This window comes from Sinomonas albida, assembly GCF_004919045.1.
GTDB classification, from domain to species: domain Bacteria; phylum Actinomycetota; class Actinomycetes; order Actinomycetales; family Micrococcaceae; genus Sinomonas; species Sinomonas albida.
The window spans coordinates 1-56,769 of sequence record NZ_SWDW01000007.1 but is presented as its reverse complement, the minus strand read 5'-3'; the positions used below and the strand labels follow the sequence as shown (position 1 = coordinate 56,769).

The 56,769-nt window shown below is 68.6% G+C and carries 57 protein-coding genes, 1 tRNA gene and 1 pseudogene (1 of these 59 only partly in view); 45 read left to right on the top strand and 14 right to left on the bottom strand.

All coding sequences use genetic code 11. The annotated features are described in order from the left end of the window. A pseudogene (locus tag E6A26_RS08550) lies at positions 1–695 on the top strand (aldo/keto reductase); it begins 136 nt to the left of the window's first position. Here E6A26_RS08550 and E6A26_RS08545 read toward each other — a convergent pair. From E6A26_RS08545 to E6A26_RS08520, 6 genes are all read right to left on the bottom strand, one after another. Then, a complete protein-coding gene (locus E6A26_RS08545; RefSeq protein WP_136610780.1) occupies positions 689–1,009 on the bottom strand; it encodes a hypothetical protein in 321 nt (106 codons plus the stop codon). The pseudogene E6A26_RS08550 and the gene E6A26_RS08545 overlap by 7 nt on opposite strands. Positions 1,010–1,123: 114 nt before the next feature. Further along, positions 1,124–1,855 carry a GNAT family N-acetyltransferase gene (locus E6A26_RS08540; protein ID WP_234865244.1) on the bottom strand — a complete coding sequence of 244 codons (732 nt, stop codon included), beginning with the start codon at positions 1,853–1,855 and terminating at the stop codon, positions 1,124–1,126. A 31-nt stretch (positions 1,856–1,886) separates the two neighbouring features. Further along, positions 1,887–2,912 (bottom strand): 6-phosphofructokinase, encoded by a 1,026-nt coding sequence (locus E6A26_RS08535; RefSeq protein ID WP_136610779.1) that lies wholly within the window; start codon positions 2,910–2,912, stop codon positions 1,887–1,889. Positions 2,913–3,105: 193 nt separating this feature from the next. Then, entirely contained in the window at positions 3,106–3,408 is a 303-nt protein-coding gene (locus E6A26_RS08530; protein WP_136610778.1) for a PspC domain-containing protein, read from the bottom strand. Between the two features lie 79 nt (positions 3,409–3,487). Next, positions 3,488–3,856, bottom strand: a complete 369-nt coding sequence (locus E6A26_RS08525; RefSeq protein ID WP_136610777.1) for a hypothetical protein — start codon at positions 3,854–3,856, stop codon at positions 3,488–3,490. After that, complete coding sequence (locus tag E6A26_RS08520) at positions 3,856–5,415, bottom strand: PspC domain-containing protein (RefSeq protein ID WP_168928705.1); 1,560 nt, start codon at positions 5,413–5,415, stop codon at positions 3,856–3,858. Before E6A26_RS08520 ends, E6A26_RS08525 begins: the two co-directional genes overlap by 1 nt. A gap of 125 nt (positions 5,416–5,540) precedes the next feature. Between E6A26_RS08520 and E6A26_RS08515 the strand changes: the two genes are divergently transcribed. Both E6A26_RS08515 and E6A26_RS08510 read left to right on the top strand, forming a co-directional pair. Next, the gene (locus tag E6A26_RS08515) at positions 5,541–6,851 is read left to right on the top strand and encodes an ATP-binding protein (RefSeq protein ID WP_136610775.1); all 1,311 of its coding nucleotides are present in this window, start codon (positions 5,541–5,543) and stop codon (positions 6,849–6,851) included. Further along, complete coding sequence (locus E6A26_RS08510) at positions 6,848–7,492, top strand: LuxR C-terminal-related transcriptional regulator (RefSeq protein ID WP_136610774.1); 645 nt, start codon at positions 6,848–6,850, stop codon at positions 7,490–7,492. The genes E6A26_RS08515 and E6A26_RS08510 overlap by 4 nt, the downstream gene beginning before the upstream one ends. 82 nt (positions 7,493–7,574) lie before the next feature. Here E6A26_RS08510 and E6A26_RS08505 read toward each other — a convergent pair whose 3' ends face one another. Next, complete coding sequence (locus tag E6A26_RS08505; protein ID WP_136610773.1) at positions 7,575–8,483, bottom strand: diacylglycerol/lipid kinase family protein; 909 nt, start codon at positions 8,481–8,483, stop codon at positions 7,575–7,577. Between the two features lie 3 nt (positions 8,484–8,486). After that, the gene (locus tag E6A26_RS08500) at positions 8,487–9,692 is read right to left on the bottom strand and encodes a pyridoxal phosphate-dependent aminotransferase (RefSeq protein ID WP_136610772.1); all 1,206 of its coding nucleotides are present in this window, start codon (positions 9,690–9,692) and stop codon (positions 8,487–8,489) included. A 263-nt stretch (positions 9,693–9,955) separates the two neighbouring features. Between E6A26_RS08500 and E6A26_RS08495 the strand changes: the two genes are divergently transcribed. The 9 genes from E6A26_RS08495 (at position 9,956) to rplL (ending at position 16,470) form a co-directional block, all read left to right on the top strand. Further along, positions 9,956–10,028: transfer RNA gene (locus E6A26_RS08495), tRNA-Trp, on the top strand. Positions 10,029–10,111: 83 nt separating this feature from the next. Next, complete coding sequence (gene secE / locus E6A26_RS08490; protein WP_136610771.1) at positions 10,112–10,378, top strand: preprotein translocase subunit SecE; 267 nt, start codon at positions 10,112–10,114, stop codon at positions 10,376–10,378. A 95-nt stretch (positions 10,379–10,473) separates the two neighbouring features. Next, positions 10,474–11,346 (top strand): transcription termination/antitermination protein NusG, encoded by an 873-nt coding sequence (gene nusG, locus E6A26_RS08485; protein WP_136610770.1) that lies wholly within the window; start codon positions 10,474–10,476, stop codon positions 11,344–11,346. A gap of 133 nt (positions 11,347–11,479) precedes the next feature. Next, positions 11,480–11,911: a 50S ribosomal protein L11 gene (gene rplK / locus E6A26_RS08480; RefSeq protein ID WP_077490622.1), complete on the top strand. Its 432-nt coding sequence runs from the start codon at positions 11,480–11,482 to the stop codon at positions 11,909–11,911. Positions 11,912–12,070: 159 nt separating this feature from the next. Further along, positions 12,071–12,778, top strand: coding sequence for a 50S ribosomal protein L1 (rplA, locus tag E6A26_RS08475; protein WP_136610769.1), 708 nt, complete (start codon positions 12,071–12,073; stop codon positions 12,776–12,778). 106 nt (positions 12,779–12,884) lie between these two features. Further along, positions 12,885–13,988: a GNAT family N-acetyltransferase gene (locus tag E6A26_RS08470; RefSeq protein ID WP_136610768.1), complete on the top strand. Its 1,104-nt coding sequence runs from the start codon at positions 12,885–12,887 to the stop codon at positions 13,986–13,988. 110 nt (positions 13,989–14,098) lie between these two features. Next, positions 14,099–15,211 (top strand): hypothetical protein, encoded by a 1,113-nt coding sequence (locus E6A26_RS08465; RefSeq protein ID WP_136610767.1) that lies wholly within the window; start codon positions 14,099–14,101, stop codon positions 15,209–15,211. Between the two features lie 234 nt (positions 15,212–15,445). Then, positions 15,446–16,015, top strand: coding sequence for a 50S ribosomal protein L10 (rplJ, locus tag E6A26_RS08460; RefSeq protein ID WP_136610766.1), 570 nt, complete (start codon positions 15,446–15,448; stop codon positions 16,013–16,015). A 74-nt stretch (positions 16,016–16,089) separates the two neighbouring features. Continuing rightward, positions 16,090–16,470 (top strand): 50S ribosomal protein L7/L12, encoded by a 381-nt coding sequence (gene rplL, locus E6A26_RS08455; protein ID WP_136610765.1) that lies wholly within the window; start codon positions 16,090–16,092, stop codon positions 16,468–16,470. Between the two features lie 265 nt (positions 16,471–16,735). Here the strand turns inward: rplL and E6A26_RS08450 are convergent, their stop codons facing one another. Beyond that, positions 16,736–17,224, bottom strand: a complete 489-nt coding sequence (locus tag E6A26_RS08450; RefSeq protein ID WP_234865242.1) for an aminoacyl-tRNA deacylase — start codon at positions 17,222–17,224, stop codon at positions 16,736–16,738. Between the two features lie 4 nt (positions 17,225–17,228). Further along, positions 17,229–18,422, bottom strand: coding sequence for an acetyl-CoA C-acetyltransferase (locus E6A26_RS08445; protein ID WP_136610763.1), 1,194 nt, complete (start codon positions 18,420–18,422; stop codon positions 17,229–17,231). Positions 18,423–18,828: 406 nt separating this feature from the next. Here E6A26_RS08445 and rpoB point away from each other — a divergent pair, with 406 nt between their 5' ends. The 8 genes from rpoB (at position 18,829) to E6A26_RS18040 (ending at position 35,799) form a co-directional block, all read left to right on the top strand. Then, on the top strand, positions 18,829–22,329 hold the full coding sequence (gene rpoB / locus E6A26_RS08440) for a DNA-directed RNA polymerase subunit beta (RefSeq protein ID WP_136610762.1): 3,501 nt from the start codon (positions 18,829–18,831) through the stop codon (positions 22,327–22,329). 51 nt (positions 22,330–22,380) lie between these two features. After that, positions 22,381–26,283: a DNA-directed RNA polymerase subunit beta' gene (locus tag E6A26_RS08435; protein WP_136610761.1), complete on the top strand. Its 3,903-nt coding sequence runs from the start codon at positions 22,381–22,383 to the stop codon at positions 26,281–26,283. A gap of 501 nt (positions 26,284–26,784) precedes the next feature. Further along, the gene (rpsL, locus tag E6A26_RS08430; RefSeq protein ID WP_043119407.1) at positions 26,785–27,159 is read left to right on the top strand and encodes a 30S ribosomal protein S12; all 375 of its coding nucleotides are present in this window, start codon (positions 26,785–26,787) and stop codon (positions 27,157–27,159) included. After that, on the top strand, positions 27,159–27,629 hold the full coding sequence (gene rpsG / locus E6A26_RS08425) for a 30S ribosomal protein S7 (RefSeq protein ID WP_136610760.1): 471 nt from the start codon (positions 27,159–27,161) through the stop codon (positions 27,627–27,629). Before rpsL ends, rpsG begins: the two co-directional genes overlap by 1 nt. Positions 27,630–27,705: 76 nt before the next feature. Then, on the top strand, positions 27,706–29,820 hold the full coding sequence (gene fusA / locus E6A26_RS08420) for an elongation factor G (protein ID WP_136610759.1): 2,115 nt from the start codon (positions 27,706–27,708) through the stop codon (positions 29,818–29,820). A 197-nt stretch (positions 29,821–30,017) separates the two neighbouring features. Next, positions 30,018–31,208 carry an elongation factor Tu gene (gene tuf / locus E6A26_RS08415; protein ID WP_136610758.1) on the top strand — a complete coding sequence of 397 codons (1,191 nt, stop codon included), beginning with the start codon at positions 30,018–30,020 and terminating at the stop codon, positions 31,206–31,208. A 605-nt stretch (positions 31,209–31,813) separates the two neighbouring features. Next, on the top strand, positions 31,814–35,626 hold the full coding sequence (locus tag E6A26_RS08410) for a hypothetical protein (protein ID WP_136610757.1): 3,813 nt from the start codon (positions 31,814–31,816) through the stop codon (positions 35,624–35,626). Between the two features lie 47 nt (positions 35,627–35,673). Then, positions 35,674–35,799, top strand: coding sequence for a hypothetical protein (locus E6A26_RS18040; protein ID WP_268815292.1), 126 nt, complete (start codon positions 35,674–35,676; stop codon positions 35,797–35,799). A 154-nt stretch (positions 35,800–35,953) separates the two neighbouring features. On the opposite strand, the gene E6A26_RS08405 is transcribed toward E6A26_RS18040, so the two are convergent. Next, positions 35,954–37,420, bottom strand: a complete 1,467-nt coding sequence (locus E6A26_RS08405; protein WP_136610756.1) for a glycoside hydrolase family 1 protein — start codon at positions 37,418–37,420, stop codon at positions 35,954–35,956. A 359-nt stretch (positions 37,421–37,779) separates the two neighbouring features. Between E6A26_RS08405 and rpsJ the strand changes: the two genes are divergently transcribed. From rpsJ to E6A26_RS08285, 24 genes are all read left to right on the top strand, one after another. Further along, positions 37,780–38,088 (top strand): 30S ribosomal protein S10, encoded by a 309-nt coding sequence (gene rpsJ, locus E6A26_RS08400; RefSeq protein ID WP_043119398.1) that lies wholly within the window; start codon positions 37,780–37,782, stop codon positions 38,086–38,088. A 21-nt stretch (positions 38,089–38,109) separates the two neighbouring features. Continuing rightward, on the top strand, positions 38,110–38,760 hold the full coding sequence (gene rplC / locus E6A26_RS08395; protein ID WP_136610755.1) for a 50S ribosomal protein L3: 651 nt from the start codon (positions 38,110–38,112) through the stop codon (positions 38,758–38,760). A gap of 4 nt (positions 38,761–38,764) precedes the next feature. Beyond that, positions 38,765–39,388, top strand: coding sequence for a 50S ribosomal protein L4 (gene rplD, locus E6A26_RS08390; RefSeq protein WP_136610754.1), 624 nt, complete (start codon positions 38,765–38,767; stop codon positions 39,386–39,388). Beyond that, positions 39,385–39,693 (top strand): 50S ribosomal protein L23, encoded by a 309-nt coding sequence (gene rplW, locus E6A26_RS08385; protein WP_136610753.1) that lies wholly within the window; start codon positions 39,385–39,387, stop codon positions 39,691–39,693. Before rplD ends, rplW begins: the two co-directional genes overlap by 4 nt. Positions 39,694–39,723: 30 nt before the next feature. Further along, a complete protein-coding gene (rplB, locus tag E6A26_RS08380) occupies positions 39,724–40,563 on the top strand; it encodes a 50S ribosomal protein L2 (RefSeq protein ID WP_136610752.1) in 840 nt (279 codons plus the stop codon). A gap of 12 nt (positions 40,564–40,575) precedes the next feature. Beyond that, on the top strand, positions 40,576–40,857 hold the full coding sequence (gene rpsS / locus E6A26_RS08375) for a 30S ribosomal protein S19 (RefSeq protein WP_136610751.1): 282 nt from the start codon (positions 40,576–40,578) through the stop codon (positions 40,855–40,857). 56 nt (positions 40,858–40,913) lie between these two features. Continuing rightward, on the top strand, positions 40,914–41,279 hold the full coding sequence (gene rplV, locus E6A26_RS08370) for a 50S ribosomal protein L22 (RefSeq protein ID WP_136610750.1): 366 nt from the start codon (positions 40,914–40,916) through the stop codon (positions 41,277–41,279). Next, positions 41,280–42,119 (top strand): 30S ribosomal protein S3, encoded by an 840-nt coding sequence (gene rpsC, locus E6A26_RS08365; RefSeq protein ID WP_136610749.1) that lies wholly within the window; start codon positions 41,280–41,282, stop codon positions 42,117–42,119. Further along, positions 42,120–42,536, top strand: coding sequence for a 50S ribosomal protein L16 (gene rplP, locus E6A26_RS08360; protein ID WP_136610748.1), 417 nt, complete (start codon positions 42,120–42,122; stop codon positions 42,534–42,536). Positions 42,537–42,538: 2 nt separating this feature from the next. After that, entirely contained in the window at positions 42,539–42,859 is a 321-nt protein-coding gene (gene rpmC, locus E6A26_RS17895) for a 50S ribosomal protein L29 (RefSeq protein WP_136610747.1), read from the top strand. Continuing rightward, positions 42,856–43,164 (top strand): 30S ribosomal protein S17, encoded by a 309-nt coding sequence (gene rpsQ, locus E6A26_RS08350; protein WP_136610746.1) that lies wholly within the window; start codon positions 42,856–42,858, stop codon positions 43,162–43,164. The genes rpmC and rpsQ overlap by 4 nt, the downstream gene beginning before the upstream one ends. A 413-nt stretch (positions 43,165–43,577) precedes the next feature. Further along, entirely contained in the window at positions 43,578–43,946 is a 369-nt protein-coding gene (gene rplN / locus E6A26_RS08345) for a 50S ribosomal protein L14 (protein ID WP_043119386.1), read from the top strand. A 3-nt stretch (positions 43,947–43,949) separates the two neighbouring features. Further along, on the top strand, positions 43,950–44,312 hold the full coding sequence (gene rplX / locus E6A26_RS08340; RefSeq protein WP_136610745.1) for a 50S ribosomal protein L24: 363 nt from the start codon (positions 43,950–43,952) through the stop codon (positions 44,310–44,312). Then, positions 44,312–44,890: a 50S ribosomal protein L5 gene (rplE, locus tag E6A26_RS08335; RefSeq protein WP_136610744.1), complete on the top strand. Its 579-nt coding sequence runs from the start codon at positions 44,312–44,314 to the stop codon at positions 44,888–44,890. Before rplX ends, rplE begins: the two co-directional genes overlap by 1 nt. Before the next feature lie 87 nt (positions 44,891–44,977). Next, the gene (rpsH, locus tag E6A26_RS08330) at positions 44,978–45,376 is read left to right on the top strand and encodes a 30S ribosomal protein S8 (RefSeq protein WP_136610743.1); all 399 of its coding nucleotides are present in this window, start codon (positions 44,978–44,980) and stop codon (positions 45,374–45,376) included. A gap of 18 nt (positions 45,377–45,394) precedes the next feature. Continuing rightward, positions 45,395–45,931, top strand: a complete 537-nt coding sequence (rplF, locus tag E6A26_RS08325; protein WP_136610742.1) for a 50S ribosomal protein L6 — start codon at positions 45,395–45,397, stop codon at positions 45,929–45,931. Between the two features lie 2 nt (positions 45,932–45,933). Then, positions 45,934–46,317, top strand: coding sequence for a 50S ribosomal protein L18 (gene rplR, locus E6A26_RS08320; RefSeq protein WP_136610741.1), 384 nt, complete (start codon positions 45,934–45,936; stop codon positions 46,315–46,317). A 38-nt stretch (positions 46,318–46,355) separates the two neighbouring features. After that, positions 46,356–47,006 carry a 30S ribosomal protein S5 gene (rpsE, locus tag E6A26_RS08315; protein ID WP_211129059.1) on the top strand — a complete coding sequence of 217 codons (651 nt, stop codon included), beginning with the start codon at positions 46,356–46,358 and terminating at the stop codon, positions 47,004–47,006. A gap of 3 nt (positions 47,007–47,009) precedes the next feature. After that, on the top strand, positions 47,010–47,216 hold the full coding sequence (rpmD, locus tag E6A26_RS08310) for a 50S ribosomal protein L30 (RefSeq protein WP_136610739.1): 207 nt from the start codon (positions 47,010–47,012) through the stop codon (positions 47,214–47,216). Then, positions 47,216–47,707: a 50S ribosomal protein L15 gene (gene rplO / locus E6A26_RS08305; protein WP_136610738.1), complete on the top strand. Its 492-nt coding sequence runs from the start codon at positions 47,216–47,218 to the stop codon at positions 47,705–47,707. Before rpmD ends, rplO begins: the two co-directional genes overlap by 1 nt. Before the next feature lie 294 nt (positions 47,708–48,001). Next, positions 48,002–49,324, top strand: a complete 1,323-nt coding sequence (secY, locus tag E6A26_RS08300; RefSeq protein WP_136610737.1) for a preprotein translocase subunit SecY — start codon at positions 48,002–48,004, stop codon at positions 49,322–49,324. After that, the gene (locus tag E6A26_RS08295) at positions 49,321–49,905 is read left to right on the top strand and encodes an adenylate kinase (protein ID WP_136610736.1); all 585 of its coding nucleotides are present in this window, start codon (positions 49,321–49,323) and stop codon (positions 49,903–49,905) included. Before secY ends, E6A26_RS08295 begins: the two co-directional genes overlap by 4 nt. 110 nt (positions 49,906–50,015) lie before the next feature. Beyond that, positions 50,016–50,843 (top strand): type I methionyl aminopeptidase, encoded by an 828-nt coding sequence (gene map / locus E6A26_RS08290; RefSeq protein ID WP_136610735.1) that lies wholly within the window; start codon positions 50,016–50,018, stop codon positions 50,841–50,843. 123 nt (positions 50,844–50,966) lie between these two features. Next, on the top strand, positions 50,967–51,890 hold the full coding sequence (locus E6A26_RS08285; RefSeq protein WP_136610900.1) for an NADP-dependent oxidoreductase: 924 nt from the start codon (positions 50,967–50,969) through the stop codon (positions 51,888–51,890). Positions 51,891–52,047: 157 nt separating this feature from the next. Here E6A26_RS08285 and E6A26_RS08280 read toward each other — a convergent pair whose 3' ends face one another. From E6A26_RS08280 to E6A26_RS08270, 3 genes are all read right to left on the bottom strand, one after another. Then, on the bottom strand, positions 52,048–53,418 hold the full coding sequence (locus tag E6A26_RS08280) for an ABC transporter substrate-binding protein (RefSeq protein WP_234865240.1): 1,371 nt from the start codon (positions 53,416–53,418) through the stop codon (positions 52,048–52,050). 86 nt (positions 53,419–53,504) lie between these two features. Continuing rightward, positions 53,505–54,416, bottom strand: a complete 912-nt coding sequence (locus E6A26_RS08275) for a carbohydrate ABC transporter permease (protein WP_136610734.1) — start codon at positions 54,414–54,416, stop codon at positions 53,505–53,507. After that, positions 54,413–55,360 (bottom strand): carbohydrate ABC transporter permease, encoded by a 948-nt coding sequence (locus E6A26_RS08270; protein WP_211129049.1) that lies wholly within the window; start codon positions 55,358–55,360, stop codon positions 54,413–54,415. Before E6A26_RS08270 ends, E6A26_RS08275 begins: the two co-directional genes overlap by 4 nt. A gap of 220 nt (positions 55,361–55,580) precedes the next feature. Between E6A26_RS08270 and E6A26_RS08265 the strand changes: the two genes are divergently transcribed. After that, the gene (locus E6A26_RS08265) at positions 55,581–56,585 is read left to right on the top strand and encodes a P1 family peptidase (protein WP_136610733.1); all 1,005 of its coding nucleotides are present in this window, start codon (positions 55,581–55,583) and stop codon (positions 56,583–56,585) included. The last annotated feature ends 184 nt before the right edge of the window (positions 56,586–56,769 follow it).

The window sequence follows — 56,769 nt, the reverse complement described above, 5'->3', positions numbered from 1 at the left end:
ACACGGCCGAGAACTACGGGAACGAGGAGGGCGTGGGGGAGGGCCTCCGCCGCTCGGGCGTGCCGCGCGAGGACGTGTTCGTGACGACCAAGTTCAACCGCGAATGGCACAGCGTGGGCGGCGTCCGCGAGGCGTGGGAGCGCAGCGTGCGCCGGCTCGGTCTCGACTACCTTGACCTGTTCCTGGTCCACTGACCGAACCCCGATCAGGGCACGTACGCCGAAGCGTGGGATGGGCTCCTTGCGCTCCGGGAAGAGGGCAAGATCCACTCCGTGGGCGTCTCCAACTTCACGCCCGCCCACCTTGAGGTGATCATCGAGGCGACCGGCGTCGGCCCCGACGTCGACCAGATCCAGCTGAGTCCGTACTGGACCCAGCAGGAGGCGCGGGCCTACCACTTGGGGCACGCGATCGTGACGGAGTCCTACAGCCCGATCGGCCGCGGGCTTGAGCTCCTCGGCGAGCCGGCCGTCGTCGCCGTTGCCGAGGCGCACGGCGTCACGCCCGCTCAAGCGGTGCTGCGCTGGCACACCCAGCAGGGCCTCGTCGCGATCCCGAAGTCGGCCTCGCCGCAACGGCTGGTAGAGAACCTCGACGTCTTCAGCTTCGACCTCACGCCCGAGGAGCTCGCGGCCCTCGACGCCCTCAACGGCACGGGCCCGGAGGCTGCCGATCCGGACAAGTTCGGTCACTGATCGGGAGAACGTGAGCTGTCCGGACCCCGACCCGCCAACCGACGGCGGGGACGACGGGCCCTGGCCGAGACGAGGTCTCCGACGAAGGCGAGTCCTGAGACCACGAGCCACACCACGATCCAGGCCGGCCAGTTCATGAGCCCGAACCCGAGGGACCACGAGCCGTCGGCGCGATCGGCTCCTTCAAAGTAGACGCCTCCGAAGAGCCCGACCGCTCTAGAGCCCGGCTCGCGAGGCGAGAACATCAGCACGAGTATCGCGGTGATTGCCACGACGAGAGTTCCGGCGACCCCGGCCTTCATGGCATTGACCACGCGACGAGCGGCGCGGGACGGCCGTTTCACAGTGCTTCACCCATCGGAATGTTCCCCATAGCGCCCCACGGTACGCGGCCATGGAAGCACTGATAGGTGGAGCGTGGACAGTCTCTACGTGCGGCCGAGCAGCACCGACGCGATGCGCCCGGACGGGACCACGCCGAGGGCGTCCGCGAGCCTGAGCGCCCCGACGTTCTGCGCCTGCGCCTCGAGCTGTACGAGGTAGCCCTCCGCGAGTGCCTCGTGCGCAGCGAGGCGGGCCATGAACGTGCCGAGGCCCCGGCGTCGAAGCGCCGGCGCCACGAGCACACCGAGATCGGCGATGAGGCCCTCGCGCACCGAGTAGGCGGCGCACACGGCGGGGCCGTCGGGGAGCATGAGCGTGAAGCGGTGCTCGCGGCGCTCGATCCCGGCCGAGCTCACGTCGTCGGGCGGGCAACGGGTCTCGAGCTCGATCGCCTCGGGGTTCCCGCGGGATACTTCGGGCTCGGTGTCCGGCTGGAGGACCCGGAGGTCGTCGACGAAGCCGAGGACTCCCGTGCTCAGCCCGTGCGCGCCGTGGCCCGCGAGCCGCAGAAGCGCCCCGCCGGCCAGGAGATCCTCGTCCGGGAGGTCCGCGGCCGCCTCGACGAGTTCCGTCGGCCCCGACAGTGCGACCTGTCCGAAGAGCTCGACCGCCGTCAGCGACGAGGCCGCATCGAGGCACCCGAGGAGGCGGCCGCCGTCGTCCGAGAACGCAAGGTCGGGGAGCCCAAGGCGACGCGCCCACGCGAGCCGGACAATGCCCCGGCTGCCGCTGTGGAACGTGCGGGCCGAGCCCGCCTCCGAGCTGCCACTACTCACGGGCGGCCTTCCTGTTCCTCACCCGGCGACCCTAACCGAACAGGACGCGGGCCTCGTCGTACCGGTCCTGGGGGACGGTCTTGAGCCGGCCTAGGGCCGCGTCGAAGCCGACGTGCACAATGTCGGTGCCGTTGAGCGAGACCATCGTGCCCCAGCGGCCCTCGACCACGGAGTCGATCGCAGCCATGCCGAGGCGCGTCGCCAGGACGCGGTCGAACGCGGTGGGGACGCCGCCGCGCTGGATGTGGCCGAGGACGGTCGCGCGGGTCTCGATACCGGTGCGGGCCTCGATCTCGGGGGCGAGCCGCTCGCCGATGCCGCCCAACCGGGGGCGACCGAACGTGTCGAGGCCGCGCTCGGAGTGGGCCTCGCCCATCGTGTCGAGCGCGAAGCCCTCGGCAACGACCACGAGCGGGGCCCGGCCGCGGTCGTGGGCCAGCTTGACCCAGGCGGCGATCTGGTCGATGCTCACTCGCTGCTCGGGGATGAGGATCGCGTGCGCCCCGGACGCCATGCCGGAATGGAGCGCGATCCAGCCGACGTGACGGCCCATGACCTCGGCGATCATGCAACGGTGGTGGGACTCGCCGGTGGTGCGGAGGCGGTCGATCGCCTCGGTCGCGATTTCGACGGCGGTGTCGAAGCCGAACGTGTAGTCCGTCGCGTCGAGGTCGTTGTCGATGGTCTTGGGGACGCCGACGATCCTCAGGCCCGCGTCGGTGAGGCGCTTCGCCGCGGCGAGCGTGCCCTCGCCGCCGATCGCGATGATCGCGTCGATGCCGAGCCGGTCCATGTGGCCCTTGATGACCGCGGGCCCGCCGCCATTCTCGAACGGGTTGGTGCGCGAAGTGCCGAGGATCGTGCCGCCCTGCTTGGCGATGCCTCGGACGAGAGTACGGGGGATGTCGATGATGTCGCCCTCGACCACACCGCGCCAGCCGTCTCTGAAGCCAACGAACTCCTGGCCGTGCACCGCGATGCCCTTGAGCACGGCCCCGCGGATCACTGCGTTGAGGCCGGGGCAGTCGCCTCCGGACGTGAGGATGCCGATCTTCATGCAGGGCCTTTCCGCTGGTGCGGCCGGTCCGCTCAGGGGGCGGCGGGCCGTCGGTGGGTGTGGTGCTTGAGGCGCCCCGTTGAGCCCACGCCGATTGTAGCCGCGCCTTGTGGGTGATGCACACCACAAATGGACGACGGCGGCTGCCCGCCGCCGTCGTCCCTTCGCCTCTCCGTGGGCCTCCGCGCGCAGCTCAGGCCGTGGGCGCCTCCTGCCCCGGATCGGCTCCGGCCGGGGGTGTTCCGCCGCCATGTCGGGGACCGCCGAGGAGCTTCTCGAGGATGATCGCGCCGCTCTGGTCCGGGATGAGGGTCCACGCGATCAGGTAGGCGAAGACGGCCGGGCCCGGAAGGAAGCAGAGGACGATGAAGATGACTCGGACGAACATGACGTCGACGTCGAGGCGGTTGGCCAGCCCGCTCAGCACGCCGCCGAGAAGGCGTTGGGGGCCCCGGCGCAGGCCGGTCGAGCGGATTGAGTCGAAGAACGAGTCCATGGGTGGCTCCTGGTTGCGAGGGTGGTGAGGGTGGATTGGGAGGGGGGCCGTCTGACGGCTTGCGAGGGTTCCGGGAGGCTCAGAGCGACGGGCCGTCGTACGGGCCTGGCGCGTCGTAGGGGCTGCGCTTCGGGGGATCCGTCGGCGACGCGTCCCCGGCCGCCTCGGAGGAGCTGGTGTCTCCGGGTTCCTGGCCGCCGGCATCGCCCGTGGCGGCAGCGTCGATCCGCTTCCGGCTGCGGGAGGCCGCGAGGGTCCCGCCGACGACCAGGCCGAGGCCGGCGAGGAGCAAGAGGCTGACGGCGGCAACGCCAAGATCGACCGTGAACCAGCCGAGACGGCTTGAGACGAGAAGCCCCGCGATGGCCACCACGACAGCTCCCCAGACGACGGTGCCCACGCTGGGGCCGTGCTTGAATTCCGACTGCTCGGAGGCGTTCGCGCTCATCACTGCTCCTGCTCGATATCGACGTTGCTCATGGTGGCGTCGAGGTTGACGACGAGGGTCGCGCCGGGCCTGCTCGAGTTGTAGGTCTCGGAGCCGTTCGTCGTGACCCCGGCGATCGACTTGTCGCCGAAGTGGACGTTGCTCATGGTCGCGTCCGCCTGGACTCGGACCGGCACGTCCTTCGGGATCTTGATCTCAAGCTGGCTCATGGTCGCGCTCACGGGCACCACGGCCTCCGAGGACAGTGGCCCCGACGTGTCGAGCTGCCGCAGGTCGAGCTGGCCGGAGGCGCCCGCGAGCGAGTAGCCGGAGGCAGCCTGCTGCACGGTCGCCGGGGTGAGGTTCACGGCCCCGTGGGGGCGGCTCAAGGCGTAGGCCGGCTGGGTGGCCGCCGCCACGATGAGCGCGACGACCGCGAAGAAGGACAGGATCCCGCCTGTCCGGCCGCGAAGGCCAGCGACGACGATGCCGAGGCCCAAGACCCCGGCCGCAATGGCCCACAGGGCGCCCGTGCTCGGGTCCACGATCGCCGCGCCCGAGAGCTGGAGTCCGAGGAGGCCGCCGGCCACGAGCACTGCGAGGCCCAGAACGACCGCCACGAACGCGCCCCCCGGCCCTCGCCGGCGCGGCTTCACCGCTGTGGCCGCCTTGGGGCCGTACGGACGCGGCGCATAGGGGCCGCGCGAGCCGCTGTAGGGCCGGCCGTACGGGGCTCCGTACGGCGCGCCGTAGGGAGCCCCGTACGGAGCCCCGTAGGGGGCACCATACGGTCTGCCGTATGGCCCACCCTGCGGGCGCGCACCGTGCGGCCGCGCGCTGTGCGGACCCGCGCTGTTCGGACCGGCACTGTGCGGACCCGCACCCTGCTGGCCCGCTGCCTGGGAACCGGCCTGAGGACCCGCGCCCGTCGGAAAGGCGTCGGCCGGGGCGGAGTGCCACTCGGCGGAGTCGTGCCCCTCCTGCGCCCCGGGGAACGGCTCACCCGCTGACGCGCCGGGATCCTCTGGCGCCTCAGGGTCCTGGGGCGTCCCAGCGGACGTCCCAGTGAAGGTGCCGCGCCAGTAGGGACCGCCGGCCATGCGCCGGATGCGCCGCGAGCGGGAGACGCTGTAGACACACAGGCAGACGACGCCGATCCAGAACAGGGCCCAGAAGGGACCAGCGCCGCGTACGTCGCCGAGCCAGAATCCGGCGCGCGCGCCGCCCAGCCCGAGGATGGTCGCGGCGAGTCCGCCGGTCATGCCTGCCGTCCAGCGCCCGCGCATGGCCTCCTGGAGGTGGATCCGGCCGTCCGGCTCCGGTAGCAGCAGCCACAGGACGCCGTATGCGAGGACGCCGACCCCGAGGAAGATGGCCGCGACGATGAAGAGTCCGCGGACCAGAACGGGGTCGATGCCCCATCGGTGGGCAAGACCGCTCGCCACGCCGCCGGCCCAGCGGTCCGAGCCACGGGTCACGCCGAGGCTGCGGATCCAGCCGAAGAAGTCGGAACCGGCTCGGCCCGTGGGCCGCCCGGGGCCGGGGGCGCTGGGTCCCCCGGGGTGCTGTTCGGTGCTCATGGCTCCATCCTTCCCGGCGGGGCGTCGGGGACCCATGGGGTGAACCCCTGAGCGGACCCTGAATCACCCCGGGGTTTCCCGGATCGGCGGCCCTGAGAGGCTAGAACCGTGCTTGGATTGGTGGCATGAACACCGTCCCGGTCCGGCCGCCGCTTGTGCGCGCCGAGGACCGCCTCGTCGCGGGAGTGTGCTCGGGGCTGGCCCGGCACCTCGGCATGAGGGTCGAGGTCGTCCGGTGGATCATCGTGCTGTCGGCCCTCCTCGGCGGGGCCGGCATCCTGTTTTACGGCTGGCTGTGGGTCATGGTTCCCACAGCGTCCGAGGCTGCCCGACGCCAGGCCAGGCGGCCGGCGTCGCCCATTGCGCCGGCGGTGAGCGAGCCTGCGGACGGCGCGCGGACGACGGCGGCCCCCGCCTTCCTCGAGGCCGCGCGCCGCGCGCCGAGGCTCGGCGGGCATGCGCGGGAGATCCTGCTCGGCGTGGCGCTCGTGATCGGCGCGATCATGGTGGGCAGCGGCTTCCTCGGAGCGGATATCCCGCTCGGCGTCGTCATCCCGATCGCGGCCATCCTTGGCGGCGCGACGCTCGCGTGGCTCCAGCTCGACGATTCCCGCCGCGACCAGTTGGTCCGCGGGGCCGGAGCCGGCCGGTGGGCCGGATGGGTGCGGCTCGGCGCGGGCCTCGCGCTCGTGGCCACGGGCGTGACGCTGGCGATCTCGGGCACCCAGTGGAATGTCCTCGGCCTGGCTCTGCTGGCCTCCCTGGCCGTGCTCGCCGGCGTCGCCCTCGTGCTGCTGCCGTGGGGCCTCAAGTTCTGGCGCGACTTCGGCGCCGAGCGGTCCGCCCGCGTGCGCGAGGAAGAACGGGCGGAGATCGCGGCCCATCTCCACGACTCGGTGCTCCAGACGCTCGCGCTCATCCAGCGCCGCGCCGGAAACGAGGCAGACGTGACGCGCCTCGCGCGCGCCCAGGAGCGCGAGCTGCGCGAGTGGCTCTACCGCGACTCCCGGCGCGGGGGAGGGACCTTTACGGACAGGCTCAAGGCGCTCGCCGCCGAGGTGGAGGACGCGCACGGCCAGCCAGTCGAGGTCGTCTGCGTGGGGGACCTGCCCCTGCGCGAGGCCGACCGCGAGCGGACCGAGGCGCTCCTGCAGGCCTCACGCGAGGCCATGCTCAACGCGGCCCGGCACGGCGGCGGGGCCGTGTCTGTCTACGCGGAGGCGGCGGGCGGCACGATCGATGTTTTCGTCAAGGACCGCGGACCGGGGTTCGACCTCGACGCGGTGCCCCAGGACCGGCTTGGCGTGCGGGAGTCGATCGTGGGGCGGATGCGCCGCCACGGTGGCGAGGCCAAGATCGTCTCCGGGTCCGAGGGCACCGAGGTGCGCCTGCAGCTGCGCCTGCAGAGGCTGGCCGATGGAGCGGAGGAATCATGAGCGAGCCGGTCACCGTGGTCATCGTGGACGACCACACGATCTTCCGTTCGGGACTCAAGGCCGATCTCGACGAGCGCGTGAGCGTGGTGGGGGAGGCGGGCACTGTGGAGCAGGCGGTCGCCGTCATCGAGGAGCTCGAGCCCCAAGTCGTGCTGCTCGACGTGCACCTGCCGGGCGGCATCGGCGGCGGCGGGCGGGAGGTCCTCACGCGGTCCGCTGCCCTGCTGGGACGCGTGCGCTTCCTCGCGCTCAGCGTCTCCGACGCCGCAGAGGATGTCGTGTCGGTGATCCGCGCAGGCGCCCGGGGCTACGTCACGAAGACGGCCTCGGGTCCGGAGATCACGGACGCCGTCCTGCGGGTGGCCGAGGGCGACGCGGTGTTCTCGCCCCGCCTCGCGGGCTTCGTGCTCGACGCGTTCGGCACGTCCGCCGTGGCCGATGACGAGCTTGACCGTCTCTCTGCCCGCGAGCTCGAGGTCATGCGGCTCATCGCGCGCGGGTACTCCTACAAGGAGGTCGCCAAGGAGCTGTTCATCTCGGTCAAGACCGTCGAGACCCACGTCTCCGCCGTGCTGCGCAAGCTTCAGCTCACGAACCGCCATGAGCTCAGCCGCTGGGCGGCGGACCGCCGCATCTGGTAGCCGTTGCGGGGTCTCGTCCGGCGGGTTGCGGGGTCTATGTCCTGACTTTGACCCCACAACGTGGTGCCGGTGACCCCGCAACCTAGGGGGCGATGATCCGGAGCGCCCTCGGCCGGATCTCGACGTGGACGGGGAGGCCGCCCGCGCCGTCGCCGTCGAGGCACAGCGGCAGCGGGCGGTCCGCGGAGATCGCGATGCGGCGGCCGGTGAATCGGCGCACCCCGGGCACCGTCACGTGTGAGCCTGTCTCGGCGAGCTTCATGAACCGGGCCACACTCCGCTTGGGGATCTCGGCACCGGCCACGAGCACGTGGACGAGCCCATCGTCGAGGACGGCGTCCGGGACGATGTCGAGGCCGTGGCCGTACCGACCGGAGTTGGCCATGACGACAAGGTGCGCGGCGATGCTGTGTCGCGTCCCGTCGATGTCGAGCTCGAACTGGGCGGGCTTCCAGGGGATGATCGCGAGCAACGGCGCGACCGTGTAGGCGACAGCCGACGGGATGCGCGAGTCGTTCATCATGAGGTTGGCCACGGCGTCGAGCCCCGAGTAGGCGTTCCCCGGCACAAGCCGCCCCTCCGCCTCGAGGAGGTCGACGGCGCGCTCAGCGCCGGAGGCCAAGACTCGCGCCAGGTCGTCCGGTTCAGTCGGCATGCCGAGCTTCGCGGCGAAGCCGTTGCCGCGGCCCGCCGCGACAAGGGCGAAGAGCGCGCCGGCCCGCGAGGCGGCCTCGGCGACGTCGCGCACGATCCCGTCGCCGCCCACGGCGACCACGACATCGCCCCGCGCCGCGGCCTCGGAAGCCAGCCGCCCGGCGTCGTCCGCTGTGCGCGTGACGACCGTGCGCACCTCGGCTCCGGAGGCCGCGAGCAGCTCGGCGACCGGGGCCCAGACCTTGGGCGCCCGGCCTCCGCCCGCGACCGGGTTGACGATCGCCGTGAACGAGCGCCGGCTGGCGGGATCGCCCGCCCGACGGCCCGCCTCCCGCATGGCCTAGCGCGCCGTCGCGAGGATTTCCTGGATGCGCCCCACGCCCTCGGCGAGATCCGCGTCGCCCAAGGCGTACGAGAGCCGCACGTAGCCGCTCGGGCCGAATGCCTCGCCTGGCACGATCGCGACCTCGACCTTGTCGAGGATGAGCGCGGCGAGCTCGGCCGACGTCGCCGGGCGGATCCCGCCGATCTCCTTGCCGAGCAGCTCGCGCACGTCCGGGTACGCGTAGAACGCTCCGTGCGGCGTGGGGCAGTTGACGCCGTCGATCGCGGAGAGGCCCGCGACCATGGCCTTGCGGCGGCGGTCGAACGCGACCTTCATCTCGTCCACCGCGTCGAGCGGGCCCGAGACGGCCGCGAGCGCCGCCATCTGGGAGACGTTGGAGACATTGGACGTCGCGTGCGACTGGAGGTTGGTCGCGGCCTTGATGACGTCCGCCGGGCCGATCATCCAGCCGACGCGCCACCCGGTCATGGCGTACGTCTTCGCGACGCCGTTGAGGATCACGACCTTGTCGCCGAGGGCCGGGGCTGCTGTCGCGATCGAGGTGAACGGCACGCCGTCGTACGTGAGGTGCTCGTAGATCTCGTCGGTGACAACCCACAGGCCCTTGGACGCGGCCCACTCGCCGATCTCTGCCACCTGCTCGGGCGAGTAGACCGCGCCGGTGGGGTTCGACGGCGAGACGAAGAGGAGGATCTTGGTTCGTTCCGTGAGCGCGGCCTCGAGCTGGTCGACGGTCACGAGGTAGCCCTGCTCGGGGCCGGCGAACACGTCGACCGGAACCCCGCCTGCGAGACGGATCGCCTCGGGGTATGTGGTCCAGTAGGGCGTAGGGAGGAGCACCTCGTCGCCCGGGTCGAGGAGGGTCGCGAACGTGTTGTAGACGGCTTGCTTGCCGCCGTTCGTCACGAGCACCTGCGAGGCCTGGGCCTCGTAGCCGGAGTCGCGAAGCGTCTTCTCGGCGATGGCCTGCTTGAGCTCCGGCAGCCCGCCGGCGGGGGAGTAGCGGTGGAACCGCGGCTGGCGGGCGGCCTCGATGGCCGCCTCGACGATGTAGCCGGGGGTCGGGAAGTCGGGTTCGCCGGCGCCGAAGCCGATGACCGGCCGGCCTGCCGCCTTGAGCGCCTTGGCCTTCGCGTCGACGGCCAGGGTCGCGGATTCGGCTATGGATCCGATGCGCTGGGAGACACGGGCGGAGGTCATGGGCTTGTCCTGACTTTCGTGGGCGGAAGAGGGCACGCTGCGGGACGCGCCCGCTTCTCTACTCTAGATGTTCCGGCTCTTCCAGCCCGTTCGTTTCGGCGCGTCGCTGCCCCGCTTGGTTCGACGCGCGCCGCGAATGTGCGTAGACTGGACCACCGGCATCAGAAACCGACTCAGTCGGCCGCGCCTCCGAGCAGCCAGTCCGTCCCCGGGAAATCCGGGCCGCGAACCTTGGTAAGCTAGAGACTCGGTGTTCTGACCGAAGGGTAGTGGCGCAATTGGTAGCGCAGCGGTCTCCAAAACCGCAGGTTGCAGGTTCGAGTCCTGTCTGCCCTGCGCACGGCGCGCTTCGGGTCAAACCGGGGCGTTCCAGCACGCACAGTACGGATGTCCTGGGTACACGGAAGAGCGAGGAATAGGTGACCGAAACAGCTGCGAGCAGCTCTCATGGCCGCCCAGCCAAGCAGGCCAAGAAGCTCGGCTTCTTCGGCCGCATCTCTCTCTTCGTCCGCCAGGTCATCGGGGAGCTCCGCAAAGTCGTCACCCCGACCCGGCAGGAGCTGCTCAACATGACGTTCGTCGTGCTGGCGTTCGTGGTGGTCATGATGGTCGTCGTCTTCGTTCTCGACTTCCTCTTCGGGCTCGGTGTCGGCTGGGTCTTCGACGGGTCGTCGCAGAGCAAGTAAGGCGAGTCTCCGCAGACCGCGCAAGGACCGAAGCGGGTTCGACGACGCGGTGTGCGGATTCGCATTTAAGTCGTAAGAGGAGATCAGGAGACTAAGTGTCTGAGCACGAGCTCGAGAGCGAAAGCGAGCGCGAGGCCCCGGCCCCCGAGGCCGCGGTCTTCAGCGACGCTGCCCCGGTGCACGCGGCGGCGCCTTCGGCGTCGGACGCCGAGCCCGCGTTCGACGACGGCGAGGACTCCGCCGAGGAGCAGCCCGCCGCCGGCGAGGCTGAGCCCGTTGAGGAGGGCGAGGACGAGGCTGAGGAGGCCGAATCCGACGCCGACTCGGAGACCGAGGACCCGGTCGAGGCCGCAGCGAAGGCTGCCGAGGAGTTCAAGGCGAAGCTCCGCCGCCAGCCCGGCGACTGGTACGTGATCCACTCCTACGCCGGCTACGAGAACCGCGTGAAGGCGAACCTCGAGACCCGCATCCAGACCCTGGACATGGAAGATTTCATCTACGAGATCCAGGTCCCGATGGAGGAAGTCGTCGAGATCAAGAACGCGCAGCGCAAGATCGTCAAGCGCGTCCGGATCCCCGGCTATGTCCTGGTCCGCATGGATCTCACGGATGCGTCGTGGGGCGCCGTCCGGCACACGCCGGGCGTGACGGGCTTCGTGGGCAACGCCCACAACCCGGTGCCGCTTCGCCTCGATGAGGTCTTCACCATGCTCGCTCCCGTGTTCGAGCAGGAGCAGCAGGCCGAGGCGAAGGCGTCCGGCAAGGCAGGCGTGCGCCAGCCCGTGGCTCCGGTCAACATTGACTTCGAGGTCGGCGAGTCGGTCATCGTCAAGGAGGGTCCGTTCGAGACCCTGCCGGCGACGATCTCCGAGATCAAGCCCGAGTCCCAGACGCTCGTGGTGCTCGTCTCGATCTTCGAGCGCGAGACGCCCGTGACGCTCGGGTTCAACCAGGTCTCCAAGATCTGATTCCCAACTGAAGATTTCGCCCCGGGGCAGGCCCGCTTTGCCTTCCCCGGGGCGGCCGACTGTCTAGCCAGGGCAGTCACCACCTGGACGGCGCTCCTGCTGCCCAGGAAGCAATGGAAGAAAAGGATCCTCAATGGCTCCCAAGAAGAAGGTCACCGGCCTCATCAAGCTGCAGATCCAGGCAGGTGCCGCCAACCCGGCCCCGCCGATCGGCCCTGCGCTTGGTCAGCACGGCGTCAACATCATGGAATTCTGCAAGGCGTACAACGCCGCGACGGAATCCCAGCGTGGCAACGTCATCCCCGTGGAGATCACGGTCTACGAAGACCGCTCCTTCACGTTCATCACCAAGACCCCGCCGGCCGCCGAGCTCATCAAGAAGGCTGCGGGCGTCCAGAAGGGCTCCGCGACCCCGCACACGGTGAAGGTGGCCAAGCTCACCGACGCCCAGGTCGAGGAGATCGCGAAGACCAAGCTCGAGGACCTCAACGCGAACGACGTCGAGGCCGCGAAGAAGATCATCGCCGGCACGGCTCGCTCGATGGGTATCACCGTCGAGGGCTGAGGCCCCGCAAGCCCTCGACAATGAAACACAGCGAGGGCTGATTGCCGTCACGGCACACAACTGAAGACAAATGACGCCGGCGATGTCCCGCCGTCGTCTGTGGCACGGGCCGAGCGCGGCCCACTGAGACCACAACTGCACAAGGAGATTGAGAGCAGCATGGCAAAGCGCAGCAAAGCATACGAGGCAGCCGCCGCGAAGATCGAGGACGGCAAGCTGTACGGCCCCGCCGAGGGCATCGCCCTCGCCAAGGAGATCAACCCGTCGAAGACGGACGCGACCGTCGAGGTTGCGTTCCGCCTCGGTGTTGACCCCCGCAAGGCGGACCAGATGGTCCGCGGCACGGTCAACCTCCCGCACGGCACGGGCAAGACCGCCCGCGTCGTCGTGTTCGCGACGGGCGACAAGGCCGCCGCTGCCGAGGCCGCTGGTGCGGACGTCGTCGGTTCGGACGATCTGATCGAGCGCATCCAGGGCGGTTGGACGGACTTCGACGCCGCCGTTGCGACCCCGGAGCTCATGGGCAAGGTCGGCCGGCTCGGCAAGATCCTCGGCCCCCGCAACCTCATGCCGAACCCCAAGACGGGCACGGTGACCCCGGACGTCGCGAAGGCTGTGACGGAGATCAAGGGCGGCAAGATCGACTTCCGCGTCGACAAGCACTCGAACCTTCACTTCATCATCGGCCGGACCTCGTTCGAGTCTCGCCAGCTGGCTGAGAACTACGCGGCCGCGCTCGACGAGGTGCTTCGGCTCAAGCCGTCGGCTTCGAAGGGTCGCTACATCCAGAAGGCGACTGTCACCACGACGTTCGGCCCGGGCGTTCCCGTGGACCCGAACGTCACGCGCGTGATCCTCGAGGGCTGAGCGGCAAGCCGCCCGCCCACCCTTGACAGCGCCCCCTCCCGCATCCCGGGAGGGGGCGCTGTGTTTTGCGTTGCACTTTGACCGGGCCGTCCGTGAGACTGGGCCCATGAGCGCCCCTTACCGAGTCCAGCGGCTTGAGCTGCCTGACTCGCTGCACGGGCCCGGGGCGTCCGAATTCCTCGAGTTCTCCGAGCTCACTGACGCCGTCGAGCGGCAGATCTGGGACCACGACGACCGGTGCTCGCCGCCCGAATTCCGGCTCGGCGTGTGGCGCGACACGCGCTACGAGCTCACCTCGCTGTTTTTAGTGCGCGACGGCGAGCGGATGGTCGGGAGGGGCTGGTGCCAGCTCTCGCTCAAAGAAGACCGGGACCGCGCGAGCGTCCGTGCCGAGGTCCTCGACGGGTTCACCGGTCGGGGAATCGGGCGCCTCCTGCTCGCGGCGGCGACCGAGGAGGCCAGTCGGCACGGGCGCACGCTCCTGAACACCTTCACGGAGCACCCGATCGGCTTCGAGCTTGGAGGCCCGGACGCTCAGGCCCCCGCCGTCGTCGTGCCTTCGACAGGGAGCGGGGCGCTCCCCGCTGGCGCCCGCTCGGTGCGGTTCGCGCGGGCGGCGGGGTTCGAGCTGAGCCAGGTGGAGCGGTTCAGCGAGCTCGTGCTCGCCGAGCACGACGGCGGCTGGCCGGCCCTCGAGGCCGCCGCGGCGGCCGCGTCGGGCGGGGAGTACGAGGTCCTCGTGTGGGAGGGGGTGCCGCCCGAGCACCGGGCCGAGATGGCCACCCTCCTGGGCCGGATGTCGACTGACATCCCGTACGGCATCGACGCCTACGAAGCTGCTGACTGGGACGCCGATCGCGTCGAGGCCCTTGAGGACCAGCTCGCGGGCGCGGGCACGCTCCCGCTGTACGCGGTCGCGCGGCGCCGGGCGAGCGGCCGGCTCGTCGCGTACACCTCGCTGTGGGTCCGCGCCAGCAAGCCGGACGTCGCGGACCAGGACGACACGCTCGTGGTGGCCGAGCACCGCGGCCACTCGCTCGGCATGCTCATCAAGCTGGCCAACCTGGCAGCGTACCGGGAGCGGTTCCCGAACGCGCGCAAGGTCCTCACGTTCAACGCGGAGGAGAATCGCCACATGCTCGCCATCAACGAGGCCCTCGGCTTCCGGCCGGCGGGATACGACGGCGAGTGGTTCCGGAGGCTCGAGTGAGCGTTGAGTCGCGGCGCGCCAAGGCGGCCGGTGGGGGAGACGAGGGCGAATCGAGGATCTCGAGTGCGGCCCGGACAGTTCGGGGCAGGATACGCCCGCGACCCGCAGCGATGGAGAGCTCGGCCGCCCGCACCGAGGCCCGCGCCGCGCAGGCGGCTGGCCTCGCAGTCGTGGTGAGCTTCGTCGTCGCGCTCATCGCGTTCGCGGGCCGGCGCCCCGCGCTCTCGGGCGGCGACGGCGTGGGTGACGTCGCGGCGGTGGTCGGCGGCGTCGTCGCCGTGCTCGTCCTCCCGGTGGCGTACCGGCATACCTACGATCACCCGCAGCACCACTGGCTGGCCGAACGGCCCGTGTGGCGCCGATACCTCGGAGTCGTTGCGCTTGCCGCGGCCCACGGAGCGATCGCCTACATGGCCGCGTGGGCGGGATTCCGGATCTTCCAAGGCACGTTCAACGGGCTCACCCTCGACGCCCTCGCGGGCGCCTTGGCGACCGCCGTCGTGGGCGGCCTCGCGGCCTACACGACGTATCAGTCGGGCGCGCGCATGAACAGCTACCTGCTGTCCAACTTCCTCGCCACCTATCTCGCCGCAGGCGTCCTGACCTCGATGGTGACGACGATGAACTCCCATTGGTGGGAGGTCAACTTCAGCGTTCTGGGCGCCCGGGACAGCGGGATGGCTTCGTGGACCTTCAACATGACGCTCATCACCTCTGGAGTCGTCATCACGATGCTCGCCGAGTACGTCACCCGCGACATCCAGGCGCTCGCGGCGTACCGGGAGGACAGTCCGGCGAGGGAGCGCAAGGGCTCGTCAGCGATGGTCCAGACAAGGCCGATTCTCGTGTGCCTCGTGCTCATCGGGGTGTTCCTCGCGGGCACCGGGCTGGTCCCCGTGGACTTCTACATGCCCGCCCACAATTCGATGGCAACGGCGATGGCGGGCGCCTACACGCTCCTGGTCCTGTTCCTTCCGTGGTGGCTGCCCGGGCTGAGCCGGACGTTCCATGTGACGGGATTCGCGATGCTGGGCGGGGCGATCCTCGCCGTCATCCTCTGGTTCCCGCTCGGCTACTACAACATGACGGCGATGGAGTTCTTCGTGGCCGGCGTGATCCTCGCCTGGCTCGTGCTGCTCATCCGCAACGTCGCCGCGGCCCTCGAGGATGCGCAGCGGGACGCACTCTGGGGGCTCATGCGGGACCAGGGGTCCGAGCCCTGATTTGGCGATCCTCGGCGCGTCCCGTAATCTTGAAGGACCAAAGACCGCCGGTCGCTGGTTGTCGTGCGCTCAGCGCGGCTCCAGTCTAAGGTCCCCGGAAGGGGCGGCCTGCGCAGGTGAACGAGCGAAAGCTCCGGCGGAAGTGTCTGCCGGCCCTCCACGCCCCGTGCATCTGCGCGGGGCGTTCGTATTTCCGGGACCGAGTATCGGCCCAGTTTCCCCGGAAGGAGGGTTATGGCAACGCCTACCAAGGTGGCAGCTGTCGAGGAGATCACCAAGGATTTCCAGGAGTCGGCAGCCGCAGTCCTGACCGAATACCGTGGGCTCACCGTCGCCCAGCTCAAGAAGCTTCGCCGCGCACTCGGCCAGGACAACTCGTTCTCGGTCGTGAAGAACTCCCTGGCCGCCATCGCCGCGAAGGAGGCCGGCGTCGACGCGTTCGACGGCCAGCTTGCCGGACCGACCGCGATCGCGTTCATCAAGGGTGACGCCGTTGCGGCCGCCAAGAGCCTGACCGACTTCGCCAAGGAGAACAAGCAGCTGGTCATCAAGACCGGCTACTTCGAGGGCAAGTCGCTCGACGCGAACGAGGTGGTCGCCCTGGCCGCCCTGGAGTCCCGCGAATTGCAGCTCGCGAAGGTGGCCGGCGTCCTCAAGGCGCCCATGGCCGCCGTTGCGCGCACCGTCGATGCCCTGCGCATCAAGCTCGAGGAGGAGAGCGGCGCTCCGGCCGCTGCTTCCGAGGCTCCCGCTGCCGACGCCGAGGCTCCCGCCGAAGCACCGGCCGCCGCCGAAGAGAACTGATCTCTTCCCCCACCCAGACACTCGGCGCGCCGCGGGAATCCCCGGCCGCGCCACTGAATGAAAGGACGCCAACCATGGCGAAGCTCACCCAGGACGAGCTGATCGAGGCCTTCAAGGAGCTCACCATCATCGAGCTCTCCGAGTTCGTGAAGAAGTTCGAGGAGGTCTTCGAGGTCACCGCTGCTGCCGTGGCCGTTGCCGGTCCCGCCGGTGGCGGTGCTGAGGCTGCTGCTGAGGAGGAGAAGGACTCCTTCGACGTCATCCTCGAGGCTGCTGGCGACAAGAAGATCGCGGTCATCAAGGAGGTCCGCACCCTCACGTCGCTCGGCCTCAAGGAGGCCAAGGACCTCGTCGACGCTGCCCCCAAGGCCGTCCTCGAGGGCGCCAACAAGGAAACTGCAGAGAAGGCCAAGGAGGTCCTCGAGGCCGCTGGCGCTCGCGTGACCCTCAAGTAAGCTTCGAGCTTGCTCGACGAGCCTCTGGCTCGCCGAAGGGCCCTGATTCCGTTCAGGAATCGGGGCCCTTCCCCGTTGTGGGGTCTCTGGCGGACGGTTGTGGGGTCTCTGGCGGATAGTTGTGGGGTCTCTGGCCGCGGACGGGACCCCGCAACCCTGCGGACGGGACCCCGCAACCCTGCGGACGGGACCCCGCAACCCTGCGGACGGGACCCCGCAACGCCGCGGACGGGACCCCGCAACGCCGCGGACGGGACCCCGCAACCTAGAGGGGGTCGCTGATGTCCGCGACCGTCGCACCCAGCGAGCGGAGCAGCTCACCCGAATCCACGAAGGCGCTGCGCCCGTGCTCGCCGGCCCCGAGCGAGATCCGGCCCGTGATCGTCGCGTCCGCGTAGACCGGCCACGGAGTCGTCGAGCCCACGGGCGTTATGGTGCCCCGCTCGTACCCGGTCGCGTCGAAGGCCACGTCTGCGGCAGGCATCGAGAGCCGATTCACGCCGAGCAGCTTCCGGAGCTTCGGCCAAGAGATCTGCCGGTCGCCCGGGATGAGTGCGAAGAGGAAAGTGCCGTCGGGATGCCGCACCACGAGCGACTTCACGACCGCACGCGGCTCGATGCCGAGGTTCGCGGCAGCCTCCTCGAGGCTCGTGGCGCGGCCCCGCTCGGCGACCTCGACGCGCAGGCCGCGCGCCGCGGCGTCGTCGAGGAAGCGCTCGTGGCCGCGCCCGCCGTCGTCCGCCCTCTCTGTCACCGCATCAGTCCCGGTACAGGAGGAGCGCCTCGCCCTGCCCGCCGCCGCCGCACAGCGAGACCGCGGACTTGCCGGAGCCGCGCCGCGCGAGCTCGAGGGCCGCATGCCCCGCGAGCCGCGCGCCGGACGCCCCGATCGGATGCCCGAGCGCGATCGCGCCGCCGTGGATGTTGGTCTTCTCGAGCGGGTAGCCGAGCTCCTTGAGCGACTGGACCGCAACGGAGCCGAAGGCTTCGTTGATCTCGATGAAGTCGAGATCCCCGGTGGTCCAGCCGGCCCTGCCGAGCGCGTCGGCGATCGCGTTGGCAGGCTGGGAATGCAGCGAGTTGTCCGGCCCGGCCACCTGGCCGGGCTTGCCGACGACGGCGAGCCACGGCAGCCCGTGCTCCTCGGCGTAGGCGCGGCTCGTCAGGACGAGCGCGGCCGCGCCGTCGGAGAGCGGCGAGGAGTTGCCGGCGGTGATGGTTCCGTCCGATGCGAACGCCGGCTTGAGCGGGGCAAGCGTGTCGACGGTCGTGTTGAGCCGGACGCCCTCGTCGGCGGTGACGGCGAGGGGATCGCCCTTGCGCTGCTTGACGGACATCGGGGCGATCTCGTCGTCGAACACCCCATCCTTCTGCGCAACCGCGGCGCGCTGGTGCGAGGCGGCGGCGACCTCGTCCTGCGAGCGGCGGTCGATTCCCAGCGTGAGGTTGTGGCTCTCGGTCGAAAGGCCCATGGACTGCCCGTCGAAGGCGTCCGTCAGCCCGTCGTGGGCCGCAACGTCGAGGGCGCTGACCGTCCCGTACATCCAGCCCTGGCGCGAGCCGGGCAGGACGTGCGGCGCCCGGCTCATGGACTCCTGGCCGCCGGCGACGACGACCGTCGCGTCGCCCGCGCGGATGAGGCGGGCGGCGTCGATCACCGCCGTCAGGCCCGAGAGGCACACCTTGTTGATCGTCACGCACGGGACGTTCCAGCCGATCCCTGCGGCGATCGCACTCTGGCGCGCGGGGTTCTGCCCCGCGCCGGCCTGCAGGACCTGGCCCATGATGACGGCGTCCACGGCGTCAGCCGCGACGCCGCTCTTCGAGAGCGCGGCCTCGATGGCGTGGGCGCCGAGGTCCACGGCGGTGAACGTCACGAGTTGGCCGTTGAGGCGGCCGAAGGGGGTACGGGCTGCGGAGAGGATGACAACTTCGTCGGTGCCTGTGCTCATGGCAACTCCTGTCACGTCGGCGTGGTCCTCGCGGTCATGGTGTCCGCGAGGGGGAGGCCGCAGTCGGCGGGCCGTCCTGTGTTCAGGCTACCGCCGTTCGGGGGCCGGGCGCCCCTGAGTGCCGGGGGCGCAGGAACGCCTCCGTGCGGAGGGCCGGGTGTACAGTGTGTGCGGTGGCCACGCCGCAGCGCGACCGTTGGGGGGCACTTGACCGCGCTCGAGTTGTGCGCTAGACACGCGCGCCCAGAGCGGTTATGCTGGATCTTTGCGTTCTCCCTTTCTGACCTCCAGCCTTCATATAGCGGTGGGCTCGTGGGCGGTCGCCCTTTTAACAGAACAGCTGTTGGGCGACTGCACGGTTGGGGGAGGGTGCGGACAATCCTGAAGGTCTGTGGAAGGATCCCTCTTGGTCGCCTCGAGCACCTCTGACACCCAAACCGCTAACACTGACGGCGCGCGCAGCCGGCTCTCATTCGCTAAGATCCATGAGCCCCTCGACGTCCCGAATCTCCTGGCCCTCCAGACCGAGTCCTTTGACTGGCTTGTGGGCAACGAGCGCTGGCAGGCCCGCGTTGCGAAGGCCGCCGCTGAGGGCGACGCAAGCGTTGCGACGACGTCTGGCCTCTCCGACATCTTCGAAGAGATCTCTCCGATCGAGGACTTCCAGGGCACCATGTCCCTGAGCTTCTCCGATCCGGAGTTCGCCGATCCGAAGTACACCATGGAGGAGTGCAAGGAGCGCGACGCGACCTACTCGGCCCCGCTGTACGTCAAGGCCGAGTTCATGAACAACAACACGGGCGAGATCAAGCAGCAGACCGTGTTCATGGGCGACTTCCCGCTCATGACCGAGAAGGGCACGTTCGTGGTCAACGGCACCGAGCGTGTCGTCGTCTCGCAGCTCGTCCGTTCGCCGGGCGCCTACTTCGAGCGTGCCGCGGACAAGACGAGCGACAAGGACATCTTCACGGCGAAGATCATCCCGTCGCGCGGCGCCTGGTTCGAGCTCGAGATCGACAAGCGCGATCAGGTCGGCGTGCGCCTCGACCGCAAGCGCAAGCAGTCCGTGACCGTGCTGCTCAAGGCGCTCGGCTGGACCGAGGGCCAGATCCTCGAGGAGTTCGGCGAGTACGACTCGATGCGTGCCACGCTCGAGAAGGACACGACCGAGACGCGTGAGGACGCCCTCCTCGACATCTACCGCAAGCTGCGTCCGGGCGAGCCGCCCACAGTCGAGGCCGCCCAGTCGCTCCTCGACAACCTCTACTTCAACGCGAAGCGCTACGACCTCGCCAAGGTCGGCCGGTACAAGATCAACCGGAAGCTCGGGATCGACCGTCCGCTCTCGGACCGCGAGGCCTCCGTCCTCCACATCGAGGACATCGTCGCGATGATCAAGTTCCTCGTCGCGCTGCACGCCGGCGAGAAGTCGATCAAGGGCACCCGCGACGGCCAGGAGATCGACCTCCGCGTCGAGGTCGACGACATCGACCACTTCGGCAACCGCCGCATCCGCGCGGTCGGCGAGCTCATCGAGAACCAGGTCCGCACGGGCCTCTCCCGCATGGAGCGCGTGGTCCGCGAGCGCATGACCACGCAGGACGTCGAGGCGATCACGCCGCAGACCCTCATCAACATCCGCCCGGTCGTTGCTGCGATCAAGGAGTTCTTCGGAACGTCCCAGCTCTCGCAGTTCATGGACCAGAACAACCCGCTCTCGGGCCTGACCCACAAGCGCCGCCTCTCGGCGCTGGGCCCGGGCGGCCTCTCGCGCGACCGCGCCGGCATGGAGGTCCGTGACGTCCACCCGTCGCACTACGGCCGCATGTGCCCGATCGAGACCCCTGAAGGCCCGAACATCGGCCTCATCGGCTCGCTCGCCTCGTATGGCCGGATCAACCCGTTCGGCTTCATCGAGACCCCGTACCGCAAGGTCGCCAACGGCGTCGTCTCCGACGAGGTCGCGTACCTCACCGCGGACGACGAGGCCGAGGTCCAGATCGCCCAGGCGAACTCCCCGCTGAACGACGACGGCAGCTTCGCCGAGGAGATGGTCCTGGTCCGCCAGCGCGGTGGCGGCGGCGAGCCGGTCCTGATCCCGGCCGACGAGGTCGAGTTCATGGACGTCTCCCCGCGCCAGATGGTGTCGGTTGCGACCGCGCTCATCCCGTTCCTCGAGCACGACGACGCGAACCGCGCCCTTATGGGTGCGAACATGCAGCGCCAGGCCGTTCCGCTCGTCCGTTCCGAGGCGCCGTTCGTCGGCACCGGCATGGAGCGCTCAGCGGCGGTTGACGCGGGCGACGTCGTTGTGGCGGCGAAGGCCGGTGTCGTCACCGAGGTCTCGGCGGACCTCGTCGTGGTCTTCAACGACGACGGCACGGAGACGAACTACCGCATCGGCAAGTTCGACCGCTCGAACCAGGGCAACTGCTACAACCACCGCGTCCTCGTGAACGAGGGGGACCGTCTCGAGCGCGGCGGCATCATCGCCGACGGCCCGGCGACGGACCAGGGCGAGCTCGCGCTCGGTCGGAACCTCCTCGTGGCGTTCATGTCGTGGGAGGGCCACAACTTCGAGGATGCGATCATCCTCTCGCAGCGCCTCGTGGCGGAGGACGTCCTGTCCTCCATCCACATCGAGGAGCACGAGATCGATGCGCGCGACACGAAGCTCGGCGCCGAGGAGATCACGCGGGACATCCCGAACGTCTCCGAGGAGGTCCTCGCGCAGCTCGACGAGCGCGGCATCATCCACATCGGTGCCGAGGTCGAGGCCGGCGACATCCTCGTGGGCAAGGTCACCCCCAAGGGCGAGACCGAGCTCACCCCGGAGGAGCGTCTCCTGCGCGCGATCTTCGGCGAGAAGTCCCGCGAGGTCCGCGACACGTCGCTCAAGGTCCCCCACGGCGAGTCCGGCACGGTCATCGGCGTGCGCGTGTTCGACCGCGAGAACGACGACGAGCTGCCCCCGGGCGTCAACCAGCTCGTCCGCGTCTACGTGGCTGCCAAGCGCAAGATCACGGACGGCGACAAGCTCGCCGGCCGCCACGGCAACAAGGGCGTCATCTCCAAGATCCTCCCGATCGAGGACATGCCGTTCCTTGCGGACGGCACCCCGGTCGACGTCGTTCTCAACCCGCTCGGCGTGCCGGGCCGCATGAACGTCGGCCAGGTCCTCGAAACCCACCTCGGATGGGTCGCGAAGACCGGCTGGAAGATCGAGGGCGAGCCCGAGTGGATCAGCGGCCTGCCGAAGATGCCGCGCGAGACCGGTCCCAACCAGAAGCTCGCAACCCCGGTGTTCGACGGCGCGCGCGAGGAGGAGATCTCGGGTCTGCTCGACTCGACGAACGTCACGCGCGACGGCGTGCGGCTCATCAACTCCTCGGGCAAGGCCCAGCTGTTCGATGGCCGCTCCGGCGAGCCGTTCCCGGACCCGATCTCCGTGGGCTACATGTACATCCTGAAGCTCCACCACCTCGTCGACGACAAGATCCACGCTCGGTCGACCGGCCCGTACTCGATGATCACCCAGCAGCCGCTCGGTGGTAAGGCGCAGTTCGGCGGCCAGCGCTTCGGCGAGATGGAGGTGTGGGCGCTCGAGGCCTATGGCGCGGCGTACACGCTCCAGGAGCTCCTCACCATCAAGTCCGACGACATCCACGGACGTGTGAAGGTCTACGAGGCAATCGTCAAGGGCGAGAACATCCCCGAGCCGGGCGTCCCCGAGTCCTTCAAGGTCCTCATCAAGGAAATGCAGTCCCTGTGCCTGAACGTGGAGGTCCTCTCCGCCGATGGCCAGACGATCGAGATGCGCGACTCCGATGATGCGGTGTTCACCGCAGCGGAGGAACTGGGCATCGACCTCTCCCGCGACGAGCCCAGCTCGGTCGAAGAGGTCTAGTCCTTCAGGCATCGGCAGACGAACGACTTAGAACGAGAGACAGGGACCATATTGTCCAGCGAATCCTCCTTCGGCCTCATGCAGATTGGCCTCGCGACGGCGGAAGACATCCGCAACTGGTCGCACGGTGAGGTCAAGAAGCCGGAAACCATCAACTACCGCACGCTCAAGCCTGAGAAGGACGGCCTCTTCTGCGAGAAGATCTTCGGCCCGTCCCGTGACTGGGAGTGCTACTGCGGCAAGTACAAGCGCGTGCGCTTCAAGGGCATCATCTGCGAGCGCTGTGGCGTCGAGGTCACGCGCGCCAAGGTGCGTCGCGAGCGCATGGGCCACATTGAGCTCGCCGCTCCCGTGACCCACATCTGGTACTTCAAGGGTGTCCCGTCGCGTCTGGGCTACCTGCTCGACCTCGCCCCGAAGGACCTTGAGAAGGTCATCTACTTCGCCGCGTACATGATCACGAGCGTGGACGAGGATCGCCGCCACGAGCAGCTTCCGAACCTCCAGGCCGAGCACGACCTCGAGAAGAAGCAGCTCGTCGACGCGCGCGACTCGGACATTGCCGCCGTCGCCCGTGGCCTCGAGGAGGAGCTTGCTCGCCTCGAGTCCGAGGGCGCGAAGGCCGCGGACAAGAAGAAGGCCCGCGACTCGGCCGACAAGACGATGGCGACCATCCGCAAGCGCGCGGATGCCGACATCGAGCGCCTCGAGGCCGTGTGGGACCGCTTCAAGAACCTCAAGGTCGCTGACCTCGAGGGCGACGAGGCGCTCTACCGCGAGCTCCGCGACCGCTACGGCATGTACTTCGAGGGCTCGATGGGTGCCGAGGCGATCCAGCGTCGCCTCCAGTCCTTCGACCTCGAGGCCGAGGCCGAGCTCCTGCGCGAGATCATCCAGAACGGCAAGGGCCAGCGGAAGACCCGTGCGCTCAAGCGCCTCAAGGTCGTCAGCGCGTTCCTCATGACGGACAACAAGCCGCAGGGCATGGTCCTCGACGCCGTCCCGGTGATCCCGCCGGAACTGCGCCCGATGGTCCAGCTCGACGGTGGCCGCTTCGCCACGTCGGACCTCAACGACCTGTACCGTCGCGTGATCAACCGCAACAACCGCCTCAAGCGTCTCCTCGACCTCGGTGCACCCGAGATCATCGTGAACAACGAGAAGCGCATGCTTCAGGAGGCCGTCGACTCGCTCTTCGACAACGGCCGTCGCGGCCGCCCGGTCACGGGCCCCGGCAACCGTCCGCTGAAGTCGCTCTCCGACATGCTCAAGGGCAAGCAGGGCCGGTTCCGCCAGAACCTGCTCGGCAAGCGCGTCGACTACTCGGGCCGTTCGGTCATCGTCGTCGGCCCGCAGCTCAAGCTGCACCAGTGCGGCCTGCCGAAGCAGATGGCACTCGAGCTCTTCAAGCCGTTCGTCATGAAGCGGCTCGTGGACCTCAACCACGCGCAGAACATCAAGAGCGCGAAGCGCATGGTGGAGCGCTACCGTCCGCAGGTCTGGGACGTGCTCGAGGAGATCATCACGGAGCACCCGGTGCTGCTCAACCGCGCACCTACCCTCCACCGCCTCGGCATCCAGGCGTTCGAGCCGCAGCTCGTCGAGGGCAAGGCCATCCAGCTGCACCCGCTCGTGTGCGCGGCGTTCAACGCCGACTTCGACGGCGACCAGATGGCCGTGCACCTTCCGCTGAGCCCGGAGGCCCAGGCCGAGGCCCGCATCCTCATGCTGTCCTCGAACAACATCCTGAAGCCGTCGGACGGCCGCCCGGTCACCCTGCCGTCGCAGGACATGATCATCGGCCTGTACCACCTCACGACCAAGCGTGAGGGTGCCGCCGGCGAGGGTCGCGTGTTCGGCTCGGTCTCCGAGGCGATCATGGCCTACGACAACCGCGAGCTGCACCTCAACGCGCAGGTCAGGATCCGCCTCGAGGGCTTCGTCCCGTCGGCGGCCAGCCCGGCGCCCGAGGGCTGGGAGCCCGGCGCGCCCGCGCTCGTCGAGACCTCGCTCGGCCAGGTCATCTTCAACGAGACGCTGCCTGCGGACTACCCGTGGGTGGAGACGGTGGCGGACAAGGGCCAGCTCTCGAAGATCGTCAACGATCTTGCGGAGCGCTACCCGAAGGTCGTCGTCGCGGCGACGCTCGACAACCTCAAGGACGCAGGCTTCCACTGGGCGACCCGCTCGGGCGTCACGGTGGCCATCTCGGACATCGCGGTGCCCGCGGCGAAGCCGGCCATCCTTGCGGGCTACGAGGACCGCGCGGCGAAGATCCAGAGCCAGTACGACAAGGGTCTGATCGACGACGAGGAGCGCCGCTCCGAGCTCATCGAGATCTGGGACAAGGCGACCACGGAGATCGCGGGCGTCATGCGCGAGTCCATGCCGAAGATGAACACCATCAACCGCATGGTCTCCTCGGGTGCCCGTGGTAACTGGATGCAGGTCCGTCAGATCGCCGGTATCCGTGGCCTCGTGGCCAACCCGAAGGGCGAGATCATCCCGCGCCCGATCAAGTCCTCGTACCGCGAGGGCCTGTCGGTGCTCGAGTACTTCATCGCCACCCACGGTGCGCGAAAGGGCCTGGCGGATACGGCACTCCGTACCGCCAACTCGGGCTACCTGACGCGTCGTCTCGTGGACGTCTCGCAGGACGTGATCGTGCGCGAGGAGGACTGCGGCACCGAGCGTGGCCTCATGGTCCCGATCGCCATCGCGGACCACAACGGCGAGCTCACCCTCGATGAGAACGTCGAGAACACGGCCTACACCCGCACCCTTGCGGTCGACGTCGCGGACTCGGCGGGCAACGTGCTCGCCGAGGCGGGCGCCGATCTGGGCGACGTGCTCATCAACCGCCTCTTCGAGGCGGGGATCACCGAGATCCGGGTCCGCTCTGTGCTGACCTGCGAGTCGGCGGTCGGCACGTGCGCGAAGTGCTACGGCCGTTCGCTCGCGAGCGGCAAGCTCGTGGACATCGGCGAGGCGGTCGGCATCATCGCCGCGCAGTCGATCGGCGAGCCCGGCACGCAGCTCACCATGCGTACGTTCCACACCGGTGGCGCCGTTTCGGCGTCCGGCAGCGAGGACATCACGCAGGGTCTGCCCCGTATCCAGGAGCTCTTCGAGGCCCGCACCCCCAAGGGTGTGGCTCCGATCTCCGAGGCCGCGGGCCGCGTCGCGATCGAGGACACGGAGAAGCAGCTGCGGATCGTCCTGACCCCGGACGACGGCACGGAGGAGATCGCCTACCCGGTCTCGCGCCGTGCACGTCTGCTCGTCGAGGATGGCGACCACGTCGAGGTCGGGCAGAAGCTCGTCAACGGCCCCGTCGACCCGAAGCAGGTGCTCCGCATCCAGGGTCCGCGCGAGGCGCAGAAGTTCCTCGTCGACGAGGTCCAGGGCGTGTACCGCTCGCAGGGCATCGGCATCCACGACAAGCACGTGGAGGTCATCGTCCGCCAGATGCTGCGCCGCGTCACGGTCATCGAGTCCGGCGACACGGAGCTGCTCCCGGGCGAGCTCGCCGAGTCGCGCCGCTACCGCGACGAGAACCGCCGCGTGGTGTCCGAGGGCAAGCGTCCGGCGTCCGGCCGTCCGGAGCTCATGGGCATCACCAAGGCGTCGCTCGCCACGGAGTCCTGGCTCTCGGCCGCGTCCTTCCAGGAGACCACCCGCGTCCTCACGCAGGCGGCCATGGAAGCGAAGAGCGACCCGCTGCTGGGCCTCAAGGAGAACGTCATCATCGGTAAGCTCATCCCCGCCGGCACCGGTTTGCCCCGGTACACCGAGATCGCGGTTGAGCCGACCGAGGAGGCGAAGGCCACCCTGTTCACGGGTCCGAGCGCGTTCAGCGACTTCGCGTACGACCCCCTGAACGGCGACGGCGTCCAGGAGTTCCACGCGATTCCGCTCGACGACTACGATCTGGGCGGCAGCGACTACCGCTGACGTCCCGCCGTCGTCGTCCGTCCTTTCGGGCGCATCGCTTGCGGAGGCGGACGACGACGGCGCTCACCGACCCTGCGCGGCCGGCACCTTCTCGAGGGTGCCGGCCGCGCGGCCGTTCGGCGCTCACCGTCGTTCCGTGGCTGTGAGCGAGCAGCAGTCGCGCGTGGCGCGCTCTTGGTCCCGCGCCTGCTGCTCACTCACTCCTCTGGCGAACTCCTCTGGCGAACGACGACGGCCCGCGTTTAGGGGCCTACCCGGCGCCCGTGCTAAGATTCGTACGATTGTTTCTGTGTGGCAGAGGATGATGGCCGTCGGTGCGTGAGCGCTGTCGGAGCCTGTTTCCGGGTTGCGGGGTTGATGCGCGACAAATGCCACACTTTCGCACGCCTACGGTCGCACACCGCAGCGGGTGTGAACCGACCGTCACAGCTCGTCGCGGCACGCCCGGCCTCCCGGTAGGCCTGCCCGGCGGAATTTCAACAAAGTACGGAGAACACGAAAGTGCCTACTATTCAGCAGCTGGTCCGCAAGGGCCGCACGCCGAAGGTCTCCAAGACCAAGGCTCCTGCCCTGAAGGGCAGCCCGATGCGCCGTGGCGTGTGCACGCGTGTGTACACGACCACCCCGAAGAAGCCGAACTCTGCGCTCCGCAAGGTGGCGCGTGTCCGCCTCAACGGCGGCGTCGAGGTCACGGCTTACATCCCCGGTGTGGGCCACAACCTGCAGGAGCACTCGATCGTGCTCGTGCGCGGCGGCCGTGTCAAGGACCTCCCCGGCGTCCGTTACAAGATCGTGCGCGGTGCGCTCGACACGCAGGGCGTCAAGAACCGTCAGCAGGCTCGCAGCCGCTACGGCGCGAAGAAGGAGAAGAAGTAATGCCTCGCAAGGGTCCTGCCCCGAAGCGTCCGCTCGTCGTCGATCCCGTCTACGGCTCGCCGCTCGTCACGCAGCTCATCAACAAGGTCCTCGTGGACGGCAAGAAGTCCACGGCTGAGCGCATCGTCTACGGTGCCCTCGAGGGCGCCCGCCAGAAGACCGGCAGCGACCCCGTTGCCGCGCTCAAGAAGGCCATGGACAACGTCCGCCCGACCCTCGAGGTCAAGTCCCGCCGCGTCGGCGGCGCGACCTACCAGGTTCCGGTCGAGGTCAAGCCGGGCCGCGCCACGGCGCTCGCTCTCCGCTGGCTCGTCGGCTACTCCAAGGCCCGCCGTGAGAAGACCATGACCGAGCGCCTCCAGAACGAGATCCTGGATGCCTCGAACGGCCTCGGTGCCGCGGTCAAGCGCCGCGAAGACACGCACAAGATGGCCGAGTCCAACAAGGCCTTCGCTCACTACCGCTGGTAAATGCTTCATTCGCCGCCGGCCCCACGAGGGCCGGCGGCGAATGCGCAGCCGACAAGGGAAAACATAGGGAGACACCGTGGCACTCGACGTGCTTACCGACCTCAGCAAGGTCCGCAACATCGGCATCATGGCGCACATCGATGCCGGCAAGACCACCACGACCGAGCGCATCCTCTTCTACACGGGTGTGAACCACAAGATCGGCGAGACGCACGACGGTGCTTCGACGACCGACTGGATGGAGCAGGAGAAGGAGCGCGGCATCACGATCACGTCTGCCGCCGTGACCTGCTTCTGGAACCAGAACCAGATCAACATCATCGACACCCCTGGCCACGTGGACTTCACGGTCGAGGTCGAGCGCTCCCTGCGCGTGCTCGACGGCGCCGTCGCTGTCTTCGACGGCAAGGAGGGCGTTGAGCCGCAGTCGGAGACGGTGTGGCGCCAGGCTGACAAGTACGACGTCCCGCGCATCTGCTTCGTCAACAAGATGGACAAGCTCGGCGCCGACTTCTACTTCACGGTCGACACGATCGTGAAGCGCCTCGGTGCGAAGCCGCTCGTCATGCAGCTTCCGATCGGCTCGGAGAACGACTTCGTCGGTGTCGTCGACCTGCTCACCATGAAGGCCCTTGTGTGGCCCGGCGACGCCAAGGGCGACGTGACCATGGGTGCTGCCTATGAGACCCGGGAGGTGCCCGCGGACCTCCAGGAGCGCGCCGAGGAGTACCGCCACCAGCTCGTCGAGGCTGTCGCCGAGGCGTCCGAGGAGCTCATGGAGAAGTACCTCGAGGGCGAAGAGCTGACGGTCGACGAGCTCAAGGCGGGCATCCGCAAGCTCACCGTGAACTCGGAGATCTACCCGGTCTTCTGTGGTTCGGCGTTCAAGAACCGCGGTGTCCAGCCCATGCTCGACGCTGTGATCGACTACCTCCCCGCGCCCCTCGACGTGCCGGCCATGATCGGCCACGACCCGAAGGACGAGTCGATCGAGCTCACCCGCAAGCCGAGCGAGGAGGAGCCGTTCTCGGCCCTCGCGTTCAAGATTGCGGCTCACCCGTTCTTCGGCCAGCTCAACTTCATCCGTGTGTACTCGGGCAAGGCGACATCCGGTATGCAGGTGCTGAACTCGACGAAGGGCAAGAAGGAGCGCCTCGGCAAGCTCTTCCAGATGCACGCCAACAAGGAGAACCCCGTCGAGGAGCTCCACGCTGGCCACATCTACGCCGTGATCGGCCTCAAGGACACCACGACCGGCGACACGCTCTGCGACATGGGCAACCCGATCGTCCTCGAGTCGATGACGTTCCCGGAGCCGGTCATCTTCGTGGCCATCGAGCCGAAGACGAAGGGCGACCAGGAGAAGCTCTCCACCGCCATCCAGAAGCTCTCCGCTGAGGATCCGACGTTCACCGTCTCCCTCAACGAGGAGACCGGCCAGACCGAGATCGGCGGCATGGGCGAGCTCCACCTCGACATCCTCGTGGACCGCATGCGCCGCGAGTTCAGGGTCGAGGCCAACGTGGGCAAGCCCCAGGTCGCGTACCGCGAGACCATCAAGAAGAAGGTCGAGAAGGTCGACTTCACGCACAAGAAGCAGACTGGCGGTTCCGGCCAGTTCGCCAAGGTGCAGGTGACGTTCGAGCCGCTCGACACGTCGGAGGGCACGTTCTACGAGTTCGTGAACGCCGTCACGGGTGGCCGCGTCCCGCGCGAGTACATCCCGTCGGTCGACGCGGGCATCCAGGACGCCATGCAGTTCGGCATCCTGGCCGGGTACCCGATGGTCGGCGTCAAGGCGTCGCTCACCGACGGTGCCTACCACGACGTCGACTCCTCGGAAATGGCGTTCAAGATCGCTGGTTCGCAGGTCTTCAAGGAAGGCGCTCGCCGCGCCAACCCGGTGCTCCTCGAGCCGCTCATGGCGGTCGAGGTCCGTACGCCTGAGGACTACATGGGCGACGTCATCGGCGACCTCAACTCCCGCCGTGGCCAGATCCAGTCCATGGAGGACGCGGTCGGCGTGAAGGTCATCCGTGCGCTCGTCCCGCTGTCCGAGATGTTCGGCTACATCGGCGACCTTCGCTCGAAGACCCAGGGCCGTGCTGTCTACTCGATGCAGTTCGACAGCTACTCCGAGGTTCCGAAGGCCGTGGCCGACGAGATCATCCAGAAGTCGCGCGGCGAATAGTTCTGGAAGGCGGTGTGCCCGCCGTCGTTTCTTCGCCTCACCCGAGGAAACGGACGACGGCGGGCGCCCGCCCCCTTGTGGGGCCAGAAGCCCCGCGAATTTTACGAAAAAACAGCCCCCAAGTAGACTTGCGAGAGTTTCAGTTGCGACAAGCGCGGCTGGAGGCAGTCTTCTGAAGAACGTTCTAGGAGGAACCAGTGGCGAAGGCAAAGTTCGAGCGGACTAAGCCGCACGTCAACATCGGCACCATTGGTCACGTTGACCACGGTAAGACCACGTTGACCGCTGCCATTTCCAAGGTGCTTGCCGACAAGTACCCGGACCTTAACGAGAAGCGCGACTTCTCGTCGATCGACGCGGCTCCTGAGGAGCGCCAGCGCGGTATCACGATCAACATCGCCCACATCGAGTACCAGACGGAGAAGCGCCACTACGCTCACGTCGACGCTCCGGGCCACGCCGACTACATCAAGAACATGATCACCGGTGCGGCTCAGATGGACGGCGCGATCCTCGTGGTTGCCGCCACCGACGGTCCGATGGCCCAGACCCGCGAGCACGTCCTGCTCGCCCGCCAGGTCGGCGTTCCCTACCTCCTGGTTGCGCTGAACAAGTCGGACATGGTCGACGACGAGGAGCTCCTTGACCTCGTCGAGATGGAGGTCCGCGAGCTCCTGTCCTCGCAGGGCTTCGACGGCGACGACGCTCCGGTGATCCGCGTTTCGGGCCTCAAGGCCCTCGAGGGTGACCCGAAGTGGGTCAAGTCGGTCGAGGACCTCATGGACGCTGTCGACGAGAACGTGCCGGACCCGGTTCGTGACCGCGACAAGCCGTTCCTCATGCCGATCGAGGACGTCTTCACGATCACCGGTCGTGGCACCGTCGTGACGGGCCGCGCCGAGCGTGGCACGCTCGCCCTCAACTCCGAGGTCGAGATCGTCGGTATCCGTCCGGTCCAGAAGACCACGGTCACCGGTATCGAGATGTTCCACAAGCAGCTCGACGAGGCGTGGGCTGGCGAGAACTGTGGCCTCCTGCTCCGCGGCATCAAGCGCGAGGACGTCGAGCGTGGCCAGGTCGTCGTGAAGCCGGGTTCGATCACCCCGCACACCGACTTCGAGGCGAACGTCTACATCCTCTCCAAGGACGAGGGTGGCCGCCACAACCCGTTCTACTCGAACTACCGCCCGCAGTTCTACTTCCGTACCACGGACGTGACCGGCGTCATCACCCTCCCCGAGGGCACCGAGATGGTCATGCCTGGCGACAACACTGAGATGACCGTTGCGCTCATCCAGCCCATCGCCATGGAAGAGGGCCTCGGCTTCGCCATCCGTGAGGGTGGCCGCACCGTTGGTTCGGGCCGCGTCACCAAGATCATCAAGTAGTTTCTTGAGGATCGGCCGGCCCTGAGCCGGTACTGAGAAGACCCCGCCGCATCTTGCGGCGGGGTTTTTTCGGCCTGTATTATTCCAACGAGTGGATTAATGCGATGCCGGCTCGGCACCGCTTCCAGCGGAGGCGAAAGGGGCGCACCATGCCCGAGGGTTCGGACTACGAGCGTGGCTACGCCGAGGGGCGGCAGATGGGGTTCCTCGAGGGACACCGGGCCGGGTTCTTCGAGGGGCACCGTGCCGGCTGGGAGCAGGGGCTGCGCGACGCCGCCGCCGGACCTCAGCCGGTGCAACCTCAGCCGGTGCAACCCCAGCCGACGCAACCCTCGGGGGTTCAACCCTGGTCAGCCCGACCTGAGCCGGCCCAGCTCTGGCCGGCTCATTCCCAGCCCGCCCCCCCCCCCCAGCCCCCAGTACAGCCCCCGGCTGACATGCCGGTGACAGCCCGCGCGTCGGGCCCGGCTGTGGCGCCGCGGGGGAGCGAACTCCCGCCAAGCCGCCACGCCGTCCCTGGGCCGCCGCTCGCGCCCCCGCGGTCAAGGCCGGTGGGGGTCCGGTCGGACCGGGAGTCGGACGCTCAGCGCAAGGCCCGCCGCGTCGTGCAGAACGCGAATATCGCCCTCTATGCAGCGGCGCTGCTCATCGTCGCGGCCGCGGCGCTGTTCCTCGCGAGCAGCACCGCCGACTCGGTCCGCCTCGGTGGACTCATCGCAATCACCGGGCTGTTCTATGGGGCCGGCCTAGCGGTCCATGCGCGCGTCCCGCGCCTGCGTCCGGCGGCCGTGGCGTTGACCGGGACCGGTCTTGCTCTCCTCCCCGTGGCTGGCCTCGCCGTCGACGTCATTGCCGTGCACCGGCCCCCGGCCACGTGGCTGGTGACGAGCGTCGTGGGCCTCGTCGCGTTCGGCGCGGCCGCAGTGCGCCTCGAGAGCCGGCTCCTCGTCTACCTGTCCCTGACGTTCGCGTTCTCCGCCGCGTGGTCGGGGGCGACCGCTCTGGGCGGGGCGCTCGCGGCCGACTTCGCCGCGATGCTCGGCCTTTCAGCGGTGCTCGGTGCCGCGACGGTCCTGAGGCCCCGGTGGATCCCGCCGCTCGTACTCCGGCCCATTGCGAGGCTCCACCCCTACGTCGCACCGGCGACCTTCGTTGCGGCCACGTTCGCGGCGGGGATCCTGGACCGCTGGGAGTACCCGCTGCTCGTGGGCGCACTGTGCTTCTACTTCGGCGTCTCGGCGTTCGTGCGCGGGCCCCTCGTGCTGCGGCGCGCATCGTGGTGGGCGGCGCGGACGACGGCGGCGATCGCCGCCGGGACCGCCGCGGCCCAGGCTGCGGACCTCGGGGCGTTCGGCGGCCGGGTCATCGATCTCGACGCAGGGTTGGTGGTTGCCATCGCCACGATCGCGGCGACGATCGTCGCCGTGGGCCTGCTCGAGGAGAGGCTCTCGGCCGCGCTCTCGTCGTCCTCGGCGAGGGTCCTCGCGGAACAGGCCGTAGCGGTGGCCGTCCAGTTTGCCCTCCTCGCGATGCTCCTCGCGAGCGCGTCCCTCCGCGTCGTCGACGAGGGCGCGATCGTGCTCGCGTTCGCGGCGGTGGCGGCGTCTGCCCAGTTCGTCGCGTGGTGGCACGGGCGTGCTGCTGAGTTCCTCCCGGTCGCCGCGTTCGCCGCCTTGGCGATCGTGCACGGGTTCGTGACGTCGGCCCAGTTCGCCACCCTCGCGGTCTGGGCCGTCGCGTACTGGCTCATCCGTGCTGTTTCCACGGGCCGCGGCCCGTCTCCGGTCCCCGACGGGATTGCCGGTCTCCGCGTGGGCTGGACGCGAGCCCAGCTCGTGGCGGCGGCGCGCTACGGGTCGCTCGTCGCGGTGCCCGCCGTCGTCGATGCCTTGCTGCCTGCCGAGGCTTCCACGGACCGTGCGGCAGCTCTCGCCGCCGCGGTCGCGATGGCCGCGCCGGCGCAGCTCGCCGTGACGGCCCTGGTCGCGGTCCTCGGGCGCCACGAGTTTGCGCGGGATTGGCTCGTCTCGACGCTGGCGACGGCAGCGGCGGTGGCGAGCGGCGTCGTGTGCTTCGCCGAGCCGCGAACGCAGTCGGCGCTGCATCTTGCGGTCGTGACGGTCGTGTGCGTGGCCGCCGTCGCCGTCTGGGCTGCCCTGTTTCCCCGTCTGGTCCCGCGCGCCGCGGGCGCCCTCGGACAGCGCGCCGGCGCCGGCGAGGCGGTTCCTCCGGTCCTGGTCGCGCTGATTGCGGCCGGGGCCCTCGCGGCCGATCGCTGGGGCGCGGGCAACGCCGCGCTGACGTTGACCGCGGCGATGCTCGCAGGCGGCGCCACGTGGTCTGCCGGCCCCACCCGGCGCTGGGTCTACGTCTGGCTCGCGAGGGCCGCGGCGACCATGCTCGCCGTGACGCTGTTCCATGCTCTGGCACGCGACCGCTGGGAGTTCACCGTCTTCGGACAGCCCGTCGCTTCGCTGCACGTGCTCGTCGGGGTTCTGCTCCTTCAGCTCGCGATACCGCTCGTCGTGGGCGCACGCCGAACGGGGCCGTTCCGGTGGGCCCTCGAGGACGCAGCCGTCGTGCTGGGCGGCACGGCGCTCGCGGCCTTCGCGCTGTGGCCGGCCTCGGCCTATGCATCACCGGGCGGCACGGGCCCCGGCCCCCTGACTGCCACGCTCGTGGTCGGTCTCGCGGCGGCGTCCGCGCTCTCGGGCGCGCTCCTGCGCGCGAGGGTCGAGGCTCTCTGGCTCGCGTGGGCCGGTATGGTCGCGGCGGCGCTCCTTTCGGGCGGCGATGGGCGCGTTCTCGAGTTCGTGGTGGGTATCGCGGCCGCCCACAGCGCGATCATGGTGTGGCTCGCCGCGGGCGCGGCTGCACGTGGCCTCCATCTCGTGGCGGCGCGGGCGCTCCCGCTGCTCCTCATGGCACTCGTGGTGCATGACGCGACGGCATCGACGAGCGCGGTGAGCGTGGCCCTCGCGCTCGGCCTCGCTGCGCAGCACGCCGTGCGCCGAGCGCTTCGGGGAAGGGCTGCCGGGCTCCCGTTCGAGCAGGCCTCGTACTGGAGCGGCCTCGCGGCACAGCTCGTGCTCCCGATCGTGTACGCCGCGACGTCGGCGGGGGAGCCAGGCGGCGGCCGCTGGGTCCTTCTCGTCGAGGCGGCGCTTGCCCTCGCGAGCGTCCTGGCGACCGTTCGCAGACATCCGCCCGCCGGGCGCCTCGGCGTCCTCGCGGCGCTCCTCGGGTTCGCCTGGGCGGGCCCCGGCGTCCGCTTCCCGGCCGGTCAGGCGTTCGCAGCGCCTCTCCTGAGCGGTGCCGCGCTCGCTGTCGTGTTTGCCGTGCTCGCGATCGCCCAGGCCGCGGGCCTGGCGCGCTGGGAGGGGCGGAGCGCCCCCGACGGATCGGTGCGTTCCGGGCCCGCAGTCCTGCCGTGGGCGTGGACGTCCGGCGGGGCCGTGTTTGCCGTCTCTGCGGCGGTGGCCGGGCTGGGCGAGGAGCCGTGGGTCTTCGGCCTCGCGCTCGCCGCCTGCTCGACGGTGCTCCTCGTCGCGAGCTGGTCCTGGCGAGGGGTTGCTGGCTCGGCCGCGGCGACCTTCCCGCTCGGCTGTGTCGCCGCGCTTGCCGCAGGGACGGCGCTGGGCCATAGCGTCTTCGCCCGCGAGCCGTTCCCGTGGAACGAGGCGATGCCTGCCCTCGTCGGTGGCCTCGTGCCAGCCGGCGTCGGGGTCGGCCTGCGGTGGATGGCGGCGCGAGCGGACGACGGCGCCCCGCTCGCCGAGTCGCTGAGGAGCCTCGCCGTGGAACCCGTCCGCCGGTGGTCAGTCGCGGGCGCGGCTGGTCTCGCGCTGCTCCTGGCGGCGCGAGCCGTGTGGGCGCCGCCGGCCGCCGTCGTCCTTCCCGTGCTCGCCGCCGCGCTCGCAGCGCTCGTCGTCGCCGAGCTGCCGCCGCGGGCGCGCCGGCTCGGCACCGAGCTCGGGGCGGTGCTTGTGACCGCGGCGCTCGAGCGGGCGGTCTTCGCCGGGCATGGCGACGTGAGCGTGTTCTGGCTCGCGCAGTGGTACGTGGTGCTTGGCGCGGTGGTGGCAGCCCTGCGTTATTCAGCGGGACAGCGTCGGCCAGGCAGGGTGTGGCTGGCGGCCGCGGCGGGGCTCGTGAGCTTGTCCGGCTTGGCTGCGGCCGTCGGCGCCGATGCCCCGCAGCAGGTGTGGCTGCTCGTCGCGTTCGCCGTCCTCACCGCGGGCGGACTCGTGGTGGGGGAGCGGGCGTTCACCGTCTGGGGCGCGGTCGGGGTGATCGCGTGCGTCCTATGGGCAGTGCGGGCGTATCCCTACCTTCTCCTCGGAGTCCTCGGCCTCGCGCTCATCGGCGCCGCAGTCTGGTGGCTCGTGCGCACCCCGCGCGGCACGCTGCTACCGTAGCTTGCGTCGGGTTCCGCCCGCCCGGCGCCCCCGAGAGAGGACCCGCCGTGGCCTGGATCATCGTCATCGCGCTCGTCATTGTGGTCGTTGCCGGCTACTTCAGCATCCGGAAGAACTTCAAGAACGAGATCGAGCGAGCCAAGCGCATCCGCCGCGCCAACCGCGGCGAGTAGACCGCGCCGTCGTCCGCCATCGCCGAGGGCACTGGCCCAGGCCGGCACCCGCCCTACGGCAGACCAGTCCACGCCGGCGCCGGCCCTAAGGCAGGCCCATGCTGCCCTGTGCCGGCATCGGCTGGCCCACGCTGCCCCACACCTGCACCGGCGCCTACGGCCGGGCCGCGCGACGGGCCGCGCTCAGGCGCCGGAGCCACTCGAAGGAGGCCTTCGGGGTGCGCTTGAGGGTCTCGAAGTCAACGTGGACGAGCCCGAACCGCTGCGAGTAGCCAGCGGCCCACTCGAAGTTGTCGAGCAGCGTCCACACGAACCATCCCGCGAGGCGCACCCCCTCGGCCGGGCCGCCAGGCCGGACCGCGAGCAGCGCGGCCTCGAGGTGGGATGCGAGATAGTCGATGCGCTGCCGGTCGTCGATCTCGCCGTCCACACGGTCCGGCTCGGGGAAGCTCGCTCCGTTCTCGGTCACGAGGACTGGTGGGAGGGCCGAGGCGTAGCGTGTGCGGAGCTCGGCCAGCTGGACCGCGATGTGCCCGGGCGCGATCGGCCAGCCGAAGCCGGTCCGCGGAAACTCGGGGAAGTCGGCGAGGTGGAACGGCAGGCGCGAGAGCGCGGAAGGGTGCTCGTTGTCCGCCGCGGGTTGCCCGCCCGGACCCGTCCCGGGCCTCGGCTCGGCCTCCGGGCCACCCGCGGCGACCCGGACCGGGTAGTAGTAGTTGAGCCCGTAGAAGTCGAGCGGCTGGCGGATGGTGGCCAGATCGCCCGGGCGGACCGCGGCGGCGAGCGGGCGGAAGTCTGCCCGCGCGAGCCACGGGATGCGGGGATAGCGGCCCAAGAGCACCGGGTCCGCGTAAAGGCGGTTGAAGATGAGGTCGAACACGCCGGCGTGCGCCCGGTCGAGCGGGCGCCGCGACTTCGGGAAGACCGGGGCGTGGAGGTTCGTGATGCCGATCCCGCCGCGCGCCCCGGCGGCGCGCAGCGCTTGGGTGCTGAGCCCGTGCGCAAGGAGCTGATGGTGCGCCGACGGCAGGGCGCCGAACAGGAGCTCGCGGCCGGGGGCATGCACGCCCAGTGCGTAGCCGTTGAGCGTGACAGTGACCGGCTCATTGACCGTGATCCACCGCGCCACGCGGTCGCCCAGACGCCGCCCCGCCTCGGCTGCGTAGTCGGCGAAACGCAACGCGGTGGCGCGGGCCAGCCACCCGCCGTCGTTCTCGAGGGGGAGGGGAGTGTCCCAGTGGTACAGCGTCACCACTGGGCTCACGCCCGCGGCGAGGAGGGCGTCCACGAGCCGGTCGTAGAACGCCCACCCCTTCTCGTTCCACGAGCCGCGGCCGTCCGGCTGGACGCGCGGCCAGGCGATGGAGAGGCGGTAGGCGTCCACCCCGAGGCGGGCTATGAGCGCCACATCCTCCTCGAGCCGGTGATAATGGTCAGTGGCGACGGCGGGGGAGTCGCCGTTGGCGATCGCTCCGGGCCGCCCGGCGAAGTCGTCCCACCCGGACAGCCCACGGCCGTCGTCGTGCACTCCGCCCTCGATCTGGAAGGCCGCCGTCGCGACTCCCAGGAGGAAGTCCGGCGGGAGCAAGGAGGCCAGACGTTCGACGGCGGGGCGCGGCATGGGCCCATCATCGCCCCGCGCGCGGGGCTTGGCTATGGCGGATTGGCCATCTGCACGGATGTCTGGCACACTAGATGAGTTGTTCAAGCGCTCTTTCGCGTCCCGATCCGGATAATGCCGGATGCAGGGTCCAAGCTAGGGCCCAAATATGACCCACCCTCGCATTGAGCTACGGATACGTGCGCGTCAAAACCGCGACACGCCCGACCGCGGGGGTCGGATGGTCGGCTGGCTGAGGAACCCGGAGGCTCCGGATTCAGCCTGTGCGGCCGGTGGTGGTCACGACCTTGAATGCCTCGGCAGCCACGGATAGCTGAAACAGAACAGTGCAGCACTCTCACGAAAGCGAGTCAGGCGATATGGCGGGACAGAAGATCCGCATCCGGCTGAAGTCGTATGACCACGAGGTCATCGATACTTCGGCTCGGAAGATCGTTGAGACGGTCACGCGCGCAGGCGCAACGGTGGTCGGCCCTGTGCCGCTGCCCACGGAGAAGAACGTGTACTGCGTTATCCGCTCTCCGCACAAGTACAAGGACAGCCGCGAGCACTTCGAAATGCGCACGCACAAGCGGCTCATCGACATCATCGACCCGACGCCGAAGGCCGTCGACTCGCTTATGCGTCTCGATCTGCCCGCGGACGTCAACATCGAGATCAAGCTCTAGTAGGGAGGTGCTGAGAGAACTATGACCGCAACCCGCAATGTCAAGGGCCTGCTGGGCACGAAGCTCGGCATGACCCAGGTCTGGGACGAGAACAACAACGTCATCCCCGTCACTGTCGTCAAGGCCGACACGAACGTCGTGACTCAGCTTCGCAACGCTGAGACCGACGGCTACGTGGCCGTTCAGATCGGCTACGGCCAGATCGATCCCCGCAAGGTCACCAAGCCGCTCGCCGGGCACTTCGAGAAGGCCGGCGTGACCCCGCGCCGCCACCTTGTCGAGGTCCGCACCGCTGACGCTGAGACCTACTCGCTCGGCCAGGAGCTCTCGGTCGAGCAGTTCGCCGCCGGCCAGAAGATCGACGTCGTCGGCACGACCAAGGGCAAGGGCTTCGCCGGTGTCATGAAGCGTCACGGCTTCGCCGGCGTCTCCGCCTCGCACGGTGCCCACAAGAACCACCGCAAGCCTGGTTCGATCGGTGCTTGCGCCACTCCGGGCCGCGTCTTCAAGGGTCTGCGCATGGCCGGCCGCATGGGCAACGAGCGTCAGACGACGCTCAACCTCACGGTCCACGCCATCGACACCGAGAACTCGCTGCTCCTCATCAAGGGTGCCCTCCCCGGCGCCCGCGGCTCGGTCGTCCTGGTCCGTTCCGCTGTGAAGGGAGCCTGAACTCATGGCTAACGCAACTGTGAAGGTCGATCTCCCCGCCGAGATCTTCGACGTCCAGACCAACGTTCCCCTGCTTCACCAGGTGGTCGTCGCCCAGCTGGCCGCTGCACGCCAGGGCACGCACAAGGTGAAGAACCGTGGCGAGGTTGCCGGCGCCGGCCGCAAGCCGTTCAAGCAGAAGGGCACCGGCCGCGCCCGTCAGGGTTCGGTGCGCGCCCCGCACATGACCGGCGGTGGCGTTGTCCACGGCCCGACGCCGCGTGACTACTCGCAGCGGACGCCCAAGAAGATGAAGGCTGCTGCGCTCCGCGGCGCCCTCTCGGATCGTGCCCGCAACGGCCGCATCCACGTCGTCGAGACTCTGGGCGGCGCTGAGAAGCCGAGCACGAAGGGGGCCATCGAGACCCTCAAGTCCATCACCGACCGCAAGAACATCCTTGTCGTCCTCGAGCGTGCCGAGGAGTACGCGGCCCTTTCGGTCCGCAACCTCCCCGAGGTCCACGCGCTGTACGCGGATCAGCTCAACACCTACGACGTGCTGGTCTCCGACGACGTGGTGTTCACCAAGGCGGCCTTCGACGCGTTCGTCGCCGACCGGGCGCCCAAGAACGAGGAGACCTCCAAGTGACTGCATCGAGCTACAAGGACCCGCGCGACGTCATCCTCGCGCCGGTCGTCTCGGAGAAGAGCTACGGCCTGATCGACGAGGGCCAGTACACGTTCCTGGTCGACCCGCGCTCGAACAAGTCTGAGATCAAGAACGCGGTCGAGCAGATCTTCTCTGTGAAGGTCGAGACGGTCAACACCCTCAACCGTCCGGGCAAGCGCAAGCGGACCAAGTTCGGCTGGGGCCAGCGCAAGAGCACCAAGCGCGCCATTGTCACTCTCAAGGGTGGCAGCACGATCGATATCTTCGGCGGTCCGCTCGCCTGAGCGGAGACCACTTTAACGAGGAACAGGTAAATGGGAATCCGTAACTACAAGCCGACTACCCCGGGCCGCCGCGGCTCGAGCGTGGCCGACTTCGCAGAAATCACGCGCTCGACCCCGGAGAAGTCTCTGGTTCGTCCGCTCCCCAAGAAGGGCGGCCGCAACAACACGGGTCGCATCACCACGCGCCACAAGGGTGGCGGGCACAAGCGCCAGTACCGTCTGATCGACTTCCGTCGCCACGACAAGGACGGCGTCAACGCCCGCGTCGCGGAGATCGAGTACGACCCGAACCGTACGGCTCGCATCGCGCTCCTGCACTACGTGGACGGCACGAAGCGCTACATCATCGCGCCGAACAAGCTGGCCCAGGGCGACTTCGTCGAGTCCGGTCCGGACGCCGACATCAAGCCCGGCAACAACCTGCCGCTCCGCAACATCCCGGTCGGTACGGTCATCCACGCCGTCGAGCTCCGCCCCGGTGGCGGCGCCAAGCTCGCCCGCTCCGCGGGTGCGTCGGTGCAGCTCGTCGCGAAGGACGGCAAGTTCGCGCAGCTTCGCCTGCCTTCCGGTGAAGTCCGCAACGTCGACGCGCGCTGCCGCGCGACCGTCGGCGAGGTCGGCAACGCCGAGCAGTCGAACATCAACTGGGGCAAGGCCGGCCGCATGCGCTGGAAGGGCGTCCGCCCGACCGTCCGCGGTGTCGCCATGAACCCGGTTGACCACCCGCATGGTGGTGGTGAGGGCAAGACCTCCGGTGGTCGCCACCCGGTCAACCCGAACGGCAAGCCCGAGGGCCGCACCCGCCGCCCGAACAAGGCGAGCGACAAGCTCATTGTGCGCCGTCGTCGTACTGGCAAGAACAAGCGATAGGAGCCTGGACACATGCCACGCAGCCTGAAGAAGGGTCCTTTCGTTGACCAGCACCTCTTCGTGAAGGTCGCCCGGGAAAACGATAAGGGCACCAAGAACGTCATCAAGACCTGGTCCCGCCGCTCGATGATCGTCCCCGACATGCTCGGGCACACGATCGCCGTGCACGACGGCCGGAAGCACATCCCGGTCTTCATCACCGAGTCGATGGTCGGGCACAAGCTCGGCGAATTCGCCCCGACGCGGACTTTCCGCGGCCACGTGAAGGACGACAAGAAGGGCAAGCGCCGCTGATCTGCCTCACGGCAGATCGAAGCAGTGCTTGGACTTCGAGAAAGAGAAGGAAAGCAATGGAAGCCAAGGCAATTGCGCGGCACCTCCGCGTAACGCCGATGAAGGCCCGGCGCGTCGTCAACCTTGTTCGTGGCAAGCAGGCGAATGAGGCTCTGGCGATCCTGAAGTTCGCCCAGCAGGCGGCTTCGGAGCCGGTCTACAAGGTGCTCGCGTCCGCGATGGCCAACGCGCGCGTCCTGGCGGACCGCGATGGTCTCCCGTTCGACGAGAGCGACCTCTACATCAGCGAGGCGTTCGTCGACGAGGGTCCGACCATGAAGCGGTTCCAGCCGCGTGCCCAGGGCCGCGCGTACCGCATCAAGAAGCGCACCAGCCACATCACTGTGGTCGTGGCGACCCCGGAGAACGAGGAGGCCCGCTAAATGGGACAGAAGGTCAACCCGCACGGGTTCCGACTCGGCATCACCACCGACCACGTCTCGCACTGGTTTGCCGACAGCAACAAGCCCGGCCAGCGCTACAAGGACTTCGTCCGCGAGGACGTTCAGATCCGCAAGCTCATGACCACGGGCATGGAGCGCGCCGGCATTGCGCGCGTCGAGATCGAGCGCACCCGCGACCGCGTCCGCGTGGACATCCACACGGCACGTCCGGGCATCGTGATCGGCCGCCGCGGCGCCGAGGCCGACCGCATCCGCGGCGAGCTCGAGAAGCTCACCGGCAAGCAGGTCCAGCTGAACATCCTCGAGGTCAAGAACCCCGAGATCGAGGCTCAGCTCGTGGCCCAGGGCATCGCGGAGCAGCTCTCGAGCCGCGTCGCGTTCCGCCGCGCCATGAAGAAGGCCATGCAGTCCGCGCAGCGCGCCGGTGCCAAGGGCATCCGTGTTGCGTGCTCCGGCCGCCTCGGCGGTGCGGAGATGTCCCGCTCGGAGTTCTACCGCGAGGGCCGCGTGCCCCTGCACACGCTCCGCGCGAACATCGACTACGGCTTCTACGAGGCGAAGACCACGTTCGGCCGCATCGGCGTGAAGGTCTGGATCTACAAGGGCGATGTGACGTCCAAGGAGCTCGCGGCCCAGGCCGCTGCCGCTCCGTCGTCGCGCGGCCCCCGTGGTGACCGCAGCGACCGTCCGGGCCGCCCCGGTGGCGAGCGCCGCCGTCGTCCGTCTGGCGACCGCCAGCCGCAGGCTGTCTCCGCTGAGGCCGCTGAGGCTCCGGCCGCTGAGGCTGCCGCTCCGGCAGCGGAAGGAGGAGAGGCTTAAATGCTTATTCCCCGTCGTGTGAAGCACCGCAAGCAGCACCACCCGGGCCGCTCGGGCGCTGCGACTGGCGGCACGAAGGTCAGCTTCGGCGAGTACGGCATCCAGGCCCTCTCGCCGGCGTACGTGACCAACCGCCAGATCGAGGCGGCTCGTATCGCCATGACCCGCTACATCAAGCGTGGCGGCAAGGTCTGGATCAACATCTACCCGGACCGCCCGCTCACCAAGAAGCCTGCCGAGACCCGCATGGGTTCCGGTAAGGGTTCGCCCGAGTGGTGGGTCTCGAACGTCAAGCCGGGCCGGGTTCTCTTCGAACTCGCCGGCGTGAGCGAGGAAGTGGCGCGTGAAGCGCTCCGCCTCGCCATGCACAAGCTCCCGTTGAAGGCGCGCATCGTGCGTCGCGAAGGTGGTGAATGAGAATGGCAGTCGGTTCGAAGGACCTGACCGCTGAGAAGCTCGACCAGCTGGACAGCGAGCGCCTCTTCGAGGAGCTCAAGAAGGCTAAGGAAGAGCTGTTCAACCTGCGCTTCCAGTCCGCTACGGGTCAGCTCGAGAGCCACGGCCGCCTCGGCGCCGTGAAGAAGGACATCGCCCGCATCTACACGGTGATTCGTGAGCGCGAGCTCGGCATCCGTGTGGCGCCGGTGTCTGTCGTCGCGGAGACGACGGCGAAGAAGTCCAAGAAGGCCGCCAAGACCGAGGCCGTTGAGGCCGAGGGCACCGAGGAGGCCGCCAAGTGAGCGAGCAGGAGAACAAGGTGACGGAGAACGCCCCCGTGGCGGAGTCCGCCGAAGAGCGCGGCCACCGCAAGACGGCCCGCGGCTACGTCGTGTCCGACAAGATGGAGAAGACCATCGTCGTCGAGGTCGAGGACCGCGTGAAGCACTCGCTCTACGGCAAGGTCATCCGCCGCACGACCAAGCGCAAGGCCCACGACGAGAACAACGTCGCCGGCATCGGCGACCTCGTGCTCATCACGGAGACCCGCCCGCTGTCCGCAACCAAGCGGTGGCGCCTCGTGGAGATCCTCGAGAAGGCCAAGTAGGCCTTCCCGTCTCCCGAGACACAGCAGTACCCGAGCGGCCCGTCCCTTTCGAGGGGCGGGCCGCTTCGGCGTCTCAGGTGCAGCTACCGCCGGATGTCAAGAGGGCTCGCCTTTCGTGCTACGATATTGAGCTTGTACGGCTGCATTCGGCGTGCCCACTGAAGTCCCTGTGGCTTCGGCGTGCCCGACGAAGCAGGCGTGCAGTACCTCGTGAACAATCGTGCCACCGCATAATGCCCTTCTGCGCGCCCGCGCGCGGGCTTGCTGGGAAGGGGTCAATTGCCTCTGGCACGGCGGTTCAGGCCCGTTCTGGCCACATCCAGGCGGGTCGAGAGACACCCCGACAATCCGTTCCGCAAGGCTCGGCGCAGCTTTACCGCGACCTGAGAACCGGCGAGACGTAAGGAGTAATAGTGATTCAGCAGGAGTCGCGGCTCAAGGTCGCCGACAACACGGGTGCGAAGGAAATCCTGACCATCCGCGTTCTCGGTGGATCCGGCCGCCGCTACGCAGGTATCGGCGACGTCATCGTCGCCACCGTCAAGGACGCGATCCCTGGCGGCAACGTCAAGAAGGGCGACGTGGTCAAGGCCGTCGTCGTCCGCACGAAGAAGGAGCGCCGCCGCGCGGACGGCTCCTACATCAAGTTCGATGAGAACGCGGCAGTCATCCTCAAGAACGACGGCGACCCCCGTGGCACGCGTATCTTCGGCCCGGTCGGCCGCGAGCTGCGCGACAAGAAGTTCATGAAGATCGTCTCGCTGGCTCCGGAGGTGCTCTGACTCATGGGCGCAAAGATCAAGAAGGGCGACCTGGTCCAGGTCATCACCGGCTCCAAGCAGGAGAAGGGTGGCGACAAGGGCAAGCAGGGCAAGGTCCTGAAGGTGTTCCCCGCTACGAGCCGCGTGCTCGTCGAGGGCATCAACCGCGTTACCAAGCACACGAAGGTCGGCCAGTCGCAGCGCGGCTCCAAGACCGGCGGCATCGAGCAGGTCGAGGCTCCGATCCACGTCTCCAACGTGGCTCTCGTTGACCCCGAGACCAAGAAGCCCACGAAGGTCGGCTTCCGCGTCGAGACCGTGGAGAAGGACGGCCGTCAGAAGACGGTCCGTGTCCGCTACTCCAAGGCCACTGGGAAGGACATCTGATGACTGAGACTGTCGAGACTCCGGTCAAGATCGTGCCCCGTCTCAAGGCGAAGTACGCGGAGACCATCAAGTCCTCGCTCCTTGAAGAGTTCAAGTATGGCAACGTCAACCAGGTCCCGCGCCTGGTCAAGGTCGTCGTCAACATGGGCGTCGGCGACGCCGCAAAGGACTCGAAGCTCATCGAGGGCGCTGTGCGCGACCTGACCCTCATCACGGGCCAGAAGCCGCAGGTCACCAAGGCCCGCAAGTCGATCGCCCAGTTCAAGCTGCGTGAGGGCATGCCGATCGGCGCCTTCGCGACGCTTCGCGGCGACCGCATGTGGGAGTTCGTGGACCGCCTCGTGACCCTCGCGCTTCCGCGTATCCGCGACTTCCGCGGCCTCAGCGGCAAGCAGTTCGACGGCAACGGCAACTACACGTTCGGCCTCACCGAGCAGGTGATGTTCCACGAGATCGACCAGGACAAGATCGATCGCCCCCGTGGCATGGACATCACTGTCGTCACGACCGCCAAGACCGATGACGAGGGCCGCGCGCTGCTGAAGGCGCTTGGCTTCCCGTTCAAGACCGAAGACTGAATCACTACGTGACAGGTCCGCGCTGCGCCTGAGGGCGCACGGCCACGAGCCGAGCGGAAACCGTCATGAGGAAGGGCACGAGCCCATATGACTATGACTGATCCCGTCGCAGACATGCTTACTCGTCTGCGCAATGCCAACTCGGCCTACCACGACGAGGTTGCCATGCCGTCGTCGAAGCTCAAGGTGCGGGTTGCCGACATCCTCAAGGCCGAAGGCTTCATCGCCGGCTGGAAGGAAGAGGACGCCGAGGTCGGCAAGAAGCTGACCCTCACGCTCAAGTTCGGTCCGAACCGCGAGCGTTCGATCGCGGGTGTCCGCCGCATCTCGAAGCCGGGTCTCCGCGTGTACGCGAAGTCCACGAACCTCCCGCACGTGCTGGGCGGCCTCGGCATCGCCATCCTGTCTACCTCTTCTGGGCTCCTGACTGACCGTCAGGCCTCCAAGAAGGGCGTGGGCGGCGAAGTCCTCGCGTACGTCTGGTAAGGGAAGGAAGAAGAAGATATGTCCCGCATTGGACGTCTCCCCATCACCGTCCCCGCCGACGTCGAGATCAACATCGATGGCGCGCTGGTGACCGTCAAGGGCGGCAAGGGCGAGCTCTCGCACTCCGTGGCGAGCCCCATCGAGGTCAGCCTCGAGGACACCACGCTCTCGGTGACCCGCCCGAACGACGAGCGCCTCTCGCGCTCGCTGCACGGCCTCACCCGGACGCTCATCGCCAACATGATCGAAGGCGTGACCAAGGGCTACGAGAAGAAGCTCGAGATCGTCGGCACCGGTTACCGCGTGCAGGCGAAGGGCTCGGACCTCGAGTTCGCGCTCGGCTTCTCGCACCCGGTGACCGTCGCTGCCCCTGAGGGCATCGCGTTCACCGTCGAGGGCCCCACGAAGTTCACTGTGTCCGGCATCGACAAGCAGCGCGTCGGCGAGGTTGCGGCCAACATTCGCAAGCTGCGCAAGCCCGATCCCTACAAGGGCAAGGGCATCCGTTACGCCGGCGAAGTTGTCCGCCGCAAGGTCGGGAAGGCTGGTAAGTAACCATGGGTCTGAGCATCAACAAGAAGCGCCCGGCCAAGTCGCGCACGGCTTCTCGTTCGCGCCGCCACATCCGTCTCCGCAAGCGCGTCGTCGGCTCTGCCGAGCGTCCGCGTCTCGTGGTCACGCGCTCGTCGCGCCACGTGTTCGTCCAGGTTGTCGACGACAGCAAGGGCATCACTGTCGCGTACGCCTCGACGCTCGAGGCTGACCTGCGTGGTCTCGAGGGCGACAAGACCGCCAAGGCCAAGCGCGTCGGCGAGCTCGTCGCCGAGCGTGCAAAGGCTGCTGGTGTCGAGGCCGTCGTGTTCGACCGCGGTGGCAACAAGTACCACGGCCGCATCGCTGCGATCGCAGACGGCGCGCGGGAAGGCGGGCTGGCACTGTGACCGTCGAGAACAACGAGAAGGACAACGTGTCTGAGAATGTGACCGAGGGCGCCGCTGAGGCTGCCGCCCCCGCCAACGAGGACCGCCGCGGCGGCCGTCGTGGCGAGGGCCGCGGTCGTGGCGACCGTGGTGGCCGTGGTGGCCGCGACGGTGGCCGTGACGCCGAGAAGAACCAGTTCGTCGAGCGCGTCGTAACCATCAACCGCGTCGCCAAGGTCGTCAAGGGCGGCCGCCGCTTCAGCTTCACGGCTCTCGTGGTGGTCGGCGACGGCAACGGAACCGTGGGTGTCGGCTACGGCAAGGCCAAGGAAGTTCCCGCGGCCATCGCCAAGGGCGTCGAGGAAGCTAAGAAGTCCTTCTTCCGTGTCCCGCGCATCGGCACGACCGTTCCGCACCGCGTGCAGGGTGAGGCCGCCGCAGGCGTCGTCATGCTGCGTCCGGCTGCTCCGGGTACCGGCGTGATCGCCGGCGGTCCGGTGCGTGCCGTGCTCGAGTGCGCGGGCATCCACGACGTCCTGTCGAAGTCCCTCGGATCCTCCAACGCGATCAACATCGTCCACGCGACGATCGAGGCGCTCAAGGGTCTCGAGGAGCCGCAGGCCGTGGCCGCCCGTCGTGGCCTGCCTCTCGACGAGGTCGCACCGGCTGCCATGGTGCGCAACATCGAGAACCAGAAGGCAGGTGCATGAGTCATGGGGAAGAACCTGGCTCCCTCCGACGCCACGTTGGAGATCACCCAGATCAAGGGCGTCATCGGCGCCAAGCAGAACCAGCGCGATACCCTGCGTTCGCTCGGGCTCAAGCGCATCGGCCACACGGTCGTCCGCAAGGCCGACGCTGTGACCGTGGGCATGATCAACACGGTTCCGCACCTCGTGAAGGTTGAGGAGGCGAAGTAATGGCTGAGAAGGAAACTGAGCAGGGCACGGAGCAGCGCTCCCAGAAGGCGACTGCTCTCAAGGTCCACCACCTGCGTCCGGCTGCCGGCGCCAAGACCGCGAAGACCCGTGTGGGTCGCGGTGAGGGCTCCAAGGGCAAGACCGCAGGTCGCGGCACCAAGGGCACGAAGGCCCGCTACCAGGTGCGTGCGGGCTTCGCAGGTGGGCAGCTTCCGCTGCACATGCGCCTGCCGAAGCTTCGCGGCTTCAAGAACCCGTTCCGGGTCGAGTACTCGGTCGTCAACCTCGAGCGGCTCGTCGAGCTGTTCCCCGAGGGTGGCACCGTGGGCGTCGAGGAGCTCATCGCGAAGGGCGCCGTCCGCAAGAACCAGCCCGTCAAGGTGCTGGGGAGCGGCGACATCACCGTGAAGCTGGACATCACTGCCCACGCTTTCTCGGCAACCGCCGCGGAGAAGATCGCCGCAGCCGGCGGCTCCACTAACGTCGCCTGACTGAAGCGGAGCGCGCTAGCGCTGTGAACTGAAGGCCCCGGCCGCCGTCGTGTGTTACGCACGACGGCGGCCGGGGCCTCTCGCGTTAAGCCGCGCCGTGCGTGCGGGACGGGACCCCGCAACGTGCGGGACGGGACCCCGCAACCGGTGGGACGGGACCCCGCAACCCTTGTGCAACTGCCGGGATTATCTGCTCGGCCGTGCCTGCCGCTAGACTCGGTAGCTGTACCTGCCCGCGCCGTACCCTGTGCGCGGGCCCTTAACTTACGTTCCTCGTGATCGGGGAGGAGAAGCGTGCTTTCTGCCATCGGCCGGGCTTTCCGAACGCCGGACCTGCGGCGCAAGCTGCTGTTCACGCTGGGCATCATCGCCATCTATCGTTTGGGTGCCTTCATCCCCTCGCCAGGCGTCAACTACAGCAACGTCAAGACGTGCCTCTCGCCCCTGGTCTCCGGACAGGATCAGCAGCAGGGCATCTACCAGCTCATGAACCTGTTCAGCGGCGGCGCACTCCTGCAGGTGTCCGTGTTCGCCCTCGGGATCATGCCGTACATCACGGCGAGCATCATCGTTCAGCTGCTCCGCGTGGTGATCCCGCGGTTCCAGGAGCTGTACGACGAGGGCCAGTCGGGACAGACGAAGCTCACGCAGTACACGCGCTACCTCACGATCGCCCTGGGCCTGCTCAACGCGACCACGCTTGTCTCGCTCGTGCGCTCGGGGCAGCTGTTCCCGAACTGCCAGCTGCAGATCATCCCGGATCAGAGCATCATCGCGACGATCCTCGTGATCATCACGCTCACCGCCGGCACCGGCCTCATCATGTGGATGGGCGAGCTCGTGACGGAGAAGGGCATCGGCAACGGCATGTCGCTGCTCATCTTCACGTCGATCGCTGCGAACTTCCCCGCGTCGCTCGGCGCGATCTGGACCTCGAAGGGTCCGGGCACGTTCTTCATCGTGCTGGCGATCGGCCTCGTGACCATGGCCCTCGTGGTCTTCGTCGAGCAGTCGCAGCGGCGCATTCCGGTCCAGTACGCGAAGCGCATGATCGGCCGCCGCACGGTGGGCGGCACGACGACGTACATCCCGGTCAAGGTCAACATGGCGGGCGTCATCCCGGTCATCTTCGCCTCGTCGATGCTGTACCTGCCGGCGCTCGTGGCGCAGTTCAACACGCCCAAGGACGGCTCGAACATCGCGCCGTGGGTCGAGTGGATCAACAACAACCTGACCAAGGGCGATCACCCGGTCTACATGGTGATCTACTTCGTGCTGATCCTCTTCTTCACCTACTTCTATGTCGCGATCACGTTCAACCCTGAAGAGGTCGCCGACAACATGAAGAAGTACGGTGGCTTCATCCCGGGCATCCGGGCCGGGAAGCCGACTGCGGACTACCTGCAGTACGTACTCTCGCGCATCACCCTGCCGGGCTCGCTGTACCTCGGCATCGTGGCTCTCATTCCGCTTATCGCGCTCGTGCTGGTCCAGGCCAACACGAACTTCCCGTTCGGCGGCACGTCGATCCTCATCATGGTGGGCGTGGGTCTCGAGACGGTCAAGCAGATCGATGCGCAGCTCCAACAGCGACACTACGAAGGACTACTGCGATGACGAGAATGCTGCTCATTGGCCCGCCAGGTTCCGGCAAGGGCACCCAGGCCGAACGAATCTCGGACCGACTCGGCATCGTGGCCATCTCGACCGGGGACATCTTCCGCTACAACGTCAAGGAGCAGACTCCTCTCGGCGTCGAGGCGAAGAAGTACATGGACGCGGGCGACTTCGTCCCGGACAGCGTCACGAACAGCATGGTTCGCGACCGCCTCGCCCAGGACGACGCCCGCGAAGGGTTCCTCCTCGACGGCTACCCGCGCACCGTCGCGCAGGTGGAGTACCTGGACGGGATCCTCAGCGAGGACGGCCTCGGGCTCGACGTCGTCCTGCAGCTCACGGCGGACGACGAGGAGCTCATCCGGCGCCTGCTCGGCCGCGCGAATGAGACCGGGCGAAGCGACGACAACGAGGCCGTGATCCGTCACCGCCTCGAGCTGTACCACACGCAGACCGAGGCCGTCGTGTCCCGGTACCTGGAGCGCGGGATCCTGACGCGCGTCGACGGGATCGGGCTCATCGACGAGGTCACCGAGCGCGTCCTCGCGGCGATCAAGAACGGTGCGCCGGACCCGGCCTGAGCCCGGCATCGACTGTTCCTCGGGAGCGGTCAGCATGACATGAAAAGACGACGGCGCCTCTCGCCCAGAGCGAGCGGGCGCCGTCGGGCTGTGAGGGGGAGAGGAGTCCCGTGATCGGGCAGAGGAAGATCGAGTACAAGAACAACGGACAGCTTCGGATCATGGCCGAGGCGGGCGTGCTGCTGAGCCGCGCGCTCGATGCCGCCGTGGCAGCGGTCGGCCCGGGCGTCACGACTGATGAGCTCGACGCCGCGTTCGCGGAGGTCGTGGACGCCGCGGGCGCGCAGTACAACTTCCTGGGCTACTACGGCTACCCCAAGCACATCTGCGTCTCGGTGAACGAGGAGGTCGTGCACGGCATTCCGGGCCCGCGGACGCTCCGTGAGGGCGATCTCCTGTCGATCGACGGCGGGTGCATCGTGCGCGGCTGGAACGCGGACTCCGCGCGGACCGTCATCGTGGGTGAGGGCGACCCCGCGGACGTCCGGCTCTCCGACGTCACCCGCAAGGCCATGTGGCGGGGCATCGCGGCGTTTGCCCGCGGCACGCATGTGGGAGACATCGGGGACGCGATCGATGACTTCGTGAGCGAGCAGGACGGCGCCCCGTTGGGCATCCTCGAGGACTATGTGGGCCACGGGATCGGCTCGCAGATGCACATGGCACCGGACGTCCTCAATTACCGCACGGGCCACCGGGGCGCCAAGATCAAGCCCGGCATGGCCCTCGCGATCGAGCCGATGCTCGTGCGCGGCTCGATCGAGACCCGCATTCTCGACGACGAGTGGACGGTCGTGACCACCGACGGTTCGCGCTCGTGCCAGTGGGAGCACTCCGTGGCCCGCCACGCGGGCGGGATCTGGGTCCTCACCGCGGAGGATGGCGGCGCGTCCGAGCTCGAGCCGCTCGGCGTGACCCCGGTTCCCATCCCGGCCTGACCCTGCTCGCTCCCGAACGGAGCCGGCGGCGGACCTGCCCCGGCGGTCGCGCCCCAGGGGGATTGGCTGCCCGCAGAAGGTCCGCCGGGAATGCCTGACCGCGCGGGCACGTTCGGGACCTTCGTGAAGGCATTGACGTATGACCAGTTCGGAGAAGCAGACGTACTGACCCTCAAGGAGGTACCGGACCCGCATCCCGGATCCGACTCCGTGCTCGTCCGAGTTCACGCGGCGAGCCTCAACCCGGTGGACTACAAGGTCCGCCAGGGCCACCTGAAGGGCCTCATCGACACCGTGTTTCCGGTGATCCCCGGCTGGGACGTGGCAGGCGTGGTGGTGAAGACGGGCCTCGACACCCCGGAGTTCGAGGTGGGGGACGAGATTCTGGCCTACGCGCGCAAGGACGTGATCTCTGGCGGAACACTGGCCGAGCTCGTCGAGGTCCCCGTGCGCACTGCCACCCGGAAGCCGGCGGGGATGAGCTTCGAGGAGGCCGCAGCCCTTCCGCTCGCGGGCCTCACGGCGCTCCAGACGGTACGCAGGGCCGGGGTCAGCGCGGGCTCGACCGTGCTGGTCCACGCGGCAGCCGGAGGAGTGGGCTCGTTCGCGACGCAGCTTGCCGTCGCCGCGGGCGCGCGCGTGGTCGGGACGGCGTCGCCGCGCAACCACGACTACGTACGCTCCCTCGGCGCCGAGCCCGTCACGTACGGCGAGGGCCTCGTCCAAGCGGCGCGCACCCTCGCGCCGGAGGGATTCGACGCCATACTCGACTTCGTGGGCGGCCCGGCGCTCAAGACCGTTCCGGAGCTCCTGCGCGAGGGCGGGGTCGTGGCTTCTGTGGCCGATCACAAGGCCCGCGACGTGTACGGCGGCCAGTACATCTGGGTCCGCCCCAACCCGGACGACCTCGCGGAGCTCGCTGAGCTTGTCGCGAACGGGCAGCTCAAGGTCGAGCTCGCGCGCGTCGTGGGGCTCGACGGCGCCGCCGACGCCTACCGCGAGCTCGAGGGCGGCCACGTGCGCGGGAAGCTCGTGGTGCGCATCTAGCGCGTGCGGGTTAAGCACGACGGCGGCCGCTCACCCTCCCCAGCTCCTCCCGGAGCACGCTTCGCGTGCTCCGGGTCCATCGGCGCTGTGGGCCCGGTGAGCGGCGGCCGTCGTTCGCCGCAGTGGCGAGCCGAAATGCGGGACTGAGCCGCCGAGCTCAGGCGTTGAGCTTGGGCTTGACGTCCTTCTCGTAGATGCCCTGGAGCGTCTTCTTGAGGGACGTCATCTCCGTCTTCACGTCGGCGTCCTGCGTGAGGATCTTCGCCGCGGTCTTGCCCATCTCTTGGTCCGCACCCGGGAGGAAGACGCGCGCGTTGTCCTGGACGCGCGTGACGGCGAGCTGGTCGATCGCGGTCTGGATCTGCGGCGTCTTGGCGAGGACGGTCGTCATGTCGGAGGACTTGCGGACCGGCATGTAGCCCGTTGCAGCGGAGAACATCGCGGCGTTCTCAGGGCTGGTCGCGAACTGGATGAACATCGCGGCGGCGAGCTGCTGCTCCTTCGGGATGCCCGTGGAGATCCCGAGCCCGGCGCCGCCGGTCGGGCAGACGTTCTGGCCCGACTTGGGGCCGCCGGGAAGGAAGCCCACGCCGACGTTGAACTTGGCCGACTGGAGGACGCCCACGAGCGAGCCCGTCGAGGACACTGCCGACGACGCGATGCCGGCGCTGAAATCGTTCGACTGGTCCTTCGACGACACTCCGGCCCACTTGTCCTTGTAGACGGAGTCCTTCGCCCACTGCATGGCGGCGACGGCGTCGTCGGAGTCGCACGTAACGTCCCAGTCCTTGGACCAGCCCGTGCCCCAGCCCCACAGGTTGTTCTGCATGGTCCAGCCCGCGTAGCCGGCCATCGGGCCGTACTGGAACGCGTGCTGGGCGGCGCCCGCCGCCTGGAGCTTGGGGGCCCACTCGCCGAACTCGGCCCACGTCTTCGGGGCGCGGTCGGGGAGGCCCGCCGCCTTGAAGTGGTCCTTGTTGTAGTAGAAGAGCGGCGTCGAGCGCGCGTACGGCATGGCCCACTGCTTGCCGTTGTACTGGTAGTCCTTGATGAGCGAGTCGCGGTAGTCGCTCACCTGGACGTTGAGCTGCTTGTTGAGCGCGTCCAGCGAGATGATCTGGCCATTGATGTAGTTGCGGAACCACCACACGTCCGAAAGGACGATGACGCTCGGGAGGCCGGACTTCGCGGCCTGGGCGGCCTGGAACTTCTGGGCGACGTCTTCGTAGGACGAACCGGCGGTCACGATGTTGACCGTGATGCCGGGGTTGGCCTTCTGGAAGGCGTCGACGATCTTCTGCTCCACGGCCTGGGACGAACCCGGGTGGTTGGTCCAGAAGTCGATGCTCGCGGCGGGCTTGACGCCTGAGAAGTCCGCGTCGGCGGTCTTGCTCGTGGCGGAGCTGCCCGAGGTGTCGGGGCCGCCGCACGCGGCGAGGGCCAGAGTGCCGGCCCCTGCGCCCGTGAGGGCGAGGAAGCGACGGCGGTCGAGGGCCATGATGGAGCGGCGCTCGGTGGTGGGTGCCATGGATGTGCCTTTCTCAGGGTGTGGGTGATGGAGCGTGTGCGAGGTTCTGCTGGGTCTTGGGGGCGGCGAGAGGCGAAGCCGGGGCGCTAGTTCGAGACGCTGCCCTGGGTGAGCCCGGACACGATGTAGCGCTGGAGCATCGCGAAGACCACCAGGACCGGGACGATCACGAGCACGGCACCGGCCATGAGGATTCCCCAGCCGTTGCCGACGTTGCCCTCGGAGTTCTGGAGCAGCGTGAGCCCCACGGGGAGGGTCATCGTCTCGGCGCGGTCCGTGATGATGAGCGGCCAGATGTAGTCGTTCCACTCGCTGACGATCGTCACGAGCGCGACCGTCGCGATGGACGGCAGCGAGACGGGCGCCACGATCTGCCAGAGGCGGCGCCAGTGCCCCGCGCCATCGATCTCCGCCGCCTCGAGGAGCGAGCCGGGAAGCGTCATGAAGTGCTGGCGCAGGAGGAATGTCCCGAACGCCGTGCCGAGCCCCGGGAGGATGATGCCCCAGAGCGTGTTCTTGCCGCCGATCCCGGCGATGAGCACGTAGTTCGGCAGGATGGCGACCTGCGGCGGCACCATGAGCGCCACGAGGATGAGGACGAAGATGACGTTCTTGAACGGGAACCGCACGAACACGAGCGCGTAGGCCGTGAGGATCGCGAGGGTCACCTTGATGGCCGAGCCCACGAACGTGACGATCGTGGAGTTGAGGAAGAAGCGGCCGAACGGGACGGTCGTCGTGGCCTGGACGTAGTTCTGGGCCGTGGGCTCCCGGGGGATAACCGTGAGATCGGTCGTGAGGATCTCGCCGACCGGCTTGAACGAGCTGATCACCATCCACGCGAGCGGCAGGAACACGATGAGCGTCGCGACGGCCAACGGGACGTAGCCGCCCGCGATGGTCTTGACGAGGTTCGCCTTCGAGAACGCGCGGTCGCGGACCGGGGGCGGAGCCGACGCGGGGGAGGCGGTGACGGTGACGGGGGCGGGCGCGCTCATGCGTAGTGCACCTTCTTCTCGACGAACCGGACCTGGACCACCGTGATGATCAGCAGGATCGCGAACAGGATCACCGAGATCGAGGCCGAATAGCCCGCCCGGTTGTAGGCGCCGAACGCCTGGAGGTACGACTCGTAGATGAGCGTGCTCGTGCCGTCGCCGAGCGGCGTCATGACGCGGATGAGGTCGAACGCCTGGAGGCTCGAGAGGATCGTGGTGATGAGGAGGAAGAACGTCGTGGGGGAGAGGAGCGGGAGCGACATGCTCCAGAAGCGCCTCGCCGCGCCCGCGCCGTCGATCGCCGCGGCCTCCATGACGTCGGATGGAAGCGACTGCAGCCCCGCGAGGTACACGACCGCGCAGTAGCCGAGGTTCTTCCAGACGTACACGATCGTGATCATCGTGAGCGCGAGCTGCGGGTTGTTGAACCACTCGGGGCTCTTGCCGCCCAGGCCCTTGAGGATCCACGAGAGGACGCCGTAGCCGGGGTCGAAGATGAACATCCACACGAGGCCCACCCCCACGCCGGAGAGGACGTAGGGCGCGAAGACCGCGGCCCTGGCGAACGTCGTGCCGCGCACCCTCGAGTTGAGCGCGAGCGCGACGAACATGCCGAGGACCATCGAGAGGCCCACGGTGCAGATCGTGAAGACGGCGGTCGTGCCGAGCACGCGAGGGGCGTCGTCGCTCGTGAAGAACTCGACGTAGTTGTCGAGGCCCACCACGCGAGCCGTCGTCGCGCCCAGCGTCCAGTCGAGCGTCGAGTACTGGAGGTTCGCGAAGAGCGGCCGGTACGTGAAGACGGCGATGAGGATGAGGTTCGGGAGCGCCATGGCGAGGAACACCACGAAATCCCGGCGGCTGCGGGCACTCCAGCGGGGGCGCCGCGGTGCGGGCGCCTCTGAGGTGACCGTCGTGGGACGGTCTAGGTCTATATGAGTCATGATGCGAATGGCTCCTTGTGCGGGGCTCCCCCGAGCCCGGTACTACTGGGCACCGCGCAGCTGAACCTGCAACGGTCGCGCCACCAGTCGAGCATGGATTGAAACTTCGATGCGCCCGGATTGGCACTTCCCGGCAAGAGTTCCCTAAGCGGCAGCCAAGAGTTAACTCCGCGTTCCGACCCAGGTCGTCAAGCGTGAGATCTGGGGCACAATGGGCCGCATGGGATCCCTCCTCGATGTCCCCGGCCTCCGGGTGGGCCACGCGCACCGGATGGGCGACGGCTGGCTCACGGGCGTCACGGCGGTCCTCGCCCCGCCCGATTCGGCAGGCGGCGTCGACGTGCGCGGGGGAGGGCCCGGGACGAGCGAGACCGACGCGCTCGACCCCTCGACGCTCGCGCAGAACGTCGACGGCGTCGCGCTCTGCGGCGGCAGCGCGTACGGACTCGCTGCCGCGGCCGGCGTCCAGCAGTTCCTCGAGGCGGAGGGTCAGGGCTTCGCCGTCATGGGAGGTGTGGTGCCGATCGTTCCGGGCGCCGTGATCTTCGACCTAGGCCGCGGCGGCGACTTCTCGAAGCGCCCCGACACCGCGATGGGCTACGAGGCCGCGACCGCCGCAGTGCGTGCGGGGGAAGCGGACGACGGCGCGCTCCGCGGCTGCGTCGGGGCCGGCACCGGCGCGGTGCTCGCGCGCGGCAGGTACAAGGGCGGGGTGGGCATGGCGTCTATCGCGATCCCGGGCGGGCCCGTGCCAGGTCCCCCGGGCGCGCCCGAGGTGAGCCTGCCCGAGGGGCTCGTGGTGGGCGCGCTCGCCGTCGTCAATGCAGCCGGTGCGCCGGTGTTCCCGGGTGAGGCCCCGCCGTCGTTCGCGGCGCCCGCCGGACCGGTCGCGACGGGTGCCAACACGACGCTCGCCGTGGTTGCGACGAACGCCGCGCTGACGCCGGCCGAATGCAAGCGGACTGCGACCGCGGCGCACGCGGGCCTGGCCCGGGCGCTCAATCCGAGCCACACGCTCGTGGACGGCGACACCGTCTTCGCCCTCTCGACCCGCGCCATCGAATTCGATCGGACCCCGGACTTCGCCCGCACCGTGGGGCTCGTCACCGTGCAGACGGCCGCCGCGGAGGCCGTGCGGCTCGCGATCCTCGACGCGGTCCGCCGCGCCACGGCCGTCACGACGCCGGCGGGCACGTGGGAGCCGTACCCGGCCCCGGCCGAGTAGAGCGGGAGTCTCACCACGTTCTGCTGGCCCGCGCGGCGCGTTGCCGGATTGAGGCGGCCCAACCTCAAACGGTCAATGCAATTCGATCGTGAGGGTGGGTCCGATGGCTTCGGGAGTTGGGCAGGGGCGACGCTGGCGTGGAATGACCTTCGCCGAGCGGTGCGCCTCTGAGCATGAAGTGTGG

Coding starts and splice junctions, on each gene's coding strand:
- E6A26_RS08535 (WP_136610779.1), bottom strand. CDS start 2,912: ATGAAGATCGGCATCCTCACGTCCGGAGGCGACTGCCCCGGCCTCAAC.
- E6A26_RS08530 (WP_136610778.1), bottom strand. CDS start 3,408: ATGGACTCGTTCTTCGACTCAATCCGCTCGACCGGCCTGCGCCGGGGC.
- E6A26_RS08525 (WP_136610777.1), bottom strand. CDS start 3,856: ATGAGCGCGAACGCCTCCGAGCAGTCGGAATTCAAGCACGGCCCCAGC.
- E6A26_RS08520 (WP_168928705.1), bottom strand. CDS start 5,415: ATGAGCACCGAACAGCACCCCGGGGGACCCAGCGCCCCCGGCCCCGGG.
- E6A26_RS08515 (WP_136610775.1), top strand. CDS start 5,541: ATGAACACCGTCCCGGTCCGGCCGCCGCTTGTGCGCGCCGAGGACCGC.
- E6A26_RS08510 (WP_136610774.1), top strand. CDS start 6,848: ATGAGCGAGCCGGTCACCGTGGTCATCGTGGACGACCACACGATCTTC.
- E6A26_RS08505 (WP_136610773.1), bottom strand. CDS start 8,483: ATGCGGGAGGCGGGCCGTCGGGCGGGCGATCCCGCCAGCCGGCGCTCG.
- E6A26_RS08500 (WP_136610772.1), bottom strand. CDS start 9,692: ATGACCTCCGCCCGTGTCTCCCAGCGCATCGGATCCATAGCCGAATCC.
- rplK (WP_077490622.1), top strand. CDS start 11,480: ATGGCTCCCAAGAAGAAGGTCACCGGCCTCATCAAGCTGCAGATCCAG.
- rplA (WP_136610769.1), top strand. CDS start 12,071: ATGGCAAAGCGCAGCAAAGCATACGAGGCAGCCGCCGCGAAGATCGAG.
- E6A26_RS08470 (WP_136610768.1), top strand. CDS start 12,885: ATGAGCGCCCCTTACCGAGTCCAGCGGCTTGAGCTGCCTGACTCGCTG.
- E6A26_RS08465 (WP_136610767.1), top strand. CDS start 14,099: ATGGAGAGCTCGGCCGCCCGCACCGAGGCCCGCGCCGCGCAGGCGGCT.
- rplJ (WP_136610766.1), top strand. CDS start 15,446: ATGGCAACGCCTACCAAGGTGGCAGCTGTCGAGGAGATCACCAAGGAT.
- rplL (WP_136610765.1), top strand. CDS start 16,090: ATGGCGAAGCTCACCCAGGACGAGCTGATCGAGGCCTTCAAGGAGCTC.
- E6A26_RS08445 (WP_136610763.1), bottom strand. CDS start 18,422: ATGAGCACAGGCACCGACGAAGTTGTCATCCTCTCCGCAGCCCGTACC.
- rpsG (WP_136610760.1), top strand. CDS start 27,159: ATGCCTCGCAAGGGTCCTGCCCCGAAGCGTCCGCTCGTCGTCGATCCC.
- E6A26_RS08405 (WP_136610756.1), bottom strand. CDS start 37,420: ATGCCGCGCCCCGCCGTCGAACGTCTGGCCTCCTTGCTCCCGCCGGAC.
- rpsJ (WP_043119398.1), top strand. CDS start 37,780: ATGGCGGGACAGAAGATCCGCATCCGGCTGAAGTCGTATGACCACGAG.
- rplC (WP_136610755.1), top strand. CDS start 38,110: ATGACCGCAACCCGCAATGTCAAGGGCCTGCTGGGCACGAAGCTCGGC.
- rplD (WP_136610754.1), top strand. CDS start 38,765: ATGGCTAACGCAACTGTGAAGGTCGATCTCCCCGCCGAGATCTTCGAC.
- rplB (WP_136610752.1), top strand. CDS start 39,724: ATGGGAATCCGTAACTACAAGCCGACTACCCCGGGCCGCCGCGGCTCG.
- rpsS (WP_136610751.1), top strand. CDS start 40,576: ATGCCACGCAGCCTGAAGAAGGGTCCTTTCGTTGACCAGCACCTCTTC.
- rplV (WP_136610750.1), top strand. CDS start 40,914: ATGGAAGCCAAGGCAATTGCGCGGCACCTCCGCGTAACGCCGATGAAG.
- rpsC (WP_136610749.1), top strand. CDS start 41,280: ATGGGACAGAAGGTCAACCCGCACGGGTTCCGACTCGGCATCACCACC.
- rplP (WP_136610748.1), top strand. CDS start 42,120: ATGCTTATTCCCCGTCGTGTGAAGCACCGCAAGCAGCACCACCCGGGC.
- rpmC (WP_136610747.1), top strand. CDS start 42,539: ATGGCAGTCGGTTCGAAGGACCTGACCGCTGAGAAGCTCGACCAGCTG.
- rplX (WP_136610745.1), top strand. CDS start 43,950: ATGGGCGCAAAGATCAAGAAGGGCGACCTGGTCCAGGTCATCACCGGC.
- rplE (WP_136610744.1), top strand. CDS start 44,312: ATGACTGAGACTGTCGAGACTCCGGTCAAGATCGTGCCCCGTCTCAAG.
- rpsH (WP_136610743.1), top strand. CDS start 44,978: ATGACTATGACTGATCCCGTCGCAGACATGCTTACTCGTCTGCGCAAT.
- rplF (WP_136610742.1), top strand. CDS start 45,395: ATGTCCCGCATTGGACGTCTCCCCATCACCGTCCCCGCCGACGTCGAG.
- rplR (WP_136610741.1), top strand. CDS start 45,934: ATGGGTCTGAGCATCAACAAGAAGCGCCCGGCCAAGTCGCGCACGGCT.
- rpmD (WP_136610739.1), top strand. CDS start 47,010: ATGGGGAAGAACCTGGCTCCCTCCGACGCCACGTTGGAGATCACCCAG.
- rplO (WP_136610738.1), top strand. CDS start 47,216: ATGGCTGAGAAGGAAACTGAGCAGGGCACGGAGCAGCGCTCCCAGAAG.
- E6A26_RS08295 (WP_136610736.1), top strand. CDS start 49,321: ATGACGAGAATGCTGCTCATTGGCCCGCCAGGTTCCGGCAAGGGCACC.
- E6A26_RS08280 (WP_234865240.1), bottom strand. CDS start 53,418: ATGGCACCCACCACCGAGCGCCGCTCCATCATGGCCCTCGACCGCCGT.
- E6A26_RS08275 (WP_136610734.1), bottom strand. CDS start 54,416: ATGAGCGCGCCCGCCCCCGTCACCGTCACCGCCTCCCCCGCGTCGGCT.
- E6A26_RS08270 (WP_211129049.1), bottom strand. CDS start 55,360: ATGACTCATATAGACCTAGACCGTCCCACGACGGTCACCTCAGAGGCG.
- E6A26_RS08265 (WP_136610733.1), top strand. CDS start 55,581: ATGGGATCCCTCCTCGATGTCCCCGGCCTCCGGGTGGGCCACGCGCAC.